The sequence below is a fragment of the Allobosea sp. GW823-FHT01F03 genome (assembly GCF_058798075.1).
The window spans coordinates 1,889,654-1,944,165 of record NZ_CM179505.1; the positions used below are offsets into that span (position 1 = coordinate 1,889,654).

General features: G+C 68.3%; 51 protein-coding genes (2 of these 51 running past the window's edge). 23 read left to right on the forward strand and 28 right to left on the reverse strand.

Annotated features, from left to right (window positions below):
* Positions 1-891, reverse strand: partial view of an MFS transporter gene (locus AC3RCC_RS08785; protein WP_492258195.1) — the 5' portion only. The gene continues 552 nt to the left of window position 1, outside the view; 891 of the gene's 1,443 nt are visible here — the first part of the coding sequence; its start codon is at positions 889-891; the stop codon falls past the left edge of the window.
* Here AC3RCC_RS08785 and AC3RCC_RS08790 point away from each other — a divergent pair.
* Positions 845-1,285 (forward strand): hypothetical protein, encoded by a 441-nt coding sequence (locus AC3RCC_RS08790; RefSeq protein WP_492258196.1) that lies wholly within the window; start codon positions 845-847, stop codon positions 1,283-1,285. The two genes, AC3RCC_RS08785 and AC3RCC_RS08790, sit on opposite strands and share 47 nt — an antisense overlap.
* Before the next feature lie 210 nt (positions 1,286-1,495).
* The gene (gene flhA, locus AC3RCC_RS08795) at positions 1,496-3,619 is read left to right on the forward strand and encodes a flagellar biosynthesis protein FlhA (protein ID WP_452118653.1); all 2,124 of its coding nucleotides are present in this window, start codon (positions 1,496-1,498) and stop codon (positions 3,617-3,619) included.
* 95 nt (positions 3,620-3,714) lie between these two features.
* Here the strand turns inward: flhA and AC3RCC_RS08800 are convergent, their stop codons facing one another.
* The gene (locus AC3RCC_RS08800; protein ID WP_452118652.1) at positions 3,715-4,272 is read right to left on the reverse strand and encodes a helix-turn-helix domain-containing protein; all 558 of its coding nucleotides are present in this window, start codon (positions 4,270-4,272) and stop codon (positions 3,715-3,717) included.
* Positions 4,273-4,408: 136 nt separating this feature from the next.
* Here AC3RCC_RS08800 and AC3RCC_RS08805 point away from each other — a divergent pair, with 136 nt between their 5' ends.
* Positions 4,409-5,296: a DMT family transporter gene (locus AC3RCC_RS08805; RefSeq protein ID WP_291633229.1), complete on the forward strand. Its 888-nt coding sequence runs from the start codon at positions 4,409-4,411 to the stop codon at positions 5,294-5,296.
* Between the two features lie 107 nt (positions 5,297-5,403).
* Here AC3RCC_RS08805 and AC3RCC_RS08810 read toward each other — a convergent pair whose 3' ends face one another.
* Both AC3RCC_RS08810 and copM read right to left on the reverse strand, forming a co-directional pair.
* Positions 5,404-6,498: a lysylphosphatidylglycerol synthase transmembrane domain-containing protein gene (locus tag AC3RCC_RS08810; protein ID WP_291633231.1), complete on the reverse strand. Its 1,095-nt coding sequence runs from the start codon at positions 6,496-6,498 to the stop codon at positions 5,404-5,406.
* A 277-nt stretch (positions 6,499-6,775) separates the two neighbouring features.
* Complete coding sequence (gene copM / locus AC3RCC_RS08815; protein WP_492258197.1) at positions 6,776-7,150, reverse strand: CopM family metallochaperone; 375 nt, start codon at positions 7,148-7,150, stop codon at positions 6,776-6,778.
* 170 nt (positions 7,151-7,320) lie between these two features.
* Here copM and AC3RCC_RS08820 point away from each other — a divergent pair, with 170 nt between their 5' ends.
* Positions 7,321-7,938 carry a GNAT family N-acetyltransferase gene (locus tag AC3RCC_RS08820; protein WP_492258198.1) on the forward strand — a complete coding sequence of 206 codons (618 nt, stop codon included), beginning with the start codon at positions 7,321-7,323 and terminating at the stop codon, positions 7,936-7,938.
* A gap of 11 nt (positions 7,939-7,949) precedes the next feature.
* On the opposite strand, the gene fliJ is transcribed toward AC3RCC_RS08820, so the two are convergent.
* Positions 7,950-8,363, reverse strand: a complete 414-nt coding sequence (gene fliJ / locus AC3RCC_RS08825) for a flagellar export protein FliJ (protein WP_291633237.1) — start codon at positions 8,361-8,363, stop codon at positions 7,950-7,952.
* A 236-nt stretch (positions 8,364-8,599) separates the two neighbouring features.
* Between fliJ and AC3RCC_RS08830 the strand changes: the two genes are divergently transcribed.
* Together AC3RCC_RS08830 and AC3RCC_RS08835 are read left to right on the forward strand one after the other, a co-directional pair.
* Positions 8,600-9,802, forward strand: coding sequence for an MFS transporter (locus AC3RCC_RS08830; RefSeq protein ID WP_492258199.1), 1,203 nt, complete (start codon positions 8,600-8,602; stop codon positions 9,800-9,802).
* Positions 9,803-9,947: 145 nt separating this feature from the next.
* Positions 9,948-10,535, forward strand: a complete 588-nt coding sequence (locus AC3RCC_RS08835; RefSeq protein WP_452118649.1) for a TlpA disulfide reductase family protein — start codon at positions 9,948-9,950, stop codon at positions 10,533-10,535.
* A gap of 8 nt (positions 10,536-10,543) precedes the next feature.
* On the opposite strand, the gene fliI is transcribed toward AC3RCC_RS08835, so the two are convergent.
* Positions 10,544-11,884 carry a flagellar protein export ATPase FliI gene (fliI, locus tag AC3RCC_RS08840; protein WP_291633240.1) on the reverse strand — a complete coding sequence of 447 codons (1,341 nt, stop codon included), beginning with the start codon at positions 11,882-11,884 and terminating at the stop codon, positions 10,544-10,546.
* Positions 11,885-12,230: 346 nt separating this feature from the next.
* Here fliI and ctrA point away from each other — a divergent pair, with 346 nt between their 5' ends.
* Complete coding sequence (gene ctrA / locus AC3RCC_RS08845) at positions 12,231-12,932, forward strand: response regulator transcription factor CtrA (RefSeq protein WP_291633241.1); 702 nt, start codon at positions 12,231-12,233, stop codon at positions 12,930-12,932.
* A gap of 145 nt (positions 12,933-13,077) precedes the next feature.
* Here the strand turns inward: ctrA and AC3RCC_RS08850 are convergent, their stop codons facing one another.
* The 6 genes from AC3RCC_RS08850 to chpT all read right to left on the reverse strand — a co-directional run bounded on the left by AC3RCC_RS08850 (position 13,078) and on the right by chpT (position 19,410).
* Positions 13,078-13,980 (reverse strand): CheR family methyltransferase, encoded by a 903-nt coding sequence (locus AC3RCC_RS08850; RefSeq protein WP_492258200.1) that lies wholly within the window; start codon positions 13,978-13,980, stop codon positions 13,078-13,080.
* Positions 13,977-15,071, reverse strand: coding sequence for a chemotaxis-specific protein-glutamate methyltransferase CheB (cheB, locus tag AC3RCC_RS08855; RefSeq protein WP_492258201.1), 1,095 nt, complete (start codon positions 15,069-15,071; stop codon positions 13,977-13,979). The genes AC3RCC_RS08850 and cheB overlap by 4 nt, the downstream gene beginning before the upstream one ends.
* An 87-nt stretch (positions 15,072-15,158) precedes the next feature.
* Entirely contained in the window at positions 15,159-15,524 is a 366-nt protein-coding gene (locus tag AC3RCC_RS08860; RefSeq protein WP_291633244.1) for a response regulator, read from the reverse strand.
* 26 nt (positions 15,525-15,550) lie between these two features.
* Positions 15,551-16,051, reverse strand: coding sequence for a chemotaxis protein CheW (locus AC3RCC_RS08865; RefSeq protein ID WP_291633245.1), 501 nt, complete (start codon positions 16,049-16,051; stop codon positions 15,551-15,553).
* Positions 16,048-18,645, reverse strand: coding sequence for a hybrid sensor histidine kinase/response regulator (locus tag AC3RCC_RS08870; protein ID WP_492258766.1), 2,598 nt, complete (start codon positions 18,643-18,645; stop codon positions 16,048-16,050). Before AC3RCC_RS08870 ends, AC3RCC_RS08865 begins: the two co-directional genes overlap by 4 nt.
* 126 nt (positions 18,646-18,771) lie before the next feature.
* Positions 18,772-19,410: a histidine phosphotransferase ChpT gene (gene chpT, locus AC3RCC_RS08875; protein ID WP_492258202.1), complete on the reverse strand. Its 639-nt coding sequence runs from the start codon at positions 19,408-19,410 to the stop codon at positions 18,772-18,774.
* Positions 19,411-19,647: 237 nt separating this feature from the next.
* On the opposite strand from chpT, the gene AC3RCC_RS08880 reads away from it, so the two are divergent.
* Positions 19,648-20,487: a 3'(2'),5'-bisphosphate nucleotidase CysQ family protein gene (locus AC3RCC_RS08880; protein WP_492258203.1), complete on the forward strand. Its 840-nt coding sequence runs from the start codon at positions 19,648-19,650 to the stop codon at positions 20,485-20,487.
* 3 nt (positions 20,488-20,490) lie between these two features.
* Here the strand turns inward: AC3RCC_RS08880 and AC3RCC_RS08885 are convergent, their stop codons facing one another.
* Positions 20,491-21,015, reverse strand: coding sequence for a YHS domain-containing (seleno)protein (locus tag AC3RCC_RS08885; RefSeq protein WP_291633248.1), 525 nt, complete (start codon positions 21,013-21,015; stop codon positions 20,491-20,493).
* A 192-nt stretch (positions 21,016-21,207) separates the two neighbouring features.
* On the opposite strand from AC3RCC_RS08885, the gene AC3RCC_RS08890 reads away from it, so the two are divergent.
* From AC3RCC_RS08890 to AC3RCC_RS08905, 4 genes are all read left to right on the forward strand, one after another.
* Entirely contained in the window at positions 21,208-21,780 is a 573-nt protein-coding gene (locus AC3RCC_RS08890) for a DUF1134 domain-containing protein (protein ID WP_291633249.1), read from the forward strand.
* A gap of 85 nt (positions 21,781-21,865) precedes the next feature.
* Positions 21,866-23,116, forward strand: coding sequence for a coiled-coil domain-containing protein (locus AC3RCC_RS08895; protein ID WP_492258204.1), 1,251 nt, complete (start codon positions 21,866-21,868; stop codon positions 23,114-23,116).
* 187 nt (positions 23,117-23,303) lie between these two features.
* Positions 23,304-24,236 (forward strand): sugar kinase, encoded by a 933-nt coding sequence (locus AC3RCC_RS08900; RefSeq protein WP_365875950.1) that lies wholly within the window; start codon positions 23,304-23,306, stop codon positions 24,234-24,236.
* On the forward strand, positions 24,233-25,093 hold the full coding sequence (locus tag AC3RCC_RS08905) for a TIGR01459 family HAD-type hydrolase (RefSeq protein WP_492258205.1): 861 nt from the start codon (positions 24,233-24,235) through the stop codon (positions 25,091-25,093). Before AC3RCC_RS08900 ends, AC3RCC_RS08905 begins: the two co-directional genes overlap by 4 nt.
* A gap of 4 nt (positions 25,094-25,097) precedes the next feature.
* On the opposite strand, the gene AC3RCC_RS08910 is transcribed toward AC3RCC_RS08905, so the two are convergent.
* Complete coding sequence (locus AC3RCC_RS08910) at positions 25,098-27,494, reverse strand: glycosyltransferase family protein (RefSeq protein WP_492258206.1); 2,397 nt, start codon at positions 27,492-27,494, stop codon at positions 25,098-25,100.
* A 67-nt stretch (positions 27,495-27,561) separates the two neighbouring features.
* Positions 27,562-28,689 carry a GTP cyclohydrolase II RibA gene (gene ribA / locus AC3RCC_RS08915; RefSeq protein WP_492258207.1) on the reverse strand — a complete coding sequence of 376 codons (1,128 nt, stop codon included), beginning with the start codon at positions 28,687-28,689 and terminating at the stop codon, positions 27,562-27,564.
* Between the two features lie 269 nt (positions 28,690-28,958).
* Here ribA and AC3RCC_RS08920 point away from each other — a divergent pair, with 269 nt between their 5' ends.
* The gene (locus AC3RCC_RS08920; RefSeq protein WP_492258208.1) at positions 28,959-29,543 is read left to right on the forward strand and encodes a cytochrome b; all 585 of its coding nucleotides are present in this window, start codon (positions 28,959-28,961) and stop codon (positions 29,541-29,543) included.
* Between the two features lie 3 nt (positions 29,544-29,546).
* Here AC3RCC_RS08920 and AC3RCC_RS08925 read toward each other — a convergent pair whose 3' ends face one another.
* Positions 29,547-30,002 (reverse strand): NUDIX domain-containing protein, encoded by a 456-nt coding sequence (locus AC3RCC_RS08925; RefSeq protein WP_291633256.1) that lies wholly within the window; start codon positions 30,000-30,002, stop codon positions 29,547-29,549.
* Between the two features lie 176 nt (positions 30,003-30,178).
* Here AC3RCC_RS08925 and AC3RCC_RS08930 point away from each other — a divergent pair, with 176 nt between their 5' ends.
* Both AC3RCC_RS08930 and AC3RCC_RS08935 read left to right on the forward strand, forming a co-directional pair.
* Positions 30,179-30,319 carry a hypothetical protein gene (locus tag AC3RCC_RS08930; RefSeq protein WP_291633257.1) on the forward strand — a complete coding sequence of 47 codons (141 nt, stop codon included), beginning with the start codon at positions 30,179-30,181 and terminating at the stop codon, positions 30,317-30,319.
* An 83-nt stretch (positions 30,320-30,402) separates the two neighbouring features.
* Entirely contained in the window at positions 30,403-31,299 is an 897-nt protein-coding gene (locus tag AC3RCC_RS08935) for a metallophosphoesterase family protein (protein ID WP_492258209.1), read from the forward strand.
* A gap of 147 nt (positions 31,300-31,446) precedes the next feature.
* Here AC3RCC_RS08935 and AC3RCC_RS08940 read toward each other — a convergent pair whose 3' ends face one another.
* The gene (locus tag AC3RCC_RS08940; RefSeq protein ID WP_291647234.1) at positions 31,447-32,193 is read right to left on the reverse strand and encodes a glucose 1-dehydrogenase; all 747 of its coding nucleotides are present in this window, start codon (positions 32,191-32,193) and stop codon (positions 31,447-31,449) included.
* 225 nt (positions 32,194-32,418) lie between these two features.
* Between AC3RCC_RS08940 and AC3RCC_RS08945 the strand changes: the two genes are divergently transcribed.
* Positions 32,419-33,525 (forward strand): linear amide C-N hydrolase, encoded by a 1,107-nt coding sequence (locus AC3RCC_RS08945; protein ID WP_492258210.1) that lies wholly within the window; start codon positions 32,419-32,421, stop codon positions 33,523-33,525.
* A 64-nt stretch (positions 33,526-33,589) separates the two neighbouring features.
* Here the strand turns inward: AC3RCC_RS08945 and AC3RCC_RS08950 are convergent, their stop codons facing one another.
* Positions 33,590-35,398 carry an ABC-F family ATP-binding cassette domain-containing protein gene (locus AC3RCC_RS08950; RefSeq protein WP_492258211.1) on the reverse strand — a complete coding sequence of 603 codons (1,809 nt, stop codon included), beginning with the start codon at positions 35,396-35,398 and terminating at the stop codon, positions 33,590-33,592.
* 129 nt (positions 35,399-35,527) lie between these two features.
* On the opposite strand from AC3RCC_RS08950, the gene AC3RCC_RS08955 reads away from it, so the two are divergent.
* On the forward strand, positions 35,528-35,884 hold the full coding sequence (locus tag AC3RCC_RS08955) for a hypothetical protein (RefSeq protein ID WP_492258212.1): 357 nt from the start codon (positions 35,528-35,530) through the stop codon (positions 35,882-35,884).
* 99 nt (positions 35,885-35,983) lie between these two features.
* Here AC3RCC_RS08955 and AC3RCC_RS08960 read toward each other — a convergent pair whose 3' ends face one another.
* From AC3RCC_RS08960 to mdoH, 6 genes are all read right to left on the reverse strand, one after another.
* A complete protein-coding gene (locus AC3RCC_RS08960; RefSeq protein ID WP_492258213.1) occupies positions 35,984-37,027 on the reverse strand; it encodes an acyltransferase family protein in 1,044 nt (347 codons plus the stop codon).
* Positions 37,028-37,088: 61 nt separating this feature from the next.
* Positions 37,089-38,096 carry a glucokinase gene (locus tag AC3RCC_RS08965; RefSeq protein WP_492258214.1) on the reverse strand — a complete coding sequence of 336 codons (1,008 nt, stop codon included), beginning with the start codon at positions 38,094-38,096 and terminating at the stop codon, positions 37,089-37,091.
* Positions 38,093-38,872 (reverse strand): 2-oxo-tetronate isomerase, encoded by a 780-nt coding sequence (gene otnI / locus AC3RCC_RS08970; protein ID WP_291633270.1) that lies wholly within the window; start codon positions 38,870-38,872, stop codon positions 38,093-38,095. Before otnI ends, AC3RCC_RS08965 begins: the two co-directional genes overlap by 4 nt.
* 327 nt (positions 38,873-39,199) lie before the next feature.
* Positions 39,200-40,183 (reverse strand): hypothetical protein, encoded by a 984-nt coding sequence (locus AC3RCC_RS08975; RefSeq protein ID WP_492258215.1) that lies wholly within the window; start codon positions 40,181-40,183, stop codon positions 39,200-39,202.
* 165 nt (positions 40,184-40,348) lie between these two features.
* On the reverse strand, positions 40,349-41,107 hold the full coding sequence (locus AC3RCC_RS08980; RefSeq protein ID WP_492258216.1) for an FkbM family methyltransferase: 759 nt from the start codon (positions 41,105-41,107) through the stop codon (positions 40,349-40,351).
* Positions 41,104-42,930: a glucans biosynthesis glucosyltransferase MdoH gene (gene mdoH / locus AC3RCC_RS08985; protein WP_492258217.1), complete on the reverse strand. Its 1,827-nt coding sequence runs from the start codon at positions 42,928-42,930 to the stop codon at positions 41,104-41,106. The genes AC3RCC_RS08980 and mdoH overlap by 4 nt, the downstream gene beginning before the upstream one ends.
* A 77-nt stretch (positions 42,931-43,007) precedes the next feature.
* On the opposite strand from mdoH, the gene AC3RCC_RS08990 reads away from it, so the two are divergent.
* The 5 genes from AC3RCC_RS08990 to AC3RCC_RS09010 all read left to right on the forward strand — a co-directional run bounded on the left by AC3RCC_RS08990 (position 43,008) and on the right by AC3RCC_RS09010 (position 46,909).
* Positions 43,008-43,991, forward strand: coding sequence for a zinc-dependent alcohol dehydrogenase (locus AC3RCC_RS08990; RefSeq protein WP_492258767.1), 984 nt, complete (start codon positions 43,008-43,010; stop codon positions 43,989-43,991).
* A gap of 62 nt (positions 43,992-44,053) precedes the next feature.
* A complete protein-coding gene (locus AC3RCC_RS08995; RefSeq protein WP_291633277.1) occupies positions 44,054-44,455 on the forward strand; it encodes a 6-pyruvoyl trahydropterin synthase family protein in 402 nt (133 codons plus the stop codon).
* Positions 44,452-45,504 carry a glycosyltransferase family 4 protein gene (locus tag AC3RCC_RS09000; RefSeq protein WP_492258218.1) on the forward strand — a complete coding sequence of 351 codons (1,053 nt, stop codon included), beginning with the start codon at positions 44,452-44,454 and terminating at the stop codon, positions 45,502-45,504. Before AC3RCC_RS08995 ends, AC3RCC_RS09000 begins: the two co-directional genes overlap by 4 nt.
* On the forward strand, positions 45,501-46,340 hold the full coding sequence (locus AC3RCC_RS09005) for a class I SAM-dependent methyltransferase (protein ID WP_291633281.1): 840 nt from the start codon (positions 45,501-45,503) through the stop codon (positions 46,338-46,340). The genes AC3RCC_RS09000 and AC3RCC_RS09005 overlap by 4 nt, the downstream gene beginning before the upstream one ends.
* 68 nt (positions 46,341-46,408) lie before the next feature.
* On the forward strand, positions 46,409-46,909 hold the full coding sequence (locus AC3RCC_RS09010) for a GNAT family N-acetyltransferase (RefSeq protein ID WP_492258219.1): 501 nt from the start codon (positions 46,409-46,411) through the stop codon (positions 46,907-46,909).
* A gap of 179 nt (positions 46,910-47,088) precedes the next feature.
* On the opposite strand, the gene AC3RCC_RS09015 is transcribed toward AC3RCC_RS09010, so the two are convergent.
* The 4 genes from AC3RCC_RS09015 to AC3RCC_RS09030 form a co-directional block, all read right to left on the reverse strand.
* Positions 47,089-49,176 carry a hypothetical protein gene (locus tag AC3RCC_RS09015; RefSeq protein WP_492258220.1) on the reverse strand — a complete coding sequence of 696 codons (2,088 nt, stop codon included), beginning with the start codon at positions 49,174-49,176 and terminating at the stop codon, positions 47,089-47,091.
* A gap of 35 nt (positions 49,177-49,211) precedes the next feature.
* A complete protein-coding gene (locus AC3RCC_RS09020) occupies positions 49,212-52,031 on the reverse strand; it encodes a DUF4159 domain-containing protein (RefSeq protein WP_492258768.1) in 2,820 nt (939 codons plus the stop codon).
* Between the two features lie 166 nt (positions 52,032-52,197).
* Entirely contained in the window at positions 52,198-53,112 is a 915-nt protein-coding gene (locus AC3RCC_RS09025) for a DUF58 domain-containing protein (RefSeq protein ID WP_291633286.1), read from the reverse strand.
* 10 nt (positions 53,113-53,122) lie between these two features.
* Entirely contained in the window at positions 53,123-54,151 is a 1,029-nt protein-coding gene (locus tag AC3RCC_RS09030; protein WP_291633288.1) for an AAA family ATPase, read from the reverse strand.
* Between the two features lie 184 nt (positions 54,152-54,335).
* Here AC3RCC_RS09030 and AC3RCC_RS09035 point away from each other — a divergent pair, with 184 nt between their 5' ends.
* Positions 54,336-54,512 carry the start of a DUF1285 domain-containing protein gene (locus AC3RCC_RS09035; protein WP_492258221.1) on the forward strand. 405 nt of this gene lie beyond the right edge of the window, so 177 of the gene's 582 nt are visible here — the first part of the coding sequence; the start codon lies at positions 54,336-54,338; its stop codon lies beyond the right edge, outside the window.

The window sequence follows — 54,512 nt, forward strand, 5'->3', positions numbered from 1 at the left end:
GAAGATGGCGTTGTAGAAGAAGGCTTGCGACGACATCAGCGCCAGCGCCACCAGCGTGCGCGGCCGGTGGCTGACGAAGAGCGTGCGCATGACCTCCTGCATCGGGGTGAAGCGCCGCGGCCGCAGCGTCAGGGTCGGGAGCGGGGCCTGCGGCGGAGGGGCGGGGGCGAAAGCCTCGATCCGCGCCACGATGGCCTCGGCCTCGGCAAGGCGGCCATGGCTCATCAGCCAGCGCGGACTTTCGGGAATCCAGCGGCGCAGGAAGAGGATGATCAGGCCGAGCGTGGCGCCGATGAAGAAGGCGAGCCGCCAGCCGATCTCGGGATCGATCACCCGGGGATCGAGCAGCACGATCGCGCCGATCCCGCCCATGGCGGCGCCCACCCAGAAGGAGCCGTTGATGACGAGGTCGGTCCAGCCGCGGACCCGGGCGGGGATGAGTTCCTGGATCGTCGAGTTGATCGCCGTGTACTCGCCGCCGATGCCCATGCCGGTCAGGAAGCGGAAGAGCAGGAAGCTCCAGAGATTCCAGGAAAAGGCCGTTGCGGCCGTCGCGGCGAGATAGACGAAGAGGGTGATGGTGAAGAGGCGCTTGCGGCCGAGCCGGTCGGTCAGCCAGCCGAAGAACACGGCGCCGATCACCGCGCCGGCGAGATAGGCCGCTCCGGCGAGGCCGATCTCGGTGTTACTGAAGCGCAGGACCGGGCTTTCCTTCAGCGCGCCGGAGACGGCGCCCGCCAGGGTGACCTCGAGCCCGTCCAGGATCCAGGTGACGCCGAGCGCGACGACGACGAGGGTGTGGAAGCGCGACCAGGGCAAGCGGTCGAGCCTGGCGGGAACATCGGTGACGATCTCGTCGGCGACAGGGCTTTTCTGGCTCAACGGCTTCAACCCGGTTCTCCGCGCCGATGGCGGCACAAGCGAAGAAGGCGACGCAATGCGCCGCCTTCCCCGGAAACTGCTAGCGAATGATCACCGTATGGCTCGGACGCCGCACGGCAACGGGCCGGCGATGGCGATGATGATGGCGGTGGCGGCGATAGACATGGCGGTGACGATGGTGATGGCGGTGCCGATGGTGGTGCCGGCGATGCTGTGTGAACTCGGCCGGCGCCGCGTCGAGGGCTGCCTTGGTCGTCGCGTCGAGCGCGGCCGCATCCGGCTGGGGCGCGGCCGGGGCAGGAGCGGCGGGTGCGGCCTGGGCGCTCGTCAGGGCGCCGACCGCTGCGAGGCCACCGAAAAGGCTCAAAACAAAGGAACGTCTATCCAAAGCATCCTCCAGTAATTCCGGCTCGCGGAGCAATGTTGTCGACCCGGACGCGAGTTGGCTGGCCGAATGCGGCCAGAACACGGCCATTCGATAACGGTCTGTTCAGGGAAAGGTTCCAGGCGGGAATTTTCGACCCGGATTAACCACTCGTTTACCATGAGCCCGGCAAGAATTGCCGGGTACGGGGCGCGCCTTGCGATGCCCGTGCCGGGAGTGGGTTACGCGATGAGCGATGTGACGGCAGGCACCGGCGGCGGCATGACCATGCCGACCCGCGGCCAGGTGGGCAGCCTGCTCAACCGCCCGGACCTCTTCCTCGCGATCGGCGTGATGGGCATCCTCGTGGTGCTGATCTTCCCGCTGCCGGCGGTGCTGCTCGACCTGATGCTGGCGCTCTCGATCATCCTGTCGGTGTTGGTCCTGATGACGGCGCTGTTCATCGAGGAGCCGCTGGAATTCTCGGCCTTTCCGACGGTCCTGCTGATCGTCACCATGTTCCGGCTGGCGCTGAACCTCGCTTCGACGCGCCTCATCCTCGCGCATGGCCATGAGGGGGGGGCGGCGGCGGGCCATGTCATCGAGGCCTTCGCCAATTTCGTGATGAGCGGCAATTTCGTGATCGGGGTGATCGTCTTCACCATCCTGATCATCGTCAATTTCGTGGTCATCACCAAGGGTTCGGGCCGCATCGCCGAGGTCGCCGCGCGCTTTGCGCTCGATGCATTGCCGGGCAAGCAGATGGCGATCGATGCCGATCTCTCGGCCGGGCTCATCGACCAGGACGTCGCCAAGACCCGCCGCAAGGCGCTCGAGGACGAGGCCTCCTTCTTCGGCTCGATGGACGGCGCCTCGAAATTCGTGCGCGGCGACGCGATCGCGGGCCTTCTGATCACCTTCATCAACGTGATCGGCGGCATCATCATCGGCGTCGCGCAGCAGGGCATGAGCTTCAGCGCCGCCGCCACGAACTACACCCAGCTGACGGTCGGCGACGGTCTCGTCAGCCAGATCCCGGCGCTGATCGTCTCGACCGCCGCTGGCCTGCTCGTGTCGAAATCGGGTGTGCGCGGCGCCGCCGACAAGGCGCTCGGCAAGCAGCTCTCGGGCTATCCCAAGGCGCTCGGCATGTCGGCGGCGGTGATGGCGCTGATCGCGATCCTGCCCGGCATCCCGATGGTCCCCTTCCTGCTGCTGGCCGCCGGCTCGGCCTGGCTCGCCCGGCATTTCGGCCAGCTCGCCAAGGAGCGTGCGGTGGAGACCGCGCAGGCGGCCCAGGACGCTTCGCCGCTGGCCGCCGACGGCATGCCGAAGGAAGAGACGCTGAACGATCTGCTCAAGCTCGACGAACTCAAGATCGAGATCGGCTACGGGCTGCTGCCGCTGGTCAATGCGCCCGGAGGGGCCGACCGCCTGACCGACCAGGTGCGGGCGCTGCGCCGGCAGCTCGCCGCCGAGCTCGGCTTCGTCATGCCGGCGGTGCGGATCGTCGACAACGTCCAGCTCGAAGCGAACCACTACTACATCAAGATCAAGGAGATCGATGCCGGCCACGGCGTCGTCTATGCCGGCCAGTACATGGCGATGGATCCGATGGGCGGCAGCGTCAACCTGCCTGGCCACAGCGTGCTGGAGCCGACCTTCGGCCTGCCTGCGACCTGGATCGACGCGGCGCTGCAGGACGAGGCGCAGCTGCGCGGCTACACCGTCGTCGACGCCGCCACCGTGATCTCGACCCATCTCACCGAGGTGCTGAAATCGCACATGCCGGAGCTGCTCTCGCATGGCGAAGTGCAGAAGCTGTTGCGCGAACTGCCCAAGGACCATGCCGATCTCGTCAAGGAGATCGTGCCGCACCAGATCTCGACCACCGGCATCCAGCGCGTGCTGCAGCTGCTGCTCGCCGAGCGGATCTCGATCCGCGACCTCGCGACCATCGTCGAGGGCATCGCCGAGGTCGCCGGCAGCATCAAGAACCCGCGCGACATCGCCGAGCATGTCCGCGTCAGGCTCGCCCGCCAGATCTGCGCCCAGTTCTCCAACCAGAACGGGCAATTGCCGATCATCACCCTGTCGCCGGCCTGGGAAAGCGTCTTCGCCGAGTCGATCGTCGGCCAGGGCGAGGACCGCCATCTCGCCATGCAGCCCTCGCGCCTGCAGGACTTCGTCCATGCGGTGCGCGACAAGTTCGAGGATGCGGCGCGGATGGGCGAGATGCCGGCGCTGGTCACCTCCGGCATGGCCCGGCCCTTCGTGCGCCAGATCGTCGAGCGCTTCCGGCGCGAGACGCCGGTGCTCTCGCAGGGCGAAATCCATCCGCGCGCCAAGCTCAGGACGGTCGGGAGCGTGTAGCGGCCGCCGGCTTCACCGCGAATCGCATCGTCATTCCGGGCTCAGACCTGCGGCCTGCCCCGGAATGACGGCGTCTCGTTCGACTGCGCCGACAGCTATCGCCGCGACACCACCACGAGATAGCGCGCCGGCTCGGGGCCGGGATTGCTGAAGCGGCAATCGGAGGGCGGGCCGAGTTCCATGCAGTCGCCGGGTTCGAGCCGCGTGACGACGCCGCCCTCGTCGAAATCCAGCATTCCGGACTGCATCCAGATCTGCTGTCGGATGAAGGCGTAGGAGCTGGCGGGGTAGCCGATGGCGGCGCCGGGCGGCAGCTCGCCGGCGACCAGTTCGAGGTCGCCATTGCCGGCCGGCGAGATGGCGCGCCGGACGAAGCCGGTCTCGGGGTCGCGCCAGGAGGGCTGGTCGCCCGCGCGCCGCAGGCGTTCGCCGGCGCTCTCGATGCGAGCCAGGAGATTCGACAGGGTCAGGCCGAAAGCCCCGGAGAGGCGTCCGAGCAGCACCGCCGTCGGGCTGGCCTCGCCGCGTTCGATCCGGCTGATCATGGCGCGCGAGACGCCGGAGCGCTCGGCGAGATCGTTCAGACTCCAGCCGCGGGCCTCGCGCTCACCGCGTAGCCGCTCTGCCAGTCTTGACCCGAGATCGTCCATCATCATACCCTTCTTTCTTATATAGTAGACTGCGTCAGGGGTATTGGCCAGATGGCGAGGCAAGCGCTCTGCATTGCCGCCATGGCTGCATGTCCGGCTCGCATTGGCTCTTCCCCGTTACCCCCGCTAAGCGCAGCCCATGTCCCGCAACGCCGCTCTCTTCGCGCTGATGTGCCTGGTCTGGGGGCTGACCTGGCTGCCGATCAAGGTCGGAGCGCAGCATGTGCCGCCGGTCTTCCTCGCCGCAGCACGCTTCACCATAGCGGGCACGCTGATGCTCGCCTGGGCGGGGCGCGACCTCAAGCTGGTTCCGGCGGATGCCTGGCCGCGGCTGATCGCGACGGCGGTGCTGCTCAACACCGGCAATTACTCGCTGCTGTTCTGGGGGGCGGCGCAGGCGCCGAGCGGACTCGCCGCAATCGTCAATTTCGCGACGATCCCGATCTTCACCATCATCGCCAGCCGGATGATCGAAGGCCATGAGATCGGTGCCCGCAAGCTCGCGGCCATCGGCCTCGGCACGCTCGGACTCGGCTTCCTGTTCGCGACGCGGGCGCTCGGCGGGCTCGAGGCGGCAAGCGGCAACCCGCTGGAAATCTGGGGCCTCGCCGCGATCGCCCTGGGAACGCTGCTCTATTGCTTCGGCGCCGTCCTGGCACGCCCGATCGCCAGCCGCATGCCGACGCTGGCGCTCGCCGGCTGGCAGACGCTGATCGGCGGGGTCGGTCTTTGCCTCGTCTCGGTCAGCTTCGAGACCGTGACGGCCGCGCATTTCCAGGCGCTCGTCGCGTGGCCGACCCTGCCTTCGCTCGCCTTCCTCGTCGTCGGCGGCTCGCTGATCGGCTTCACCGTCTATATCCGACTGGTGCGCGACTGGGGCGCCTTCCGGGCCGGCCTCTATGCCTTCATCAGCCCGGCGGTCGCGGTCGCCGCGGGCGTGCTCGTGCTGTCCGAGCCGTTCGGCTGGAGCGAAGCCCTCGGCAGCCTCCTGATGTTCGGCGCTGCCGCGATCGCGCTCAAGCGCTGAGCGCGTCGGCTTCTTTTGCGATGCCATCAGAATTCGGCGGCCGGGTTCAGGCCTTCAGCCTGCCCGGCAAAGACGGCATGGTTCCGTTCGCGAGCGCGCTGAAGCCCTCAATCCGGCTTGTCGATGTGCAGGGCCGCGGCCTTGGCGGCCGCCTGCTCCTGCGCCTTCACTTGCGTCTCATGCGCCATCGTCTTGCGCAGTTGGGCACGCTCGAAGGCGAGCACGATCGGTAGCGACAGCACCAGCGGCAGGATCAGATAGAACAGGCGCCAGATCAGCAGCGCCGCGAAGACGGCGGGCGCGGGCACGCCGGGCATGACGGCGAGGAAGACCGCCTCCATCACCCCGACGCCGCCGGGAACCTGGCTGAGCAGCCCGGCCGAGAACGAGATCAGGAAGGCGCCTAGCACGATGAAGAAGCCGGGATTGCCCTGGTCGGGCAGCGCGAAATAGATGATGCCGGCCGCCCCCATCAGTTCTAGCGGCGCGGCGAGATATTGCCGGAAGACGATCGGCAGGCGGGGATAGACCAGTTCGAACTTGCCGATCCTGAGCGGCTTGAAGCGTAGCCACGAGCCGATGGTGTAGAGCAGGCAGAAGCCGAGCAGGCCGAAGCCGATAAGCCTCGCCTGGGTGTCGCCAATGCCGAACCATTGCGAAAGGCGGTGGAGCGGGCGCAGGATCTGCGGCTCGCCGACGAGGACGAGGCCGAGCAGCAGGATGGTGCCGAAGGCGAAGGTGAAGGAGCAGAGAGCGACCAGGACAGCGATCTCGGCCGCGGAAAGCCCTTTCGCGTGATAGGCGCGGTAGCGCACCATGCCGCCCGAAAACACCGAGGCGCCGATATTATGCGACAGCGCATAGGTGACGAAGGAGCAGAGCGAGATATAGGGCCAGGAAATGCCCTTCTCCTTGCGCAGATGGAGCAGGGCGATGCGGTCATACCAGGCCAGCGCGGCATAGGCGACGAGCGTCGCGAGGCCCGCATGGAAGAAGGCGGCGGGCGAGATCAGCGCGATCTTCTCGCCGATGCCACCGGCGACGATGCCGATGCTCTCCCAAAGTCCGGCATGCTCGAGGCGCGCGCTCATCGCCTCGTTGGTCAGCGCCTCGGCCTTGAGCTTGTCCCAGAGCAGTTCGACCGACCAGATAACGGCGACGAGGCCGATCAGCGGCCAGAGATAGTCGAGATATTTCTTCATGAAACCCGCAGGCGGCCGGACGGCGTGAAGGATGGCGGAGAAACAAGGCTATGCGCAGTCAGCAGCCTGCGCATGCGAGAACCGCGCGGGTCGCGTTTCGTCTCTCTGCCAGTGCGCCGCGGCGAGGGCAAGCGGCCCGGCTGCCATTCTGGCGCCGGGTTGCCCGCAGCGGCGGCCAGGGCCTTTCCGCGTTTTCCCTGAAACGCGGCAAGGCACTCATTCATCGCTTCATCGCATTTTCCTCATGCGAGCCGGTACCGGTTTCGCTTGAAAATGCTCAGTGGCCGTTCTTCTTCAGCCAGGCCTGCATGAAGGCGATCTCCTTCTCCTGTTCGGTGATGATGGCGTTGGCGAGCTTGCGCAGTTCCGGATCCTTGCCATGGGCGAGCACGACCTTGGCCATGTCGATCGCGCCCTGATGATGCGGGATCATGCCGCGCACGAAATCGGCGTCGGCATCGCCGGTGAAGGCGATCATCATGTTCTTGTGCATCTTGTCGTTCACGGCCTTGTAGGCTGCGGTCGCCGGGCTGTCCGAGACGCTGGCGCCGTGGCCGGCATGTCCCTGATGGCTCTGGGCGAAGCCGGAGCCGGAGGAGGCGAGGGCGCCGGACAGGGCAAGACCGGCGAAAAGCCTGCGGTCGATCGTCATCGGGTATCCTTTCGAAGCACTGAGCCGCCATCAGGCCGCACCGGGCAAAGCCGGGTATCGCCTGTGGGCGGGCTGCCGGACGAACAGCCGGCCTGGTCCAGTTGGGCCGGGATCATGTCATGATCGCGGCGAAACGAATCGAGTCCGGGCGGCCGGCCCGGCGGAGCCCCATGTCCGAGACCTTCTCCATCAGCCTGAACGGCGTCACCGATCTGCCGCCGGGCAAGCTCGCCGCAATCGTGACCTCGCTGGAAATGCATGCGGCGCCGCCGTTGAGGCCCGATCCGCCGGGCACGGGAGGGTTTTCTCTCGAACAGATCGGCGCCGCCGACACGGCGCGCTATCTTTCGATCTACCGGGTGCTCGGCGAGCGCTGGATGTGGTTCAGCCGCCTGGTCAAACCGGCAGCCCATAGCGAGGCGATCCTCGCCGACGCGGCGGTGCTGTGCTTCGTCGTCCGTTTCGATGGGCGCGACGTCGGGCTGCTCGAACTGGACTTCCGGGTAGCGGGGGAGGGCGAGCTCGCCTTTTTCGGCCTCGAGGAGAGCGTGCTCGGCAAGGGCGCGGGGCGCTGGCTGATGAACCGGGCCCTGGAACTGGCCTGGGCCCGGCCGATCTCGCGTTTCTGGGTGCATACCTGCACGCTCGACCACCAGAGCGCGCCGGAGTTCTACCAGCGCTCTGGCTTCGAGGCGTTCAAGCGCAGCATCGAGGTGGTCGACGATCCAAGGCTCGCAGGGCATCTACCGCGAGCCGCGGCACCGCATCATCCGGTGATCGACGGATAGGGCGGAAGCGCTCAGATGCCGGCGCGCGGCGTGCGCAGGCCGATCGAATCCATCATCGCCTGATCGCGGGCGGCGTCGGCGGCGCGCTCGGAGGCGCGTTCGCGATCCTCGAGGATCTCGACCTTCTTCATTTCCTCGAAGGCCTCCTGCAGCTCGCCCTTGGCTTCCTCGAGCTGCCCCTGCAGGTTGTCGGCGGACTGGCGCAGATTATCCCGGCGGCCGAGCGCCGCCTTGGCATAGGTCGGGTAGGCGAAATGGGCGGGATCGGAGATGCCGGCGCGGGTTTCCTCGTTCTGGATCTCGCGGTCCAGATCGCCCGCCATGCGGTGAAACTCGGCGATCATCATCTCGATCTGGCTCACACGGCGGCGCTTCTCGTCCACCTGGAACCGTTTGAGACGCAAAAGGGTCTCTCGCGACTTCATGTCGGCTCTAACTCCTGATTACGCATGGCGGCGCACCGACCCCTCGGCGCGGCGCCCGAAAGACTTCCGCGAGACGAAAAGGACAATGGCGCAAGGAGGTTGACCGTTCCTTACCGGCAGAGACCGCATTTGACGCATGTTGCATCTGCACCGCAAAGCCTGCCGCTTCCCTGACGACTCGATTACCGTCGCCGGAATCAAGAACAAGCACCGAGCGTGCTGTCGGACTTTTCGCCTTGCCTGGCTCTTTCCGTCTCCCCCAGCACGGGCCGCTTCTCGCCGGCCTCGCCCTCACCCGGATCATCGGCTGGGGGTCGATCTATTATTCGCCCTCGGTCCTGGCCGCCTATCTCGACCGGGATCTCGACCTCGGCCCGGCCGTGGTCTTCAGCGGCGTGACCATCCTGCTGGTTACCGGTGCCGCGTTTTCGCCGGCGCTGGGGCGCCATCTCGACCAGCGCGGCACGCGACAGGCGATGTGCGTCGGCGCGGTGATAGCCGCGATCGGGCTCGCACTGCTCTCGCAGGCGCAGGGGCCGGTGAGCTATCTGGCGACCTGGTTCGTGATCGGCATCGGCCATGCGATGCAGCTGGCCAACACCGGCAATGTCACGGTCGCGCAATTGATGGGCGAGCGCACGCGCCGGGTGATCGGGCTGATGATGCTGGTGTCCGGGCTCGCCTCCAGCGTGTTCTGGCCACTGACGGCGGCGCTTTCGGCGGCCTATGGCTGGCGGAGCTGTCTCCTGATCTTCGCCGCCACCCAGTTGCTCGTCGTCCTGCCGATCCATCTCGCCATTCCGCGTTACCGGATGAAACCGGCGGGCGAGGCGCCCGAGGCCGCGCAGGCGAAGGGCGATGAAGGCCGGGTGCCGCTGTCGGAACGGCGGGCGATCTTCTGGTTGATGGCGCTGAGCTTCTCCGCCAGCGGCCTGGTCTCCTGGGGGCTGCCGCTGCACGTCATCGGCCTGATGCAGAGTGCCGGCCTCAGCAATGCGACGGCGGTGGCGATCGCCACGCTCAGCGGCCCCGCGACCTTGGCCGCCCGGGCGATCGATGCGGTGGCGGGGCACAGGCTGCCGGTCGAGCGTGCCGCGCTCGCCGGCCTCGCGCTCGGGCCGCTGTCATGCCTGCTCATGGCGCTCGCACCGGGTTCGCCCCCGGTCGCGATCGCCTTCATCCTGCTGTTCAACGCGGCGATGGGGGTAATCGCGGTCGCGCGCGCGACCTTGCCGCTGGCGCTGTTCGGCCGGCTCGGCTTCGGCAGCATGCTCGGGCGCCTGACCGTGCCGCAGAACCTGACGTTTGCGGCGGCCCCGCTGCTGTTCGCGTTGATGATCGAGCGGATCGGCCCGGCCGGAGCGCTCTACATCTCGGCGGCGATCCAGTTCACGGCGCTGCTGGCTATGGCGCTGCTGGTCCGTCGGCTCAGAGGCTGAGCAGAGCCGGCGCAAATGTCGCGGTCCCTGCCTTGGGGGCGCCATGTTAGGGCAGGAACAGTGCCGGGTCGTCACCGCTTCCGTTCGTCCCGGAGCGCCGTACTGCGCATGGCGATGCGCGCCCAATGCGAGAATCTCCTGTCCTATGCCGTTTCCGTCACTATCCCGCCGCCTGGCCCTGCAGACCTTGCTGGGGGGGCTCGCTGTGTCGGCCCAGGCCGGCGGCCGCCCGCCGGTCTTCCGCACTTCGCGCTATCAGTTCCGGGAGCTCGACCCTGTCGTCGCCATGACGCCGCTGAAGCTGGCGCGGCTCGACGGCAAGCCGGCCCTGGCGAAGCCGACGAGCGGGAAGGTCACTTTGGTCTATCTCTGGGCGACCTGGTGTCCGGTCTGCCGGATCGAGCTGCCGCGCTTCGAGCGTCAGCTGGCGCAGCTCCGGCGGGACGGCGTCGAGCTGCTGACGATCGCCACCGATGAACGCGAGCCGGCGCATGTCAGGGCCTATCTCGCCCGCCTCGGCGTGAAGCAGCTCCCGGTCTTCCTCGATCATGGCGGCACGCGGCTTTCAGCGCCGCGCGAGGATGGCAGCGAGGCGCCGTTCTCTCTCTCCGAGGGGTTGCCGATCACCTATGTCCTCGATCCGCGCGGCGGGGTGCGCGGCTATCTTCTCGGGGAGGCGGACTGGACCGAGCCGGCAGCGCGGGCGCTTCTCGCGCATTTTGCCGACAACTGAGCCGGGGCTCACATCCCCATGATGCGGGCGAGCCTCGCATAGCCGTCGCCCAGTCCGGTCGCCTCGTCCTTGGCCTGTTTCAGGAAGGCCTCGAGCTCTGGATTGAGGCGGATCGCCTCGTCGACCTCGGCGGAGGCGCCCTGGCGATAGGCGCCGAGGCGGATCAGCTCCTCCATGTCGGCATAGGTCGCGAGCGTGGCGCGCGCCTTCTGCACCACCGGATAATAGGCCGGATCGCAGGAGCGGGGCATGGTGCGCGAGACCGATTTCAGCACGTTCACCGCCGGGTAGCGGCCGCGTTCGGCGATGCCGCGTTCCATCACGATATGGCCGTCGAGAATACCACGCACGGCATCGGCGACCGGCTCGTCATGGTCGCCGCCGTCGACCAGCACGGTGAACAGGCCGGTGATGGCGCCGTCGCCCGTCCCCGGCCCGGCGCGCTCCAGCAGCCGCGGCAATTCGGCGAAGACGGTTGGCGTATAGCCCTTGGTGGTCGGCGGCTCGCCGGCGGCGAGGCCGATCTCGCGCATCGCCATGGCGAAGCGCGTCACCGAATCCATCAGGCACATCACCTGCAGGCCCTGGTCGCGGAAGAACTCGGCCAGCGCCAGCGTCGTCAGCGCCGCCTGCTTGCGCATCAATGCCGGCTCGTCCGAGGTCGCGACGACGACGACCGAGCGTGCGAGCCCGTCCGGTCCGAGATCGTCCTGCAGGAACTCCTGGACCTCGCGGCCGCGCTCGCCGACCAGGCCGATGATGTTGACATCGGCCCTGGCATAGCGGGCGAGCATCGAAAGCAGCACGGATTTGCCGACGCCGGAGCCGGCGAAGATGCCCATGCGCTGGCCGAGGCAGCAGGTCAGGAAGGTGTTGAGCGCCCGCACGCCGAGATCGAGCGGCGGGCCGACACGGCGCCTGGCATGGGCCGGCGGCGGATCGTTGCGGAAGGGGATGGTGGTTTCGCCGAGCGGCAGGGGCGGCCCGCCATCGACGGGGCGGCCGAGAGCGTCGACGACGCGGCCGAGCCAGGCCGTGGTCGGCCGCAGGCCGGGAACCGTGCGCTCGACATAGGCCGGGCAGCCGCGCCGGACGCCGTCGAGCCCGCCATAGGGCATGACCAGGGCCTTGTCGCCGGAGAAGCCGATGACCTCGCAGGGAATCCGGGTTCCGGCCGCGATCTCGATGCCGACGCGTCCGCCCAGGCTCATCGCCGAGATCGGCCCGGAAACCTCGACCATCAGCCCTCGAACGGCGCTGACCCGGCCATAGACGGTCATTCCCTCGATGCCGCCGACGAGCGCGGCAAGATGGGAAAGCCGTTCCGGGTCACGCTGTCCACTGCTCATGATGGCTTCCGTCAACCTTTCATTTACCTCTGTGATTAACACTGCGTTTCGAAGCTATGCCGCTGGGAAATGCCGATTTGGGGCAATTCCTCGGGGCGAGCTTCCGCGAAGGGCGCTTTCGCGGCTGAAGCAAGATCGATCCGTGTCAAATTCGACTCACCTGGGCAAGGATCGTTAGCTTTCTCCGAAGAAGCGCTTGCGCCCGGGAATCAGGGTTTGTTAACCATTTCCCCGGTAGCGTGTCGCGTGGCGTTTCATCAGGCAAGCTTTCGCCGTCCAGGGCCGTGGGGGTTCGGGACGGAGTCAATTCGGATCGCTGGCCTCGGGGCGAAATTGGGGACGTGACATGCGGGTTCTGCTGATCGAAGACGATAGCGCAACCGCCCAAAGCATCGAGCTGATGCTGAAGTCAGAGAGCTTCAACGTCTATACGACGGACCTGGGCGAAGAGGGCGTCGATCTCGGCAAGCTCTACGATTACGATATTATTCTGCTCGACCTCAACCTGCCCGACATGTCTGGCTACGAGGTCCTGCGGTCCTTGCGCGTCGCCAAGGTCAAGACCCCGATCCTGATCCTCTCCGGCCTCGCCGGCATCGAGGACAAGGTGAAGGGCCTGGGCTTCGGCGCCGACGACTATCTGACCAAGCCGTTCCACAAGGACGAGCTGGTCGCGCGCATCCACGCCATCGTGCGTCGCTCGAAGGGCCATGCCCAGTCGGTGATCACGACCGGCGATCTCGTCGTCAATCTCGACACCAAGACCGTGGAGGTCGATGCCCAGCGCGTCCACCTGACCGGCAAGGAATACCAGATGCTGGAGCTGCTCTCGCTCCGCAAGGGCACCACGCTGACCAAGGAGATGTTCCTCAACCATCTCTATGGCGGCATGGACGAGCCCGAGCTCAAGATCATCGACGTGTTCATCTGCAAGCTGCGCAAGAAGCTGGCGAACGCCTCCGACGGCAAGAACTACATCGAGACGGTCTGGGGCCGCGGCTATGTGCTGCGCGAACCGTCCGACGCCGAGGAACGCATCCCGGCCTGAGATTTCGTCATCAGCGCGTCATCACCGGCGCGCTACAGGAAAGTCACCTGATCGTCGGATGTACACGACAGGTGAACGGGGACCCCGCCGCGAGGCGGGGTTTTTGTTTGGGCCTCAGGTCGAGCAGGCGATCGGGGGAGGGGGCTCAGCCGAGCGGGGCGAGGGCCGGCGGCAGCTGGCGCGGTCCGGTCTCCGAGGCAGGCTGCGCCGGCGGCGTCGGTGTCGCCGCCTGGCGGCTCGCCGCGTCGCGATAGAGACCGCGATGGACGGGATCGGGCACAAGCGTGGTGGTGATCCCGATCACGGTCTCGGCTGCGCCGAGAACGAAGGCGCCGTGCGGGGCGAGGCGCTGCGACAGCGCCGCCATCACCCGCGCCTTGGTCGGAACGTCGAAATAGATCAGGACGTTGCGGCAGAAGATCACGTCGAACTGGCCGAGATGGCTGCTCGATTCCAACAGGTTGTGCGGTTTCAGCTCGACCATGGCGCGGATGCGCTCATTGACGCGCCATTTGTCGCCTTCCTGGCGGAAATGCTTGATCAGGAGCTGGATCGGCAGGCCGCGCTGCACTTCGAACTGGCTGTAGAGACCCTGCCTCGCCTTCTCGAGCACTTCCGTCGAGATGTCGGTGCCGAGGATGTCGATCTTCCAGCCCGCGAGCCGGGGCGCCGCGTCGTCGAGCAGCATCGCCAGCGAATAGGCCTCCTGGCCGCTCGAGACCGCAGCGCACCAGATGCGCAGATGCCGGGTTCGGGCATTGCTGGCGAGCTTCTCGGGCAGGATCACGTCGCGGAACAGGTCGAATGGCGTGCGGTCGCGGAAGAACAGGGTCTCGTTGGTGGTCATCGCCTCGACGACGGCGCTTTCCAGCTCCCGGCCGGGCTCGCGCCGCAGCATCGCGACCAGCGCGCCGATGCCCTCGATGCCGCGCCGCCGGCAGAGCATGCCGAGGCGGCTTTCGACCAGATAGCGCTTCTCATGGCTGAGATGCAGGCCGGAGCGGATCTGCAACAGGATGCGCAGGAAATCGAAATCCTGTTCCGTCATGCGCCGTGGCCTCCGCCGACCAGGGCGCGAATGGCCGGGCCGATTCCGGCAAGCGGAATGACGGCACTGGCGTGGCGAGCGCGGACCACGGAGCCCGGCATGCCCCAGATGGTGCTCGAAGCCTCGTCCTGGGCGATGACGGCTGCCCCGGCGCGCCGCAGCGAAGCGGCTCCCTCGGTGCCGTCGCTGCCCATGCCGGTCATCACCAGGCCGAGCGCTGCCGAACCGAGATGGCGGGCCGCCTCATTGAAGAGCACGTCGACGGCCGGGCGGCAGAAGCGTACGGGCGGGCCGTCGCTGATGCTGGCGACGATATGACCGAGCCTGCGATCGATGCCGAGATGGCGTCCGCCCGGCGCGATATAGACGGTGCCGCGCGCGAGGCGCTCGCCGTCATAGGGTTCGCGCGCCGGCACGCCGATCTGCGCGGCGATCTGGTCGGCGAAGGAGGCGGTGAACAGCGGCGGCATGTGCTGCACGATCAGCGTTGTCAGATTGTGGACGGCATCGCCGAGATCGGACAGCACGCGGGCGACGGCGCGCGGGCCACCGGTAGAGGCGCCGATCACGAGATAGCGCGGCGGTATCGTGATGAGCGGCCTGAGATCGACCACGCTGCCCGGAACGAGCGCGGGCGCCAGGGCGGGCTCGACATCGGCGGGAGCGCTCTTGCTTCGCGCCGGGTCGATGCTGGCGAGCTTGCTGAGGAACTCGGCCCGGAAATCGAGGGAGAGAGTGAGGCCGCTACGGCTATCGGGCTTGGGCAGGACGTCCACGGCGCCCAGCGTCATGCATTGCAGCGCGAGCTGCGCATTGCGTTCGGTCAGCGCCGTCGTCACCAGTACGGCGGTTCCGGGGCTCTGGCGGACAAGACGGGTCAGAGCGGCGATGCCATCCAGGCCCGGCATGTCGATGTCGAGCACCACAATGTCCGGATGATGGCGAGCGGTATGCTCGATCGCCGTCTCGCCATCGCCGGCGACGGCGACGACATGAAACCTGCCGCTCTCACCGAGCCAGCGCGCGAACAGCCCGCGCACGACGACCGAGTCGTCTGCGATCACCACGGTGCTGGGCCGCGGGACGGTCATCAGCGTCGCATTCGGGGGCGGCATCGGCGGCGACGGGGTCCCGGAAGGGTTGAAAAGGCAGCCAGGATAAGGTGCGGCTGAGTCAGCTCAGAGCAGGCCGACCTGGTGGAATTTCGAGGCGACTATGTCCTTGTCGAAGGGCTTCATGATGTACTCGTCGGCGCCGGCATGCATGGCGCGGGCAATGTGGGCGATGTCGTTCTCGGTGGTGCAGAACACGACCTTGGGGCGCTTGCCACCCGGCATCTGCCGCAGATTCCTCAGAAAGTCATAGCCGTCCATGATCGGCATGTTCCAGTCGAGCAAAACCGCGTCGGGCATCTCGCCGCGGCAGGAATCGATCGCGCGCGCTCCGTCTTCCGCCTCGGCGATGCGGAATTGCAGGCCTTCGAGGATCCGGCGGGCGACCTTCCGGATGACGGCTGAGTCATCGACCACGAGGCAGTATTTCATCATGTCTCTCCAGACGGGACCGGCCTTCAGGCGGCGATCGGCAGTTCGATGTTGAGGATAGCGTCGACGTCGAGAACGACCAGCAGGCGATCATCGAGCCGGTGCACGCCTTTGGCGAGGCCGGCCCAGCCGCGGTCGAGATGCACGGGCACGGGTTCGTAGGTCGCGCGTTCGAGGCGCATGACTTCGCCGACCTTGTCGACGATCAGCGCGAAGGCCTCGCCGCCCTGGTCGATGCCGACGGCCACGAGCTCGCAAGCGCCGGCCTCCTGCGGTGCCGGTGCGGCAGGCTGGCCCATGCGCTCGCGCATGCTGATCGCCGTGACGATACGGCCGCGCAGGTTCAACAGACCGACGATCTCACGCGGCGCCAGCGGCACCGGGGTGATGCGCGTGGCAATGAAGACGTCCTGGACGCGGCCGATCGGCAGGCCCAGCAATTGCTCGCCGATGAAGACGGTGACGTAGTCGAGCGAGTCCTCGAAGCCGGGACCGCCGTGATCGCCCGTAAAGCGCTCTGTGGTCATGCCGCTCGCCTCTGTCCCGCCCGGCACTCCGCCAGTTCCGCGATCAGGGCGCGGCGGTCGAATTTGGTGACGACTTCGTTGATGCGGACCTGCGCTGCTGCCAGATGCAGCTCCGGTGTGGGCAGCGTCGACAGCCCGATGATCCGCAGGCCGGCATGTCTCGGCTCGGCCCGCAGCTGGCTTGCCAGCGCCAGGGCGGCTTCGGGATCGCGGTCGAGATCGAGGACGATCGCGGCGAGATCGGCCTTGCCGGCGGCAAGGCCCGCCGCCAGCGCGATATCGGCGCTCTGGCTGACGCGCATTCCGGAAGCCTTGAGTACGGGCACGAGCATTTCGCGCAGGAAATCGGAGGGTTCCACCAGGAGCACATGAGGCCCGGCAGCCCCTTCGTCCCGGCGGCTGTGCATCCAGCTCGCATTGGCCAGCGGCAGATAATGGGCGAGGTCGACGATTTCGGTGGCCCGTCCGCGGATGATCGCCGAGCCGACGACGCCTCGCTCCGCCATGGCGACCATTTCGATGTCGAGTGCTTCCTCGACGATGTCGACGATGGCTTCGACGGCGAGCGCCATGGCGAAGTCGCCATCCGAGAAAATGACCAGAGGCTGCAGCCCGGACTGGCGCAGCGTGACCCCCTCGACCGGCACGATCGGCATCAGCCGGCCGCGATAATTCAGCAGGAAGCGTCCGCCGCCGCTCTCGAAAAGCGCGGCGTCGACCTCCTCGAGCCGCGTCACCAGAGCGAGCGGCACCGCCTTGAGTTGGCCCGTCCCGGCTCTGAAGACGAGCATGGTGGTGCGCTCGCTTGCTGAAACGACTTCGCCTGTCATGGCCGGTACGGGATCTTCATGGCCGGCGGCGAAGGCCCCGACGAGGCGTGCGACGCCGTTGGGGTCGATGATCAGCACCACCGCCCCGTCGCCGAGAATGGTGTTCCCGGAGAAGAGCGGAATGTGCCGCAGCTTCGTCGACATCGGTTTGACGACGATTTCCTCAGTATGAAACACCGAATCGACGAGAATGCCGAACTGGCGCTCGCCGACCTGCGTCACCACGATGAAGCCGTCCTCGAGCAGCTTGGTGTCGCGCCCCATCATCCCGGAGAGGGCGATGATCGGCAGCAGCCGGTCGCGCAGGCGCAGGACCGGCGAGTCGTTGATCCGTTCGATCCGGTGCTCGCTGCCGGCCTTGACCCGGACCAGCTCGCGTACGACGACCTGGGGAATAGCGAAACGCTGGTTGCCGCAGGCGACGATCAGCGCCGAGACGATCGCCAGCGTCAGCGGGATCTTGATCGTGATCGCCGTCCCGGATCCGGCGACGCTGACGATGTCGACGACGCCGCCGATCGCATCGACATTGACCTTGACGACGTCCATGCCGACGCCGCGACCGGAGATGGCGCTCACCTCTTCGCTGGTCGAGAAGCCCGGATGGAAGACGAAGCGCAGGATCTGCGCCTCGCTCATCTTCTCGATTTCGGCTTCGCTGGCGAGACGCTGCTCGATCGCCTTGGCTCGGATGCGGGCGACATCCATGCCGCGCCCGTCATCGCTGATCGCGATCGTGACCGAGCCGCCCTCGTGATAGGCAGAGACCCGGATCGTGCCGGTTTCGGGTTTGCCCGAGGCCAGGCGTTCCGCCGGCGGTTCGATCGCATGGTCGGCGCAGTTGCGCACCATATGGGTGAGCGGATCCTTGATCAGCTCGAGGATCTGGCGATCGAGTTCGGTATCCTCGCCCTCCATCACCAGCTCGATCTTCTTGTCGAGATCGGTGGAAAGGTCGCGCACGATGCGCGGCAGCTTCGACCAGGCGTTGCCGATCGGCTGCATCCGCGTCTTCATCACGCCGTCCTGGAGCTCGGCGGTGATCAGCGAGAGCCGCTGTAGCGGCGCCTTGATCCCGGAATCCTCCTGCTGGCGCGAGATCTCGAGGAGCTGATTGCGTGTCAGCACCAGCTCCGAGACCATGGTCATCAGATGTTCGAGCGTGTCGACATTGACGCGCAGCGTGGCCGGACCGACAGGGCGGGCAGCGGTCTCCTCCGCGCTCTGCGGACGGGGTTGGTCGAGCGGGCTCGGTGCCGCGCGGAAGACGAGATCGAGATCGTCGGCCTTGGCTTCGCCGGGCGAGCGGTTCTCCCCGGCTGATCTGGCGAGATAGGCCGCGACCGGATCGAGCGCGGCGGGCTCCTCCCGGGACGCCAGTTCCTGCTTGGCCCTGGCCGCGAGGGCGCGCAGCTCGCCGATCAGCTGGTCGTCATTGCCGGGTGGCTCCTGCCCTTTCTCGGTCAGTTCGGCCATGATCTCCTTGATCTGGTCGATCGTCTCGAGGATGGCGGTCACGGCGCTCGACGAGACCGAGGCGCCGTCGCGGAACTGGCCCATCACCGATTCCGCGGCATGGGTCAGCGCCTCCAGGCGCGGCAGGCCGATGAAGCCGCAGGTGCCTTTGACGGTATGAACCAGCCGGAAGATGTTGCGCAGGATGTCGGTGTTGTTCGGCTCCTGCTCGAAGCGCACGAGCTCTCGATCCACCGTGTCGAGATGCTCGCCGGTCTCGCTCAGGAACTCTTGCAGCAACTCGTCCATGCGAGGACCGTTCACTCACGCCACCGATACGGTCCCGGATAGTGCTGCCGAAGGGTTTAAGATCGGTTGAGATCGCCGGGAAAGCTGGCCTGGGACCGATCCTGCCCTGTTTTCCGGTTTTCGGGCTCAGGCAGGGTCGGCAGAGATGCTGACCGTGTCGCCCTCGATGCTGAAGGCGATCGCCATTCCGGCCGCGCGCGCGACCATCCCGGTATAGACCGGCTGGACGGCGTGGGCATCGATGGCGCCGCCTTCGGCGCGGCCGGCGATGAGTTCCTCGACATGGGCGGGGATACGGGCATGCGATCCGGTCGCCGTGATCCTGAAACTGCCCTGCTCGCCGGTAGCCGTGGTGCGGCAGGTGATCTTGCCGCCACGCGGGATCGCCTGCGTCGCGAGCACCAGCAGATTGAGAACGAGCTTGACCTGGTTCTTCGGAAGCAGGGCGCGCGGCGCCTCCCAATCCAGTGAGAGCTTCTCGTCATTCAGGAAGCCATTGGCGACGTTGCCGGCATCGCCGAGGTCGATCATGGCACCGGCCGAGCCGGCGGCGCCGAAGGCGAGACGGGCGAACTGCAGACGGGCCGAGGCGTTGCGGGCGCTCTTCTTGATCAGGTCGAGCGCGAACTCCTTCATCGAGGGATCGTCTTCCTCGAGAACCTCGAGCGCGTTGACGATGGCGCCCACCGGGCTGATCACGTCATGGCAGACGCGGCTGCACAGAAGCGCGGCCAGATCGAGCGGCTCGAGCGTGATGGCGGTCATGATCTGGTCCTGGGTCATAAGGGGGCAGCGCCACCGGCGCCGGCATAGGTGTCGCAGAATGCGCGAGTCTGGTTTGCGGGAAGTTAAGCATAAGGGCCGGGTGCGAATAACTTCGACCAGCATGTCCGCCTGGGATGGCGGCCAGAAGGCAAGTCGGCTTTCCCTTTTTCCTGCAATGGACTAGGTGGTCATTGATGCGCGGCGTGGCCGATATTGCCGCGGCTATGGCTGGAAATCATGACGATTGCTCCCGACGATCCGCTGCTCGATGACCGGGACCGGCTTGCCGGCCTCCTCGGCGAAGCGGCGCGCCGAAGCGCCGCCGTGCTGCTCGCCAAGCGCTCGGCCCGCGACGTCCAGCTCAAGCCCGACGGCTCGCCGGTCTGCTCCGCCGACATCGCGGCGGACGAGGCGGCGAAAACGGCCCTGGCGCAGCTTCTGCCCGGCTTCCCGGTGATCAGCGAGGAAAGTGTCGACGAGGCCGTGGTCGCGCCGGTCTTCATCCTGCTCGATCCGCTGGACGGGACGCGCGAATTCCTGGCCGGCGGCGACAGTTATTGCGTCTGCATCGCGATTATCCGCGACGGTCGGCCGATCGCGGGCGCGATCGCTGCTCCGGGTATCGGCCGGCTCTGGTATGGTGGAGAGCGCGCCTTCGATCAGGCGCTGGGGCCGGATGCCGAGCCATCCGGCGCGCCGTCGGCGATCCGGGTCAGGCCCGAACCGGCGGCGGGGCCGCGCATGCTGGTCAGCCGCTTTCATGGCGATGCCGTGAGCACGGCCATCGCCGCCGCGATCGGCGATGGCGAGGATGCGCCGGTGTCGTCAGCCGTGAAGTTCGGCCTGATCGCCTCCGGCGAGGCCGATCTGCATGTCCGCTGCGGCGCGACGATGGAATGGGACGTGGCGGCAGGGGAGGCGATCCTCGATGCAGCCGGCGGCGTGGTGCTGACCCTGACGGGCGCGGCGACCGAATATGGCTGCAGCGGGCGGGCCTTCCGCAATTTGCCCTTCGTGGCTGCCGGCAGCGCCGATCTCGCGGCGCGCGCCATTGCGCGGGCCTGCGCGACGGGTTGAGGCTCAGCGGGCGATCTGACGCGACACCATCGGCCAGTTGCGCCTCGCCTTATCCCGCAATCCGGCCTCGGCGAGGAAACGGCGGCGGTTTTCCTCCGTCGTGAAGAAGAAGAGTTCGGAGCCGATCAGCGCGTAGCGGCGCGGGTCGGCATCGGCGACGAAGCCTTCGGCAACAGCGCTGGCGTCGAAGCCGGCGAAGCGCGGCTCGTAGAGCGCCGGCGAATCGAGGAAGGCGTCGCGGTTGGCGGCGCTGGCGAAGCGCCAGACCGCGCCGCCATATGTCAGTTCATGCTCCGGGAGGCCCGGCAGGGGGCCGCCTTCGAGATGATAGGTGACGGGGTCGAAGCCGGCGAGCGCGATCGGCGATCGGGTGTCGCGCATCATGGTTTCGCCGAGGCCCGGCAGGTCGGGCAATCCCGCCGGCAGAGCGGCGCGCGTTTCCTGCGCTCCGGAGGGAGCGATGGCGACGATGGTCACGGCGCCGATCAGGGCGAACAGCCGACGCGACTGCCTTGCTGCGGCCTTCATTGCCGGAAAATCCTCGGAAAAGCGTCGTCGCGCCGATAAGCGGGCGGTTCTTCACCGCTTGGATACACATGCAGGGTATCCAAGCGGTTACCGTAATCGCGTCAAACGACGCGCATTGGCGCGTTCTTGCGCCGCCGCCGCCCGGAGCGAAGGCCGCCAGCCTCGCGCCGATGCCGGCCTGGAGACGATGTGATGACCCAGACCCGCCGCACCTTGTTGGCAGCCGCGCTCCTGCTCGCGGCCGCCTCCGTCAGCGCCCCCGCCGCCGCGCAGCAGAGCGATCGGTCCTTCTCCCAGAACGAACTCGTCACCTCCGGACATCAGTTCTTCGGCAATGTCTCGCGGGGGCTTGCGCTGACCATCGAGGAAGCGGTGCGACGCTGGGGAGAGCCGAACGGCTATGTTCTCGGCCAGGAGGCTTCAGGCGCCTTCGTCGGGGGGCTGCGCTATGGCGAAGGCACGCTGTTCACCCGCAATGCCGGCGACCGCAAGGTCTTCTGGCAGGGCCCCTCGGTCGGCTTCGATTTCGGCGGCGAGGGCGCTCGCACGATGATGCTCGTCTATAACCTGCCGCGGGTCGACGCGCTCTACCAGCGCTTCGTCGGGGTCGACGGTTCGGTCTATTTCGTCGGCGGCTTCGGCTTCACCGCTATGGCGGCCGAAGGCGTGACGCTCGTCCCGATCCGGACCGGTGTCGGCTGGAGGCTCGGCGTCAATCTCGGCTATCTGAAGTTCACGCCGGAAGCGACCTGGAATCCGTTCTGAGCGATCGAGCTGCCGTTACTGGAATTGTGCTTTCGGCCATGGCAAGCTGACGTTGCGCGCATAGTCTATCATGGAGCTGCCAGCCTTGATCGAAGCCGTCATGCTCGTCGCGCTCGGCTTCCTGGTTGCCAGCCTGCTTGCGCTGGCGGCACTGCCGGCTCTGGCCCGAAGGGCGGATCGGCTGGCGCGCCGGCGGGCCGAAGCGGCCTTTCCACTGTCGCTGGCGGAGATCGCCGCGGATCGCGATCATCTGCGGGCCGAGCTCGCCATGCGCGAGCGGGCGCTCGAGCAGCGAGCCGAGAGCGGCTTTTCCGCCAGAGCGGGGGCGATGAGCGAGATCGGTCGGCGCGATATGGCGATCGCCCGGCTCGAGGCGGAGCTCGCCGAACGGCGCGACCGGGTCGCCGCGCTCGAGGCGGAACTGGCGCAGACCCTCCGGGACCTCGCTGTGACACGCGAGGACCTCGCCCGTGAGAGCGCCGGCCATCAGACCACGCAGGCGACGCTCGCCATGCGCGTCAGCGACTTGGCGTCGCTGGAACAGCAGCTCGCCGAGACCCGGACCGCGCTCGGCGGCACCAGCGCCGATCTGGCGGCGCGAAGCCATGAACTCGACGAGATCAGGACGACGCATGGGCGGCTCGAAACCGTGCTCGCGGAGCGCGACGCGGCGCTGGCGGCGCTGCGGGACGAGCGCGATTCGCTGCATGTCGCGCTGGTCGAAGCCGGCACGCAGCGGCTGACCCTGGAAACCCGGCGCGACGAGCTTGCCGTGAAGCTCATGGCGAGCGAGAAGACGCTGGCGGAAACACGGGCGGCCCTGGCTGCGATGAAGCTCGACCGCGATAGCGAGCGGTTGCGCGCCGATGCCGTCACCGGCCGTGCCGTCGAGGCCGAAGCCGCGCAGGTGGTGGCCGATACGAACGCGGTCAAGCTGGGTGCCGAGATCGCCAGACAGGAGGTCGCGGTGAAGCAAGGAACGGCTGAACTCGCCGAGGCGCTCGAACGGATCGCCAGGCTCGAAGGCGAGCTCGCGGCGGTCGCCGCAGCCAATGTCGAGCTGAAGAACGGGCTGGCGCAGGAAACCGCCCGGCAGCACGAGAGGATGCGCGAGCGCGACGAGACGATCGAGGCGCTGCATGGAGAGGTGCTCACTCTCCGGGGCGCGCGCGACCAGGCGCGGGCGGACCGGGCCGGTCTAAAGCGCGAGCTTGCGAGCTTGCGGCGCGAGGGCGCCAGCGCGGACAAGGTGGGCGAGGCCGCCTTGCGACAGGAGATCGTGCGACTGGCCGACGCGCTGCTGGCATCGGCCGAAAGCCGGGAGGCGGCGGAATAGCCCCCCTTTGCTGCGGTGCGACGATTCGCTTGCGGTCACAAGGGCCGTGCCCCGGCGTGAGGCAAGCACCTATCTCTTTGTGGTAGCGTCGGATTCGTCCGCGAAGTGGATTCCACTTTGCGGCCCGATGCTATAGGGAGATGTGCCTTGCGCCTTCGCGCGGGACACGGCTTTTTCGGTTTGGATGATGACGGATATCGTTTGTATCGGTGAGCCGCTCGGCGAGTTCAACGCGACGCGCGGCGAGGCGGGGGCCTATCGCTTCGGACTGGGCGGGGACACGTCCAATTGCGCCATCGCAGCTGCCCGGCAAGGGGCGAAAGTCGCCTATGCCGGCGCGCTCGGCAATGACGAGCCCGGCCGTGCGCTCCGGACGGCCTGGGCACAGGAAGGCATCGACGACAGATATGTCTCGACCCATGCGACGGCGCCGACCGGGCTCTATTTCGTGGCGCATGGCGAGCAGGGGCATGTGTTCTCCTATCTGCGCGCCGGCTCGGCCGCGAGCCTCTACGGCCCGGCCGATCTGCCGCGGGAGCTGATCGCCTCGGCCAAGGTGGTCCAGGCCTCCGGCATCAGCCAGGCGATCTCGGCCAGCGCCTGCGATGCGGTGTTCGAGGCTTTCGAGCTGGCGCGCCAGAACGGCGTGCTGACCGCCTACGATACCAATCTGCGCCTCAAGCTCTGGCCGCTGACCCGCGCCCGGTCGATCGTCCACACCGCCTGCCGGATGGCTGACATCGTCCTGCCGGGCGACGGCGACGCCAAGCTGCTGACCGGGCTGGAAGAGCCCGACGCGATCGTCGATTTCTATCTCGGGCTCGGCGCCAAGGTGGTGGCGCTGACTCTCGGCCATGAGGGCTCGCTGGTGGCGACGCCCGAGCGGCGCCAGCGCTTCGTTCCGATCAAGGTCGAGGCGATCGATGCGACCGGCGCCGGCGACTGCTATGACGGCGCCTTCCTCGCCGAATATATCCGCACCGGTGACGCCTTCGTCGCCGGCGCCTACGCGAATGTCGCGGCGGCGCTCTCCACCCAGGGCTATGGTGCGGTAGCCCCCCTGCCGCGCCGGGCCGAGGTCGAGGCGCGGATCGCAGCAGAGGCAGCTCTCAAGGCATGACTATTCCGATCCTGACGCAAGCGGGCGATCTCCTCGCCCGCTACGAAGTGTTGATCAGCGACGTCTGGGGCGTCGTCCATGACGGTCTGCTGGCGCTGCCGCCGGCCTGCGAGACGCTTGAGCGCTATCGCGAGGCGGGCGGCACCGTCGTCCTGCTCTCGAATGCGCCGGGCCCGTCCGACCAGATCGCCGGCGTGCTCGACGACAAGCGCGTGCCGCGCACCGCCTGGGACCGGCTGGTCACTTCCGGCGACGTGACGCGGGCGCTGATCGGAGCGAGCCATCTGCGCAAGGCCTATCATATCGGCTGGCATGAGGACCGCGCCGTGTTCGAGGGCTTCGATGTCGAACTCGTCGACGAGGACGACGCCGAATTCGTCGTCGCGACCGAGCTCAACGATTATCGTACCGAGCAGCCGGAGCAGTACCGGCCGCAGCTCGCGCGCTTCGCGGCGCGGGGACTGCCCTTCATCTGCGGCAATCCCGACCTCGTCGTCCATGTCGGCCATGATCTCCTGCCCTGCGCCGGTGCGCTGGCGACGATCTATGAGCAACTCGGCGGCCGGGTCGCCTGGGCCGGCAAGCCGCATCGTCCGGCCTATGATCTCGCTTTGGCGGCGGCGCGCGATGCGCGTGGCGGCCGGGATGTCGACGCCGGCAAGGTGCTGGTGATCGGCGATGCCGTGCGCACCGATCTCGCCGGGGCGCGGCTGATGGGCTTCGACGGCCTGTTCATCGCCGGCGGCATCCATCGCGACGAGACGATCCGCGACGGCGTGGTCGATCCGGCCGGCCTCGCCAAGGTTCTGGCGGGGCATGTTCCGGCTCCGGTCGCGGCGATGGCGGCGCTGACCTGAACCTTCACACTGGCGGGGGGTTCGCCTCGCGGACCCGCTGGCCGATCGCCCGGAAGAGCCCGTCGAAGGGGCGGAAGGTGAAGCGGATGGTCGAGCGGCCGGGCGGCACCTGCACGGCGCGGAAGATCACATTGGCCCGCAGCAGTTCAGCCGGCTTGCCGTCGACCTCGACCTGCCACCAGGGCTGCCAGACATCGTTGAGGACGACGAAGCCGCCGGCGGGCGCGTCGGCCTCGAGCGTGACGTCGGTGGTGCCGTAGTCGCGAATGCTCACCGTGCCCGGCCCGGCCGGGCCGCCCGGCAGCCTCGGCGGCGTTCTGTCGAGCAGCACGGTGCGCCGCGGATCGAACCCCGCCGGCCATTGCCCACTCTTCAATATGGCGTCGAAATCGGCCTGCTGCGCGTTCGTGACGAGCAGGACGCGCGGCAGGGCCCGCGGATTCTCGTAGACGAAGGCGTCGGCGGTGCGGGCGATCTGGACGAGGTCGCCGGGCTTGAGCGCCTTGTCGATCTGCTCCACCGGCACGCCGGTGGCGATGAAGCGCAGGCCGAGCATGTCGGCGAGCAGCGAGCGATAGGACGGCATCAGCGCCGAGAAAGTGCGCTGGTCGGGCAAAGCGACATGGTCGCCGGCGCCGGTGGCGGCGCTGTAGAGTCCGAGCCGCAGCGGATTGTAGCCGAGTGTATTGTCGAGGCCGTGGACCAGGCTCGCATTGGGCCAGTGGAAGTCGATGCCGGCGAGCTCGATGCGGTCGCGGCGATCCGGGCCGGCGGTGCGCGTGGTCTCGCGCTTGAGCAGGGCGATGGTCTCGTTGGCGCTGTCGGCGCGCAGCACTTCGTAGCGCGAGGACGGCAGGGCGGTCGACTCGCTCGGCCCGTTATTGACCGAGAGATCGATGGTCATGGTCATCGCGAGGATCAGCGTGGCGGCCATGCCGGCGCCCTGCAGAGCGAGGCCGCGCGCTGCGACGAGCGCTCCGGCGACCAGCAGCAGGCAGAGCAGGGCGGTGATCAGCGGCAAGGCGGCGACGCCGAGCCGGCCGGTCGTCCAGGCCAGCCAGATGGCGAGGCCGAAGGCGGCGCCGAGCAAGGCGGCTTCCAGAGCGATCTGCCAGCGCCGGGGACGCGGCGCGGTGTCGGTCAGGACGAGATGGGTGAAGTAGCCGCCGAGAATGGCGAAGAGTGCGCCGAGGATGAAGAGCGCGTCGGCCGGCCGGCGATAGAGGTCGAGGCCGGGCAGTGCCGAAAAGAGGATCTGGAAGCCGGGCGTATAGCGCCCGAGCGCGTAGATGAGCACGACGATGGCCGCGACGCTCAGCGCCACGATCTCCCGTCGCCAGAGGCCGCCGCGGACGACGCCGACGCCGACGATCATCAGCAGCGGCAGCAGGCCGAGATAGAGCTCGCTCATATTGCGGGCGAGATAGAGATCGACCGCACCGAAGCGGGCTTCCCAGGCCGGGCTCGGCGGCCCCCAGAAATTCTCCAGCGGGCCGGCGGCGCCATAGAGATTGGCGACCAGCCCGGTGAGCAGCGAGGCCGGATGCAGCGAGCCCTTGCCGGCGCCGGCGAAGTCGATCGCCGGCCGGTTCGATTCCTGCGCCAGGAAGGCGGTGAGCAGGATCGGTATGGCGGCGACCAGCACGGCGCCGAGCACGCCGAGGCACAGCGGCATCAGGCTGCCTTTGAGGGCGCGCAGCGGCTGCTTCGCCATGGCGATCGCGGCGATGACGAGCCCGGCGAGGACATAGACGCCGATCAGCGCGACCTGGTCGCGCCCGAGCACCATGAAGCCGGCCACGATGCCGGCGAAGAAGCCATAGCCCCAGGAGCCGCGCTCCAGAGCGCGCGAGAGCAGCAGCAATGTGATGGCGAAATAGGCAAGGCTCAGCACCTGCCCGACATGCTGGATGCGCCAGGCGGCCGAAGCCCCGAAGGCGAAGGCGAGGGCGCAGACCACGGCGCCGCCGGGGTGCCAGTCGCGGTCGCGGAAGAGCAGGACGAGGCAGAGCGCGCCGACCAGGAGCGAGCCGAGCAGCGCCCCGTCGCTCCAGCGGAAATCCGGCGTCGGATTGAGCAGGGCGATCAGCGCGAAGGGCGGCGAGAAGATCAGGGATTGCGGATCTGCGACCTGCGGCGAGCCGGCGAAGACGAAGGGCGTCCAGAACGGCGACAGCCCCTTGTGCAGGGCGCTGGCGAGGAACTGGAGCTGCGGGTGGAAATGCGCCTTGGCATCCCAGGGCACGGTCATGACCCCGGACAGCCAGGGCCAGGACAGAGCGAGCCAGGCGGCGCCGACGATCAGGAGGACCTTGGCGACAGGCCAGGGCGCGCTCACCGCCGCGAGATCGGACCGTTCTTGCTCGGGCAGCTTCTGCTTGGACCGCTTCTGTTCGGACATGGCGGCTTCCTGCCCCAGGCCCCGTGCCGGATCAATGCCCGGCACGGGCTCGCTGCCTGGCGCGAGGTCAATCCTTCGGGGCGGCACGCGCCATCAGCGCGTCCATATCGATGAAATGGCCGGCCCGGTCGCGCTTCGAGGCGAGATAGCGGACATTGTGGATATTCGGGCGGCCGAGGACGCGCTGGGTCGCGGCGACTTCGAGCCCGGCGGCCTTGATCGCACCGACCTTGAGCGGATTGTTGGTCAGCGCCGTGACGCTGCTGACGCCGAGCTGCTTCAGCATCTCCGCGGCGAAGTCGAAATGGCGCTGGTCGAGATCGAAGCCGAGCACTTCGTCGGCGTCGTAGGTGTCCCAGCCCTGGCTCTGCAGCTTGTAGGCACGCATCTTGTTGGAGATGCCGTTGCCGCGGCCTTCCTGGTCGAGATAGAGCAGGATGCCGCCCTCGTTCTGGGCCATCCACTCGACCGTCTCGCGCAACTGGTCGCCGCAATCGCATTTCAGCGAGCCGAACAGGTCGCCGGTCAGGCAGGCGGAATGCAGGCGCACCGGCACGGCGGCCGAGAGGTCCGGCTTGCCGACGATGATCGCGACCTGATCGCGCAGGCCCTCGCCGCCGCGGAAGACCACGAATTCGGTATCGGGAGCGCCTTCCAGCGGCACCGGCGCGCGGCCGACGATGGCGAGCGTCGCGACTTGCGCCGCGCGGTAGCCGTTGATCGCGGCGATGCTGACCTCGACCAGCGGTTCGCCGGCGATCTGCGCTGCGGTGACCGGCACCAGGATGATGGCGGGCAGCACGAGCGAAAGCCCGGCGAGTTCGAGCGCCGCGGCGTCGAGCGCATTGGCGGGACCGACCGGCGCATCGACGCGCGCATCGATCCTGAGGGCGAGGGTCTCGACGCGGGCGACGTCGATCGCGGGCATGGCGAGGACACCGGTCTCGCTGCGGCCCTTGGCGCCGAGGCGGCGCAGGCGCGCGGCGCTCAGCACCAGCCTGGCGTTACCTTCGGCAAGCGTGTCGAGCCGGCCGGCGATCTCGGCATCGGCCAGTTCGGCCGAGAGCGCCAGCGCCAGGTTCTCGCCATCGCGCAGCAGGACGGGACGGCCGGCCCGAAACTCGGCGAGCGCCCGGTCGACGGTTATGATCTCGGTTTCGCCGGGACGGCCGAAAAGCGTACGCGACTTAGGCATGGCTGCGTCCGTCAGATTGCGCCGGCTGGCGGCGGAGGAGATGGTCTTATACGTTCGTTTCGGCGGGACGGGTGCCGTCCGGCGCAATACGGCGTAGCTACAACTTGTCCGGGCTTGCGTGGTTCCCAAAAGCGTGAGGTCGGGCGGATTTCCGGCGAATGTCGACCGCCGGCCGAGCGAGTGCAAGATGGCCTATTAAAAGCGCGACATTGAACGCGAGATGAATGCTGGTGCCGACCCTGACGGGGCAATAGGGGGGTGGGAGCAAGATGTGGCAGCCACGGGATCCCGCCATCGCGGCGAAAGCTCGGCCCGAGGTCTACAGCACAACGGCGCGACGGTTCCATTGGCTGACCGTCGCGGCGGTCTTCGTGATGATCCCGCTCGGCTTCGGCATGACCTATCGCGGCAATACGCTCGATATCTGGGACGGGCTGACCAACGGGCTCTATTCCGCGCATAAATTGTTGGGTTTCCTCGTGCTTTGGCTCACGGCCGGACGTTTGGCCTATCGGCTTCTGCACGGCGCACCATCTGACGAGCCGACGCTGGCATGGTGGCAGAAGGCCGGCTCGCACCTCGTTCACTGGGCACTTTACGGGCTGCTTCTCGTCGTGCCCTTGCTGGGCTGGATCGGCGTTTCGCTGTTTCCGGCGCTGACGATCTTCGACCTGTTCAACCTGCCGGCCCTGGCCGGGCCCGACGAGGCGGCGGCCAAGCGCGTGCTCGCGCTGCATGGCTGGCTGGCAATTCTGCTGGCACTGACGATCGCCGGCCATATCGGTGCGGCGCTCTACCACTATTTCATCCGCCGGGACGGGGTGTTGCGGCGCATGCTGCCAGGGCTGAGATAGGCCTCACCAGCGTTCGTCGACCGGGGCGCCCGCCGTGATCTCGGCGAGCCGCCGGCGGGTGCCGGGCGTCGTGCCCTCCGGCAGTGCGGACAGCGCGAAGAAGCCGGCTTCGGCGATCTCGAAATCGGGCTGCTTCGGCGCGGTCCGTGTGAAATCACGGATGATGAAGACCGCGACATGGTCGCGCCGCGAGCTCTCGCCGCTCAGGAACAGGCCGTGCAGCACGGCGGGCCCGATGATCTCGATATTGGCTTCCTCACGCAGTTCCTTGCCGATTGCCGTGGCGACGGTCTCCCCTGGCTCGACGCCGCCGCCGGGCAGATGCCAGCCGGGGGTGTAGGTGTGGCGAACGAGGAAAATCTCGCCGGCTTCGTTCAGGACAGCGGCGCGCACGCCGAGGGTCAGGCCGCGGCTCAAGCGAAAATACAGGTGCAGGGCCCAGCCGAACAGGCGCCGCATCGGCCGCGGTAGCCTGTCGATCGGCGCGGGTCGGCTCCTCTGTGGGGATGAGGAATTGCTCATCGGGGCGGCATTTTCTCAAGCTTGATGATTGATCTATGCGACAGGCGCATATCAGACCTCTGTTTGCTCTCGAGTTCCAACACAAACGCGCCGCAAATCAGGAAGATAAGGCGATGGTCACCGCTGGGGAATTCGCCATGCTGCTCGCCTTCATCACCTCCTGGTTTCAGGCCAAGCCCGCCTTCGTCTGGAAGCCGGCGCTGACCCTGACCGATCCGCGCATCGTCTCGGAACTGACCGACTCGCTCAACTGAGCCGGTCCGCGATCCTGCGTCACATTCATCCAATCTTGCGTCCACGCTTGACTGCGCCCGCCTGCTGAGGGCAAGCGCAAGGTGTGTTCACGCTTGCGCATCTGTCGGACCCGCATCTCGGGCCGCTCGCCCGGTTCTCCCTGCGGGAGCTGATCGGCAAGCGCGCGACCGGCTATGTCAACTGGCGGCGCAAGCGTCGCCACGCCCATGACATGGAAATCCTCGGGCTGATCGTCGCCGACATCCTGGCGCAGAAGCCCGACCATATCGCCTGCACCGGCGACGTCTCGCATATCGGCCTGCCGAACGAGTTCAAGACGGCGCTGGCCTTCCTCGACACGCTCGGCCCGCGCGACAAGGTCTCCTTCGTCCCCGGCAATCACGACGCCTATGCCCGCTCCTCGCTGCAGGCCCTGGCCGGCGAACTCGGCCCCTGGTGCGCCAGCGACGATGGCGAGCCCGGCTATCCTTGGTATCGCCGGCGCGGCCCGGTCGCGCTGATCGGCATGAACACCGGCATCCCGACGATGCCGCTGATGGCGACCGGCCGCGTCGGCCCGGCCCAGATCGTCATGGCCGAGAAGCGCCTGGCGCAGGCCAAGGCCGAGGGACTGATCCGCGTCATCCTGATCCATCACCCGCCCTATGTCGGCGGTGCCCGGCGCACCCGCGAACTGCTCGACGCACCGGCTTTCGAGGCGATGCTGGCCCGTGTCGGCGCCGACCTCGTCCTGCACGGCCATAATCATCGTTTCTCGCTGGCCTGGCGGCCAGGGGCCGGTCGCGATGTGCCGATCGTCGGCGTGCCCTCGGCCTCGATCGGGCCGCGCGGCCATGGCGAGCTCGCCTCCTGGCATCTCTTGCGGATCGAGGGAACGGCGGAGGCGCCGGCGATCACGCTGGAGCGCCGCGGCTTCGACCTCGACGGCACGGTGAAGCTGCAGCAGACAATGCCGCTGACCGGCGGCGGGATCGTCTGACGTTCCAGCAGTCTCTTAGCCCTCATCCCGAGGAGGCCGCTCAGCGGCCGTCTCGATGGATGCTCTAGGCGGGGTGGAAGTCGCTGAAGCATCCTTCGAGACGCAGCCTAAGGGCTGCTCCTCAGGATGAGGTGAGCTGTATGTTCGTCAGACGCAGCGGCCGCCGTCGACCGCCAGCACCGAGCCGGTGACCATTTCGGATTCGTCCGAGCACAGGAACAGCGCGGCATTGGCGATGTCCTGCGGTGTCGAGAAGCGGCCCCAGGGAATCGTCGCGGTGAAGGCCTTGCGCTTTTCCGGCGTGTCCTCGCCCATGAAGGTCGCGAGCAGCGGCGTCTCGCCGGCGACGGGCGCGATGGCGTTGACGCGGATCCGGTCGGGGGCGAGCTCGACCGCCATCGACTTCGAGAGCAGGTTCGCGGCGCCCTTCGAGCCGTTGTACCAGGTCAGGCCGGGGCGGGGCCGGACCCCGGCCGTCGAGCCGATGTTGAGGATGACGCCGCCGCCATGCTCGCGGAAATGCGGCACCGTCGCCTTGGCCATCAGGAAGATCGATTTGACGTTGACGTCGAAGACGCGATCGAACTCGGCCTCGCTGACATCAAGCATGGGCTGGTTGCGGTGGCTGATGCCGGCATTGTTGACGACGATGTCGAGCCGTCCGAAACGCTTGATCACGCGGGCGACGGCGCTGTCGACGCTGCGGGCCTTGCCGACATCGCAGGCGACCGCAAAGGCCTTGCGGCCGATCGCCTTGGCGGCCTCTTTCGCCTTGTCGCCGTTGATGTCGAGCACGGCGACGCGCGCGCCTTCGCGCACGAAGGTCTCGGCGATGCCGAAGCCGAACCCTTGCGCCGCGCCGGTGATCAGCGCGGTCTTGCCCTTCAGTCTCATGGTGTTTCCTCGGAATTCTTCGTGTCCGTGGAGTTTGGGGCGTTTTGCCGGCCGGGATAAATAGGCTTTCGCGATCGGGCGGATAGAAAAAAGGTATGGGCTGCCGGGCAGGGCGGGCCCGTAACCGCGGCCGGATCGTCGGGCACGCCTTGCAGCTCCGGCATGCAGGGATGTCTCGGCATTGTCAGGTTGTCGGCGCTAGGATGCGTTTCCGAGACGACCATCATGAGAATGCCTATGACCAGACTATCCCATCGCCCGGATCAGCGGCCGCAGCTTGCGCGGCGCCGCATCACGGCCTTGGCGCTTGCCGCCACCCTTTTCGCGGATTCGGCCGCGCAGGCCTGCACGCGTCTGGTCTATTTCGGTGCCGAGGGGCGAAACCTGACGGCGCGCTCGATGGACTGGAAGAGCGACGTCGCGACCAATCTCTGGATCCTGCCCCGCGGGATCGAGCGCAATGGCGAAGCCGGGCCGAATTCGTTCAAATGGACGGCGAAATATGGCAGCGTCATCGCCTCCGGCTACGACATCTCGACGACAGACGGCGTCAACGAGGCCGGGCTTTCGGCCAATCTGCTCTGGCTGGTGGAATCGGAGTATCCGAAGTTCGACGCAGGGTCGAAGCCGGGCCTGACCATTGCCGCCTGGGCCCAGTACGTTCTCGACAGCTTCGGCACCGTGGCGGAGGCCGTGGAGGCCTTGCGCAAGGAGCCTTTCACGATCGTCACCGATGCTGTGCCGGGCGAGACGCGGCTTGCGACGCTGCACCTTTCGATATCGGACGCGACGGGCGACAGCGCGATCGTCGAATATATCGGCGGCCGCCAGGTGATCCACCATGACCGGGCCTATCAGGTCATGACCAATTCGCCGATCTTCGACCAGCAGCTCGCGCTCAACACATACTGGAAGCAGATCGGCGGCACAGCGATGCTGCCCGGCACCAATCGCGCCTCCGACCGCTTCGCCCGCGCCTCGTTCTACGTCAACGCGATCCCGAAATTCGAGGACCCCGACCGCGCCGTCGCCGGCGTCTTCAGCGTCATCCGCAATGTCTCGGTGCCGTTCGGGCTGACGACGCCGGACCAGCCGAACATCTCCTCGACGCGCTGGCGAACCGTCGTCGACCATGCGCGAAAGCTGTATTTCTTCGAATCCGCGCTGACGCCGAACACCTTCTGGGTCGATTTGAAACAGGCCGACTTTTCGCCTGCCGGCGGTGTCCGCAAGCTCGATCTCGGCAAGGACCAGACCCAGATCTATTCCGGCAACGCCACTGCCCGTTTCGTTCCGGCCAAGCCGTTTCCGTTCCTTGGCAAGAACCCGTAACTCGTGCGCTTTCGACGCCGGTCAGGGTGCTCTCGGCCGGCGTCTGCGCTCGAACGAAGCGCGCTCAGGCGCCGATCTCCTCGCGTAGCATTTCCAGCTCGAGCCAGCGTTCCTCGGCCTCGGCGATCTCGCGCGTCACCTCGTCGAGCCGTGTCGTCGCCTTGGCGAAGAGCTTTGGGTCGCGGGTGTAGAGATCGCCGGCCAGCGCGGTATTGAGCTTGCCGGCCTCGGCCTGCAGCTTCTCGATCTGCTGGGGCAGGGTCTTCAGCGCGTGCTGCTCGTTGAACGACAGCTTGCGTTTCGACGTTGCCGCAGTTGTTGTGGCAGACTTGGCGGTTTCCGACGCAGCTGCCTTTACCGGTACGGCCCGCGCCTTGGCGCCGACGCCGCGGCCGCGCTGGGCCAGCATGTCGGAATAGCCGCCGGCGAATTCGGTCCAGATGCCGTCGCCATCCGAGATCAGGGTCGAGGAGACGACGCGGTCGAGGAAATCGCGGTCGTGGCTGACCAGCAGCACGGTGCCGGCATAGTCGGCGAGCAGTTCCTGCAGGAGGTCGAGCGTCTCGATGTCGAGATCGTTGGTCGGCTCGTCCAGCACCAGGAGGTTGGAGGGTTTCGCCAGGGCACGGGCCAGCATCAGCCGGCCGCGCTCGCCGCCCGAGAGTGCGCCGACGGCGGTGCCGCGCTGGATCGGCTGGAACAGGAAGTCCTTCATATAGCTGATGACATGGCGCGGCTGGCCGCCGACCATGACCTGGTCCGAGCCGCCGCCGGTCAGCGCGTCACCGAGCGGCGTTGCCGGGTCGAGGCTTTCGCGGCGCTGGTCGAGCGTCACCATTTCAAGCGAAGCGCCGAGCTTGATCTTGCCTGAATCCGGAGCAAGCGCGCCGGTCAGCAGGTTGATCAGCGTGGTCTTGCCGGCGCCGTTGGGGCCGACGATGCCGATGCAATCGCCGCGGGCGACGCGCATCGAGAAGTTCCGGACGATCGGCTTGTCGCCATAGCTCTTGGAGACGTCGACTGCCTCGATCACCAGCTTGCCCGAGGCCTGCGCCTCGCTGGCCTCCAGCCGGACCGAGCCGACGGCATGGCGGGCGGTCCGGCGCTGGTCGCGCAGGGCGTGGAGCTCACCGAGACGACGCTGGTTGCGGGTGCGACGCGCGCTGACGCCGTAGCGCAGCCAGTCCTCCTCGCGGGCGATCTTGCGGTCGAGCTTATGGCGGTCGAGCTCCTCCTGCGCCAGCACCTCGTCGCGCCAGGCCTCGAACTCACCGAAGCCGCGCTCGACGCGCCGGGTCACGCCGCGGTCGAGCCAGATCGTGGCGCGCGAGAGCGAGCTCAGGAAGCGGCGGTCATGGCTGATCAGCACCATGGCCGAGCGCAGCGATTTCAGCTCCTGCTCGAGCCATTCGATCACCGGCAGGTCGAGATGGTTGGTCGGCTCGTCGAGCAGGAGGATGTCGGGCTCGGGTGCGAGCACGCGGGCGAGCGCGGCACGGCGGGATTCGCCGCCCGACATGCTGGCCGGGTCTTCCTCGCCGGTCAGGCCGAGTTCCTCGACGAGATAACGGGCGCGATAGGGATCGTCGCCCGGCCCGAGGCCGGCCTCGACATAGGCGAGCGAGGTCTTGTAGCCGGAGAAATCGGGCTCCTGCGGCAGATAGCGCACGGTCGCACCGGGCTGCAGGAAGCGATCGGCGCTGTCGGGCTCGACGATGCCGGCGGCGATCTTCAGCAGCGTCGACTTGCCGGAGCCGTTGCGGCCGACCAGGCAGACCCGCTCGCCGGCGGAAACCGCGATCTCGGCCCCTTCGAGCAGCGGGTGGCCGCCGAAGGTCAGAGCAACGTCGCGGAGATGCAGCAGGGGGGCCATGGCGTTCCTTTGATGTCAGGCCGCCCGGATAGACCGCCCGGCGGGTGCTGTCACCTCCGGCAAGGGGTTGCCTGTCCCTGAATCCATTATAGGATACAAATCGTATCTCTTGGTGGATGGATGCTTCTCGTGAGACAGCCGACCCCTCGCAAGCCCCGCAGCGCCCGCATCGGTGACAATGGCGGTCCGCCGCTGGAGGAGAAAAGGCGCGAGCCGGAGAGCGGCAAGGGCGAGATCGGCCGCTATTTCGACTGGCGTTTCGCCCATCGCCAGGCCTGGAAGAAGCCGCGAGAGATCGCGCTCAGGCGTCAGGAGCGGGCCGAGACGCTGGGGCTCACCTATGAGGAATATACCCTCGAAGTGCTGGAGCGCGGCTATTTCCCGCAGCCGGAGCATGTCGAGACGATCGTCGCCAAGCGGCCACAGCGCCGGCGCGACGGCGGCGTGGTCGGGCAGTCGCTCAAGGGCATGCGGCTGAAGACGTAGCGGGTGTCATACTCGACGGAGCGCAGCGCAGATCCGAGAAACTCAGGACTGGCGGGCTGGCTTCCGAGATGATCGGGCAAGCCCGACCGTGGCGCAACGTCAGGCGCGCAGCAGGCGCCGCAACAGCTTCGTCATCGGCTTCTCGAACCAGCGATAGACCGCAAGGGCTGCGAGGACGGCGGCCAGCAAGGCCGCGACGACGAAGAATCCCGTCGCTCCGGGGGCGATACGCAGGAAGAGCTCGCGCATGGCCCGCATGGCGAAGGGGTGGACGAGGTAAAGCGCGTAGGAGGCGTCGCCGAGCCGGGCGAGCTGGCGCACCAGCGCCGAAGGGGCCGACTGGCCGCGCCCGCAGGCCGCGGCAGTGACGAGGAGCAGCGCGGCCGGACCGCGAAAAGCGAGCGAACCCCAGGGCGTCTGCGCCCACTCGCTGGCGGTCGCCGCGACCAGGATCGCCACGCCCGCGACGACCATCAGCCAGCGCAGGCGGCCTTCGAGACGCAGACCATGGTTCCGCAGCAGCGCGATCGCCATGCCACCGGCGAATTCGAGCACGATCGGCTGGCCCCAGAAGCCGAAGGGCAGGGGCAGGGGGACCGCCGCTTGCGTGGCGACGAGGCCGAACAGCGCGAGCGCAGTCGCCGGCACGACCAGGCGCGCTGGGAGCAGCAGGGCCGCGCCGAACAGCGCGTAGAACAGCATCTCGTAGTTCAGCGTCCAGCCCAGCGAATAGACCGGCTGGATCTCGCCGACCGCATTGGGCAGGGGCCAGAACAGATAGGAGCCGAGGATCTGCCCGGCACCCGGCGCGCCCGAATTCAGCAGGGCCGGCGAGGCGAGCATCACCAGCAGGAAGAGCGTCGTCGCCGCCCAGTAGAGCGGCACGATCCGGGCGATGCGCCGCGCGAGGAACAGGCGCGCGCTGCCCGTCTGGCCGAACAGGCCGGAGGAGGCGTGCACCATGATGAAGCCGGAGATGACGAAGAACAGGTCGACGCCGGCGTTCCAGGGCAGGATGTCCGAAGGCGAGAAGGCCGTGCCGGCCCGGCCGGCCAGGAAGACGGCGTCGGACTGGACATGGTGCACGGCGACCATCAGTGCCGCGAAGGCGCGCAGGACCTGGATGCCGTAGAGCTGGGACAAGGTGGGGGCGGCTCGGAAGCGGGAAAAGGAGCGCTGCGGCGTCAGGCGAGCCGCAGCACTTTCACGCAAACCACAACCGGGCGGGGTCGTCGAGCCCGAAACGTGCCGGTTCGCAGGCAATCGCGGCGGCGCCACGTTCGGCGGCGGCTTCGGCGGTGATCACATGCAGCGCAAAACGCGCGGCGAGGTCCTCGACCGGCGGCTTGCTGCTGAAGACAGCCTGGAGCGTCGCCTTGTCGGCGAGCGGCAGGATGCGCGGAGCGATGCCGCCGGCGAGATAGACCCCGCCGGTCGCCTTCAAGGCGAGCGCCAGATCGCCGGCGACGCGGGCGAGCAGCCGCCAGAAGCAGATCACCGCCATCAGCGCGGCGGGGTTGCCGTCAAGGGCGAGGGTGGTGACGTCGGCGGCGCTGATATCCGGTTCCGCGAGTCCCGATTGCTGCGCGACTGCCCGGTGGAAGCGGACGAGCCCGTCACCACGCAGCAGCGCCTCGATCGTGACGCGTGGCAATCCTTCCGATAGGGCCGGCCAGAGCTTCACCTCCGCCGGATCCTCCGGGCCGATGCCGATATGCCCGCATTCGGTGGGGACGAGCACGCTCGCCTCGCCGCGCCGCAGCAAAGCAGCGGCGCCGAAGCCGGTGCCGGGGCCGAGCACCAGCCGCGGCCCCGTCGCTTCCGGCTGGCCGGGGACCAGCGTGACGACATCCTCTGCGCCGAGCACGGCGAGCGCCGCCGCCAGCGCCTCGAAATCATTGACCAGCAGGCCCTGCTCGAGCCGCAGCGCCTGCGCCAGTTTCGGCCCGTCGAAATACCAGCCGGCATTGGTCAGCTGGGCGGAATGGCCATAGAGCGGGCCTGCGACCGCCAGAACCGCCGAGCGCGGCCTGGTGTGCAATGTCGAAAGGGCCGATTCCAGCGCCTGTTCCGGGGTCGGAAAGGCGCCGGTGCTGATGCGGGCGAGCGCTTCCGGCGCCGCACCATGCTCCGCCAGCAGCGACAGCCGGCAGTTCGTGCCGCCGATATCGGCGATCAGGACGGGGCAGGGCAGGGCGACGGCGGGGATCAAGCGCGCCTCTTCCAGGGTGCGAACCAGCCGAGCCCTTCCAGCGTCCCGGCGCGGGGGCGGTATTCGCAGCCGACGCAGCCGGCATAGCCGAGCGAGTCGAGCTGGGCGAAGAGCTTCGCATAGTCGGGCTTGGTGCCGTCGGGCTCGTGCCGGCCTTCGGCATTGGCGATCTGAACATGGCCGACGAGCGGGTAGAGCGCTTCGAGGCGGGCGCCGACATCGCCATGGATCAGCTCGCAATGGTACATGTCGAACTGCAATTTGACGTTGGGCCGGCCGGATTCGCGGACATAGGCCGCCGCCTGGTCGAAATCATTCAGGAAGTAGCCCGGCATGTCCTTGCCGTTGATCGGCTCGAGCAGCAGGTCGATGCCGTGCTCGCCGAGCTTGTCGGCGGCATAGGCGATCGAGGCGCGATAGGCCTTCTGAGCTGCCGGGTCCTTGGGGTCGGCATGGCCGGCCATCATGTGCAGGCGCTTGACGCCGGTCTCATGGACGTAGGCGAGAGCGGTCTCGATGCCGGCGCGGAACTCCGCCTCGCGGCCGGGGATCGCCGCCATGCCGCGCTCGCCATTGTTCCAGTCGCCGGGCGGCAGGTTGAACAAGGCCTGCTCCAATTCGCCGCCGGCTAGCGCAAGACCGACCTTCTCCGCCGGGTGTTCATAAGGGAAGAGGAACTCGACGGCGTCGAAACCGGCATCCGAGGCCGCCTTGAAGCGGTCGAGGAAGGCCCATTCGTTGAACATCATCGAGAGATTGGCGGCAAAGCGAGGCATGAAGGTCTCTTCAGTGGATTCAGCCGAGGCAAGCTAGTCCGATCCGTCGGCCGCGTCATGTCGATAACGCGACTGGTGGCACTCCGTTCCGGAATGCACGGTCTGCACTCGCGGTTGCCGGGGCTCAAAGGCAGCCAGGGAGACCCACGCGGCGAGCGAAGCCGGCCAGCGCTGCGCCAAAGGCGAGGCTCAGGGTGGTGGTGTCCGTGAGCCTGCCTGTCCGATCACTCACCTTCGTATCAGGGCACTGGTCGTCCCGGGCGACCGGATCGGCGCCGCTGACGCGGCTTGTCCGGGATGACCGTCGAGGGAGCCGCTCGAGTGACGCTATTTCTTCGCCTCCGGTTTGGCCGGCGGGTTCGGGTTCTTCGAGAAGCCGCGGAAGACCATGTCGGGCGAGGAGGTGTTGTGACGCGAATGGGTGGCGCGACCCATCCAGACATCGGTCGCCTTGCCGCCGGCGAAGGGCATCAGCGCTTCCTCGCGCCAGCCCTTGGCGCCGGGCTCGCGGATGGCGATGCGGGCGACGTCGTTGTTGAACTCGGTGACATACATCGAGCGCAGCGCGGCGAAGGCCTTGCCGCCGGTCACCGGCCTGTCGAGCACGGCGTCAAGCACCATGCGGTCCTGGTCGACGCTGTCGAGCTTGAGCGTGCCGGAGGAGCCGTCCTTGAAGGCGAGGTTGAAGGAGAGCGTCTTCGGGTCGAAGGCGATCTCCTTGATGTTGACGACAGGACGCGCGCCGTCCTGCTCGATTGGCCCGAACAGGAAGGAGGAGCCATAAGCGGCGGCGGAGAGCTGCGGCGGCGGCAGCGGCCGGACGCGCCAGTAGCCGTCCTGCGGGTAGACCACCAGCACCTCATAGGAGCCGGTCTTGCCGAGCTTCCAGAGCTGGACGAGGTGCAGGCCCTTCTCGACACGGTCTCCGACCCGGAAGGTCGTGTCGGCCGGGCGCCAGAAGCTCTCGAAAGTGTAGCCGACCAGCCAGTACTCGATGCTCTCGTAGAAGGTGATGCGCTGCGGCGGCACCGGCGCCTTGTGGACGGGATCGCCGCTCATGTCGCAATCGGTCCAGTCGGCGTCCCAGTTGTCGCGCTGGAGGCCGACGATATAGGCCGGATGGGCGGCCTCGATGCGGAAACGCCGGACCTCGGGCGAGATCGCCTTGATGGTGACGTTGTCCTTCTCGGCACAGAGCACCGGCTCCGACTCGTTCTTTACCTCGACGGCGACGTCGCTGGCGGCATGGCCGGTGGCGGCCGAGATCAGCAAAGCGAGCGAAATGGCGAGCGGGCGGGCGAGGCTGAGCATGTCCATCCTTCGGAAACGGTATCGAGCCGCCATGGTGGGCAGGGCGAGATGAACACAGGCTGGCTGGCGCCGGCCCGCATCCCAAGGCTTCATAAAGAACGCCGTGCGCTGGTGAAAGCGCGTGGCGATACCGTCTTGCCGGTCAGGCCGCTCGGATCGCCGCCGTCAGCCCGGCAGCATCGCGTAGACGTCGCCGGAATTCGCGGAATGCGGCAGCCCGCGCAGATAGCTGCCCATCGTCTCGGCGTCGACCGCCTTCGGGAAGACCAGAATCTGGCTTTCGCCGAGCGCGACATTGAAGCGATAGGGGCCGAGCGCCGCGACCAAAGCGAGGCAGGCCTCGGCGACGTCGCGCTGGATGGTGGTGAACTCGAAGGAGAGTGCCGGAACCGGCCGCGTCAAGCCGGCGAGGACATGAGCCTCGAAGCCCTCGACGTCGATCTTGATGAAGGCCGGCATACCGTGCTGGCCGATCAGCGTGTCGAGCGTGGTGCAGGGCACCTCGAGCTCGCGATCCCAGATTTGCTCGCGCCAGCCATCGGCGTCGACGGCGGCGCCGACGAAATCGGTCGAGACGGTCGAGACCGTCGGGTTGGCGCTGTTGACCTTCAGCGTCACCATGCCCGGCCGGTCGCCGCAGGCCGCTTCGACCAGGGTGACGTCGGGATCGCGGCCATGGATCAGGCGGATGGCGCGGGCCGGTCCGGGCTGCGGTTCGAGCGCGACGACGCGGGCGCCGAGCCGGCGGAAGCTGGAGATGCGGTCGCCGACATGCGAGCCGATGTCGAAGGCAAGGTCGCCAGCCTTCAGGAAGCGCGCATAGAGCGCGTCCATGGCGGCGTTGCGGGCGCTGTCGCCATGGTAGACGCGCAGCGAGCGCGACAGGCTCTTCGCCGTGCCCTTAGGGTAGGCGACCGGCTTCATTTCGGCTCATCCGCCTGGATGGCGACGAGCTCGGGCGGCGGATCGAAATCCTCGGGGATGCCGCAAAGGCCCCGGCGCGCGAACCAGCGCCCGAGCGCCGGCGAGGCGGTCAGCATGGCGAAGGGGATCGCGAGGACATAGCCGGCCGTCAGCGGCAGCGACCAGATCAGCACGGTCGGCGAGAGCAGAGCGAGCGTGCCGAAAATGTAGAGGCCGAAGAGCAGATGCGGCCACAGGCCTTCGAAGGCGGTGGCGAGCGAGAGCGCATGGGCGTCGCGTGCCTGGCCGTTCCAGCCGATCCTCGCCTTGCCGAAGGCGAGGCCGACCATGAAGATCGTGGTGCGGAAGGTCGAGACCGCGCCTTGCAGGAAGGCGAAGACGATCTCGATCAGCGAGGAGACGACGAAGCGGACGGTGCCGCCATAGCGCTTCGTGCCGCCCTTGCTGAGCAGGATATCGGCAAAGCCGGCGAGCTTCGGCGAGAGATACATCGCGAAGAACAGGACATAGAGGAAGGCGGCGAAGCTGGCCGGATAGGCAGCGAGGCCGCGATCCTGCCAGACCTTGAGCGGCAGCAGCGCGATCATCAGCGTCCAGGCCGGCAGGCCGATGAACATCAGGATCGCCCAGGCGAGCTGGAAGCGGCTCATGATTTTGAGCCCGGGGATGTCCATCAGCTTGAGATATTGCAGGTTGCCGAGACACCAGCGCAGGTCGCGCCTTGCGAATTCGAGCATGGTCGGCGGATTCTCCTCCCAGCTGCCCATCTCGACCGGCAGCACGCGGACCTCGTAGCCGGCGCGGCGCATCAAGGTCGCCTCGACCTGGTCATGGCTCATGACATGGCCGCCGAGCGGCGGGCCGCCGGGGAGCACCGGCAGATGGCATGCGTCGCGGAAGGGCGCGATCCGAACCATGGCGTTATGGCCCCAGAAGGGGCCGCAATCGCCGATCCACCAGGCCGATCCCATGGTGTAGGGGCGCATGCCGTGGCGCATGCCGAACTGGAAGATGCGCGCGAAGGCGGATTTGCTGGGCATGCCGACGACGAGGCTCTGCAGGATGCCGAGCTTCGGCCAGGCCTGCATCATCCGGGTCAAGGCGAGGATGGCCGGACCCGACATCACCGAATCGGCGTCGAGCGGCAGCATCAGCTCGTAGCGGTCGCCCCAGCGCTCGCAGAAGTCGCGGACATTGCCGGCCTTGTAGCCGGTGTTGTCGGTCCGGCGGCGATAGGTCAGGCGCGAGGTGTCGCCGATCCTGGCGGCGAAGGCGGCGGCGAGCTTCTCCTCGGCTGCGGCGACCGCCGGGTCGTCGGTGTCGGAGAGCACGAAATAGTCGAACCAGGCGCCTTGGCCGGTGGAGTCGAGGCTCTGCTTGACGATGGCGAGCCGGCGGAAGGCACGGGCGGGGTCCTCGTTGCGCAGGGTCATCAGGATCGCCGTGCGGATGGCGAGCGGGGTCGCCTCGTCGCCGGCCGCCGCGAAGGGCGCGACGCGTTCGAGCCCGTCCTCGACGCCATGCAGCAGCCAGAGACCGATCGCGGCGTTCCAGAAGCCGAGCACCGTCCAGGGCGCACCGAACAGGAAGGCGATGAAGATCACGATGTCGGCGAGGCTCCAGCCGCCGGCCGAGAGCACATGGACAAGGCCGTAGAGCAGGGCGGCGAGCGTCGCGAGGTTGAGGCCTGCGACCAGCAGCCGGCGCAGGCGCAGGGTCGCGATGCGCTGCAGGCCGGCTGGCGTGAAGCCAGAGCCGTGGCCGGCATCATTGCGCTCTTGCGCCGTCGCCTGGAACGTGTTCGGACCGGGGCGCTGGTTCATGGCGGTCTCTGTCATGCGATGGGCCGGGCGGAAGCTGGCAGGGAACGTCGCGGAGGGGCAGCGTGATTGAACCGGCAATGGCCGCCAAGGCAAGCGGCAAGACGGTGGCAACGGCGCTCTGGTATGTCGGACCGCGTGAATGCGTCCTGAACGAGGTCGAGCTGGCGAAGGCCGGGCCGCAGGACTGCGTTGTCAGGACATTCTGGAGCGGTGTCAGCCGTGGCACCGAGCGGCTGGTCTTCGAAGGGCGCGTGCCCGTTTCCGAACATGAGCGCATGCGGGCGCCGTTCCAGGAGGGGGCATTCCCGTTCCCGGTGAAGTACGGCTACTGCGCCGTCGGGATCGTGGAGGCGGGGCCGGCGCACCTGCTCGGCGAAACGGTGTTCTGCCTCTACCCGCATCAGGATCGCTTCGTGGTGCCGGCCAGCCGGCTCGCGCTCGTGCCGAAGGCCGTGCCGGCGCGGCGGGCCGTGCTCGCCGCCAATATGGAAACCGCGCTCAACGCGCATTGGGATGCCGGTTCCGGTCCGGCCGATCGGATCGTCGTGGTCGGCGGCGGCGTGCTCGGCCTGCTGACCGCCTTCATTGCCGCGCAACTGCCGGGCGCAGAGGTGACATTGATCGATCTCGACCCTGCCCGCGCTGCATTGGCAGAGACGCTCGGCTTCGGCTTCGCCCAGCCACCGGACTGCCCCGGAGAGGCCGATCTCGTCTTCCATGCCAGCGCCAGCGCGGCCGGGCTCGCGACTGCGATCGGCGCCGCCGGCTTCGAGGCGCGGGTCGTCGAATTGAGCTGGTATGGCGAGGGGGCGGTCGCGGCCCCGCTGGGCGGGGCCTTCCATGCGAAGCGGCTGCAGCTGGTCTCGTCCCAGGTCGGGCAGGTCTCGCCGTCGCGCCGGCCGCGCTTCGACTATGCGCGCCGGACGCAGGCAGCGCTCGCGCTGCTGGCCGATGAGCGGCTCGATGCGCTGATCTCGGAGGAGATCGGATTCAGAGAGGCGCCGGCGCGGCTGCCGGCACTGTTCGCGGGCAAGGGCATCACGGCGGTGCTGCGCTATTGATCTTGAAGGGTAGGCAGAAACGCGCGACGGGCTTAAGCAGACTGGGCTGAAGGAGGCTGCCCATGTTTTCCGTCGAAGTCCGCGACCGCATCATGATCGGCCATTCGCTGCCCGATCCCTTCTTCGGCCCGGCGCAGGCCATGCATGGCGCGACCTTCGTCGTCGATGTCGCCTTCTTCCGCGAGAACCTGACCCGGCAGAACGTGGTGGTCGATATCGGCGCGGCGCTGACGGTGCTGAACGAGACGCTGAAGCCGCTGAACTACAAGAACCTCGACACGCTGCCGCAGTTCCAGGGCGTGCTGACCACCACCGAATTCCTCTGCAAGTACATTTTCGACGCGATCGCGGCGGCGGCGCGCTCCGGCAAGCTCGGCGCGGATGCCGCGGATCTCGCGAAGATTCGCGTCACCCTGCACGAGACCGACCTCGCTCGCGCCAGCTATGAGGGCGCCCTCGCGTGAGCGAGATCGCCTTCGCCATTCCCGGCGACCTTTCGCTGCCGACCGGCGGCTACGCCTATGACCGGCGGCTGCTGGCGGAATGGGCCGAGATGGGTGTCGCGGCGCGCCATCTTGCGCTGCCCGGCGGTTTTCCGGCGCCGAGCGAGGCGGAGCTCGCCGAGACCGGCAGGGCGATCCTGTCGCAGCCCTATGACAGCGTGCTGCTGATCGACGGGCTTGCCTATGGCGCCTTCCCGGAAGGCATCGCCGCCGGGCTCGCCGGACGCGTCGTCGCATTGGTGCATCACCCGCTCGGGCTCGAAGCCGGGCTTTCCCCGGAGCGAGCCGCGGCCCTGCTGGCCCGGGAGACGGCGGCGCTCCGCCATGCCAGCGCCGTGATCGCCACCAGCCAGAACACCAAGCGCCTGCTGGTCGCGGATTTCTTCGTGCCGGAAGCGCGGATCACCGTGGCGGAACCCGGCGTCGATCCGGCACCGTGCGCCTCCGGCTCGCCGACCGGGGCACCGCTGCAACTGCTGGCCGTGGGTTCGCTGGTGCCGCGAAAGGGCTATGACGTGCTGGTCGCGGCGCTTGCCGGGCTCGCGGATCGAAACTGGCGCCTGACCATCATCGGCGCGGCCGATCGGGCTCCAGAGACTGCAGCGGCACTGGCCGCGCAGATCGCCAGTGCCGGCCTCGGCGATCGCGTCCATCTTGCCGGGGCGGTCGACCAGAAGACGCTGGAGGCGGCCTATGCCGGCACCGATCTCTTCGTCATGCCATCGCTGTTCGAGGGCTATGGCATGGTGCTGACGGAAGCCCTTGCACGCGGCCTGCCGATCCTGTGCACGACCGGCGGCGCGGCGGCCGAGACGGCGCCGGACGCGGCGGCGCTCAAGGTTCCGCCCGGGGATGCAGCAGCGCTGCGGGCCGGGCTCCTCCGCCTGCTCGACGATGCCGGGGAGCGCAAAAGACGCTCCGATGCGGCCTGGCATGCAGCGGATGCATTGCCGCGCTGGCGAGACACCGCGACGATCGTCGCGCAAACCTGTGCGATGGTGTCGCCATGAGTGGATTCTCCCCGGACTGGCTCGCTCTGCGCGAGCCGGCCGACCATGCCGCCCGCAATCCGCAGGTGCTGGCTGCGGTCGGTGCCGCCTTCGCCAGCCGACAGTCGCTGACGGTGATCGACCTCGGCTGCGGCGCCGGCTCCAATCTGCGCGGTACCTATTCGGTGCTGCCAGCGCGGCAATACTGGACGCTGGTCGATTTCGATCCGCGCCTGCTGGCCGTGGCGCGCGAACGCCTGACCGCCTGGGCCGATGAAGCGGAGGCGCTCGGTGAGGAGCTGGTGCTGCGCAAGGGCGAGAAATCGCTGACCGTCGATTTCCGCAAGGCCGATCTCAACACCGATCTCGAATGGGTGCTGGGCTGGCAACCCGACCTCGTCACCGCCGCCGCGCTGTTCGACCTGACCTCGGCGCGCTGGCTCGAGCGCTTCGTCGCCTCGCTGGTGAGCCAGCGCCTGCCGCTCTACACGGCGCTGACCTATGACGGGCGCGAGAGCTGGGAACCGGCCCATCCGGCTGATGCCCGGATGCTCGCCGCCTTCAACCATCACCAGCACAGCGACAAGGGCTTCGGCCCGGCCGCCGGACCGGAGGCGACGGAGACGCTGGCGCAGGCCTTCCGCAAGTCCGGCTGCGCCGTCACCGTGGGCGAGAGCCCCTGGATGCTCGACGCCGGCAGCGCGGCGCTGACACGCGAGCTCACGGCCGGCATTGCCGCGGCGGTGGCCGAGACCGGCCATGTCGATGCGGAAACGATCGCGAGCTGGCTCGCCGTCCGCGCCAAGGCGAGCTCCGGCCGGATCGGCCATCAGGACCTCTGGGCCAGGCCGGTCTGACGCGGCCGGGATTCGCGGCCACCATACGATTGCCATTTCATGCAAATTCCGCCATCCCGCTGCCGATCATGACCTCCCTGCCTCTGACCATCCGCCAAGAAGTGCCGGGCGACGCCGCGGCGATCGAGCGCCTGCACGAGCGCGCTTTCGGGCCGGGGCGCTTCGCCCGCACCGCCTCGCGTCTGCGCGAGGGCCGGCCGCACGAGCCGGCGCTCTCCTTCGCCAGCCATGTCGGCACCTTCCTGGTCGGCTCGGTCCGGGTGACGCCGATCCTGGCCGGCGGTGGCCCCGGGCTGATGCTCGGGCCGCTGACGGTCGATCCGGCCTTCGAGGGCCGGGGCATCGGCGCGGCCCTGATGAACGCGGCGATCGAGGCGGCGCGCGGCCAGGGCCACGAACTGATCCTGCTGGTCGGCGACGCGCCCTATTACGCGCGCTTCGGCTTCAAGCCGGTCAGGCCCGGCCAGCTCGTCCTGCCCGGGCCGGCCGATCCCGGCCGCTTCCTGGCGCTGGAGCTCGTCGAGGGCGTGCTGGCCAGGCGCAGCGGCGCGGTGACGGCGCTGCGGTAGAGTATACTGACTTCAGATTAAGCCTCGCCGTCATCCTGGACGAAGCGCAGCTTCGTGCCGGGATCCATCATGAAGCGCCGTCGATCCCTATGATGGATCCCGGAGCTGCGCCGCTTCGCGGCTTGTCCAGGATGACGCCGCGCACCCAAACAAAATCATCAGACGGTAGAAAACGGCGTTCACCCCTCGCGCTTGAACCTGCGGCCGCTCTCGCCGATCCAGCCGGCGACCAACGCGCCGAACAGCAAAGCGAGCCCGATCAGCCCGATGAACAGCGGCGAGATCTGCACGCCGCGGACGATGCCGGAATCGCTGATGCGCAGGCCGATCCAGTCGGCACCGGCGAATTGCCGGCCCGAGCGCACCGGCACGATGCGCGGCACGCCGACGCCGGAGCCGTTCTCCTGGCCGATGCGGCGCGAGGAACCGCCAGTCGCTTCCGCCAGCGCCTGCAGCTGGCTGGGGTCGCTGACCACCTCCATCAGCTCGCGCGGATTCTCCGGGCCGACGCTGGCGAAGGCGGTGAGATTGTCGGCGGTGATCTTGTGCAGGCCGAATTCGCTCGTCGCGGTGCGGGCGGTGAACAGGCCGGGGCGGCCGGGCTCGAAGGGCACAATGCGGGTCGAGCCATCCGGGGCGGTGATCGTCGCCGGGGCCGGCGCGTCGCCCAGCGTCTGGCGCTCGATCTCGAGATTGCGGCCGCGGGCCACGGCGCGCAGCGCCTCCTCCTCGAGATCGGGCTCCTTCATCAGCCAGTGGCCGAGCCGGCGCAGCAGGTCGAGATGCGGGCCGCCATCGCGGAAGCCGCGGGCCCAGAGCCAGGCATGGTCGGAGAGGAAGAGCGCGACGCGGCCCTTCTGCTCGCGCGCCAGCATCAGCAGCGGGCGCTCGCCGGGGCCGGTCATCACGGCCGAGCCGGTGCGGGCGCGGGCGCCGACCATGCGCAGCCATTCGCCCCAGCGCGGCGGCTCGACCTCGGCGCCGGGCAGGTCGCGGGTGACCGGGTGGCGGCGGCCAGGCTCGCTGACGCGGGCGCGATAGGCCTCGTCGATGACGCTGCCATCGGGCTGTGCCGGCAGGATCTGGCCGAGCGGCGTGCGCGCCAGCGATTGCGAGCCGGAATATTCCGGGCCGGCGGCGACCAGCAGGGCCCCGCCCTCGCGGACATAGCGGACGATGTTGTCGAAGTAGAGCAGCGGCAGGATCGACTGATTGGCGTAGCGGTCGAAGATGATCAGGTCGAAATCCTTGATCTTGACCTGGAACAGCTCGCGCGTCGGGAAAGCGATCAGCGAGAGCTCGTTGATCGGCGTGCCGTCCTGCTTCTCCGGCGGGCGCAGGATGGTGAAGTGGACGAGGTCGACATTGGCGTCGGCCTTGAGCAGGTTGCGCCAGGTCCGCTCGCCGGGATGCGGCTCGCCGGAGACCAGGAGCACGCGCAGCTTGTCGCGGACGCCTTCGATGGTGATGACGGCGCGGTTGTTGGCGAGCGTCAGCTCGTTGTCGAGCGGGGCGGCCTCGATCTCGACGACGTTCGGCCCGCCGCGATCGATCCTGACCGGCACCTGGACAATCTGTCCGGCGATGACCTCGCGGCGCGCGATGACCTCGCCGTCGCGGCGCACGGTCAGCGCGGCGCGGCCGGGGCCGCCCTTCTCGACGACCCGCAGGCGGATGTTCTGGTCCTTGCCGACGATGCCGAAGCGCGGCGAGTCGACGAGCACGATGCGCCGGTCGATCTCGCGCTCACGACCGGTGGTCAGGACGTGCAGCGGTGCGCGCAGGCCGAGCGCTTCGGCATTGGCCGGCGCGTCATGGGCGAGGCCGTCGGTGATTACGATCGCGCCCGCGACGCGCTCGGAAGGCACATCGGCGAGGCTGGAGGCCAGCGCCTCGAACAGCCTCGTGCCGTCGCCGGCGCCCTGCGCGTCGCTGACCTCGACGGTGCGCGCCTCGACGCCGCTGAGGCCGCGCAGCTGACTCTCGACCTCGGCCTGGGCGGCCTGCGTCTGCGCGCTGCGATCGGCGAGGCGGTTCGAGCCGGAGCGGTCGACGACGACGGCGACGACGTCCTTGACCGGCTCACGCTCCTCGAAGACCAGAGAGGGGTCGGCCAGCGCGATCGTCAGCACGGTCAGCGCCAGGGCGCGCAGGATGGCGCTGCGGCCGGCGAGCACCAGCGCCGCGCCGGCGGCGAGCGCAGCCAGCACGGCGAGCCCGATCAGCAGAGGCAGCGGCACCAGCGGGGCGAAGGTCAGGCTCCACATCGGCTAGAATTCCAATCCCATGCCGGTCCGCCGCATCACTGGCCCAGCCTTTCCAGCAGGGCCGGGACATGGACCTGATCGGCCTTGTAGTTGCCGGTGAGGGCGTACATCACGAGGTTGACGCCGGCGCGCAGCGCCATTTCGCGCTGGCGCGGATCGGAACCCGACATCGGGACGAGAGCCTCGCCGCGCCGGCCGACGGCCCAGGCCGAGGCGAGATCGTTCGAGGTGATGACGATCGGCGAGACGCTGTCGCCGGCGCGGGCCGGGCGCCGGCCGTCCTCGCCCGCGGGCGGCAGGATCTCGACCCAGGTCGTGCCGGTATCGTAGCGACCGACGAAATTGTCGAGGATGTAGAAGGTCTTGGTCAGGACGTGGTCGCGCGGGATCGGCTCCAGCTCCGGGATGTCGAGGGTCTGGAGCATGCGGCGGAGCTGGTCGCCCTCGGGCGTCGCGCCGCCGCCGGGCCGGGCGCTCATCGCGTCGCGCGTGTCGAAGATCACGAGGCCGCCGCCCTTCATATAGGCTTCGAGCTTGCGCAGGGTCTCGGCCGAGGGGATCGGCCGGCCGGCGACGATTGGCCAGTACAGGATCGGGAAGAAGGCGAGCTCGTCGCGGGCGATGTCGATGCCGACCGCCTCGCCCGGTTCGAGCGCGGTGCGGGCGCCGAGCACGATGTTGAGGCCGGCCAGCCCGGCCTTCGACATGTCATCGACGGATTTGTCGCCGGTGACGACATAGGCGAGGCGCGTCACCGCGCCGGCGGCGAAGAGTTCGCGCGGGATCGGCGGGCGCTGGTCGGCCGGCGCCGCGGGGACCGGGGCGGGCTGCTGCGCCTGCAGAGGCTGGGGCAGGGCGAGCAGGCCGAAGCCGAGGGCGAGCAGGAGCGCGACCGGCGCGGCACGGCGGCGCGCGATATTGAGCCGGCCGCCGAGCCAGAGCGTCGCCAGCGTGTCGGCGACGAGCAGGACGAGCGCCAGCACGAGGAGCAGCGGCCTGATGTCCTTGGCGACCGGCTGGTCGACCGGCAGCAACGGTGCGCCGAGGGAGGCGAGGTCGAGCGCGGCGAGATTGTCGGCCGGAGCGAGCGTGTTCACGGCCATGGTTCCGTCGCTGGGTCCGTAAATACCGGGCGGATGGGCCAGGATGGCGCGGCCGGTGAAGCTGCGCGGCACCGGCTGGGCCGTCACCGGCGGGCTGCGGAAGGCGCCGAGCCCGTCGAGGACGCGGGTCGGGGACAGGGTCTCGATCCTGGCGTCGCCGGCCTGCGCCTCTGCGGCGTCGGTGCCGGAGAGGGCGACGATCTTGCGCAGCATCTCGACGAACAGGCCCGAGAGCGGCAGGTTCGACCAGGTGGTGTCGGCGGTGACGTGCATCATCGCGAGCATGCCGTCGCCGCGGCGTTCGCCGGTGACGACCGGCGTGCCGTCCTCCAGAGCCGCCCAGGTCTTGCGGGCGAGATCGGCCTCGGGCTCGGCCAGGATCTGGCGGCTGACGCGGATCTCGTCGCTGATCTGGGTGCCGAAGAAGGGGCTCTCGCGGTTGAACGGGGCGAGCTTGCGCGGTGTCTCCCAGGACAGGCCGCCGCCGAGCGTGCGGCCGCCGCGGCGCAGGCGCACCGGCGTCAGCTCGTCGGAAGCGGCGGCGAGGCGCGCGCCGGCGAAGCGCAGCAGCACGCCGCCGCGCTCGATGAAGGCGTTGACCTTGTCGGCAGTGTCGCGGTCGAGCGCGCCGATATCGGCCAGCACCAGGACGGAGAGGTTCTGGGCCAGCAGCTCGCCGATCGGATCGGTCGAGCCGGCGCGCGGCTCGCGGATCTCGGCGAAGGGCGAGAGCGCCCGCGAGACGTAATAGGTCGGCGAGAGCAGGGGCTGGGCGGTGTCGGCGGTGGTGCCGGAGACGATGCCGACGCGGCGGCGCTTGGCGCGGTCATCGAGCAGGGCGACGGCCCCGGAGCTGCGCTCGCCGGTGATCTCGAGCCGGGAGACGGCGTTGCGGACCTCGATCGGCAGGGTGAGTCGGGCGCTGGTCTGCAATTCGCTGGCGCCGAAGACGAAGGGCGCGTCGCCGAGCGGCAAGCCCTTGAGGTCGAGCGCCCTGACCTGGCCACTGGCGGCGGCATTCAGGCTCGGGCGCAGCACCTTGACGGTGAGCGCGCCGGCGAGATTCTCCGGCGCCGCCAGAGCGAGCTGGTCGGCCGGGCTGGTATGGATAGACAGGCGCCCCGCCGAGGCTTCCTGCCGCATCCTCGCGAGGAAATCATCGTCGCCGCCGAGCCCGAGCCCGTCGGCGATCCAGACGGTCTCGGCCTGCGGCTGGGCCCGCCAGAAGGCTTCGAGGCGCTGGAGATGCGCGCCGCGATCGGGAGCATGGGGCTGCAGCGAGAAGGCGCGCAGGCGTTCGACCGCGGCGCGCGGCTCGGACAGCGCGATCTCGGCCGGGGCTTCCGCGAGGCCGACCAGGGCGACGGCGCGGCCGTCGCGGGCTGCGGCGGCGACGCGGTTCTCGGCGATGGCGAGCCGCTCGGTCCAGTCGGTCGCGGCACCGAAGCCGTTGTCGATCACCAGCAGCAGCGGCCCGCGCAGGGCGGCAGCGTCACGCACCGGGTTCCAGACCGGACCGGCGACGGCGAGGATCGCGAGCGCCGCCACCACCATGCGCAGCGCCAGCAGCCACCAGGGCGTATGGGCCGGCATTTCGCGCTTGGCGACGAGGTCGCGCATGATCTTAAGCGGCGGGAAGTCGATCCGTCGCGGCCGGGGCGGTGTCACCCGCAGGATCAGCCAGAGCGCGGGCAGCAGAGCCAGCGCGATCAGGGCCAGCGGGGCGGAGAAGGCGATCGGCAGGGAGCTCAGCATGACCTGGGCCCCACGCAAGGGTTCGACCAACAGAACGCCGCCATCCTGGCCGGAGCGAAGCGGAGCGCCGGGATCCATCGCAGAGCTTGGTGCCCTTCGATGGATCCCGGGCGGGCCTTCGGCCGCCCAGGATGACGAAGAAGGTAATGACGAGCGCTCATGCTCATGACCCTACCCCTCGCGAGGCGGCGATCAGGCTGGCGATGCGCAGCACGCCCTCGCTGGCCGGCCGGTCGGTGCGGTGCAGGGTCAGGGTCCAGCCGGCATGGCGGCAGGCCTCGCGGATTGCGTCGCGATGTGCCTGCAGGCGCTGGCGATATTCCTCGCCCCAGGCGCCGGCATCGCCGACGCGCAGTGACAGCCCGTCCTCGAGATCGAAGAGTTCGGCCTGGCCGGAGAAGGGAAAGGTCTCCTCGATCGGGTCGACGATCAGCAGGAGGTGCCCCCTGGCGCCGCTGCTCGCCATGGTGGCGATGCGCCTGGCGAGACCTTCGGCCGGGGTGAGCGCGTCGGTGATCAGGATGGCTTCCGCGAGGCGCGGTAGCGGCTGGTCCGGCGGCAGATCGGCTTGCCCGCCATCCCTGTCTGCCAGGATCGCCTGCGCCAGGGTTTCGACGATGCGGCGCGAGGCCAGCGCCCGGGTCAGGCCCATATGGCCGACGCGCTCGCCACCCTCGACCAGCGCTTCGGCCAGCGCGAAGCCGGCGACGAGGGCGCGGTCGACCTTGCTGGCCTGGGCGAGCGAGGAGGAAAACCCCATCGATGCCGAGCGGTCGATCCACAGCCAGATCGCGTGCGAGGCCTCCCATTCGCGCTCGCGCACGAAGAGATGGCCATCTCTGGCCGAACGGCGCCAGTCGATGCGCGAGGCGGATTCGCCGGTGACCAAAGGCCGATACTGCCAGAAGGTCTCGCCGGGGCCGGAGCGCCGGCGGCCATGGATGCCATGCACGCTGGCCGAGACCCGGCGCGCCTCGAGCACCAGCCGCGGCAGGCGGGCGGCGAGATCGAGCGAGGCCTTGAGGACCGCCCGGGCCGGCTGGCGTTCGGCCGGTCCGAGGACGCGCGTGCGCAGCATCAGCTTTTCCTCACCCCAGGCGCTCCACCAGCCTGGCGACGACGCTTTCGACGGTCTCGCCATCGGCTCGGGCGGCGAAGGTCAATGCGATGCGGTGCTTCAGCACCGGTCCCGCAAGGGCCGCGACATCGTCGATCGAGGGCGCGAGGCGGCCTTCGACCAGGGCGCGGGCGCGGGCGGCGAGCGTCAGCGCCTGGCTGGCGCGCGGGCCCGGACCCCAGGCGAGCTTGTCGGTGATCGCCTTGTCGCCATCCCCCGGGCGGGCCGAGCGGACGAGGTCGAGAATGGCGTCGACCACCGCCTCGCCGACCGGCAGGCGCCGCACCAGCCGCTGCGTCGACATCAGTGTCTCGGCGGTCATCGCCTGCACCGGCTTGTGCTCGGTCGCACCGGTGGTTTCGAGCAGGATGCGGCGTTCGGCCTCGCGATCGGGATAGTCGACGTCGATCTGGAGCAGGAAGCGGTCGAGCTGCGCCTCGGGCAGCGGATAGGTGCCCTCCTGCTCGATCGGATTCTGGGTCGCGAGGACATGGAAGGGCGCCGGCAGATCATGGCGCTCACCGGCGACGGTGACATGATGCTCCTGCATCGCCTGGAGCAGCGCCGACTGGGTGCGCGGCGAAGCGCGGTTGATTTCGTCGGCCATCAGGAGCTGAGCGAAGACCGGACCGCGGATGAAGCGGAAATGGCGCTTGCCGTCGGCGCTCTCGTCGAGGACTTCGGAGCCGAGAATGTCGGATGGCATCAGGTCCGGGGTGAACTGCACCCGGCGCGCCGAGAGGCCGAGCACCGTGCCCATCGCCTCGACGAGCTTGGTCTTGGCGAGGCCGGGCACGCCGACCAAGAGGCCGTGGCCGCCGGCGAGCAGCGTGACCAGCGAGAGGTCGACGACCTTCTGCTGGCCGAAGATCACCTGGCCGATCTCGTCGCGGGCGGCGCCGATGGCGGCGAGGGCCGCCTCGGCCGCCTCGACGACTCCGTCGTCGAGATTGATCGGGGCTCCAGCTTCCTGGGCTTGTGCGCGGGCTTGCGCCACCATGGCGATCTCCTTCAGCCTCGCCGCGGCGCGGCCATGAGGTGTAATCCAGAACTGTGGCCCCGGCGCGGTGCCGGCTCAAGGGGCCTGAGAGCGGCGGTGCACAATAGTGCGCTTCACGATTATGTAGAGTTCAAGGCGAGAAGGCGATGCAACAGGCAGGCCGCAGGCAGGACATGGGTCACAGATGAGTGAGACGGGAAGCGCCATGGACCGGTTGCTGGGCGCGCTGGGCGGTGGAAAAGCGCGCGGACTACCGCCGGTGGAGCGCTGGAACCCGCCCTTCTGCGGCGATCTCGACATGCGCATCGCCAGCGACGGCACCTGGTTCTACCTGGGCACGCCGATCGGCCGGCCGGCTCTG

Excerpts from the sequence above, each read along its gene's own strand:
- flhA (WP_452118653.1), top strand. The coding sequence starts at position 1,496 with ATGAGCGATGTGACGGCAGGCACCGGCGGCGGCATGACCATGCCGACC.
- AC3RCC_RS08800 (WP_452118652.1), bottom strand. The coding sequence starts at position 4,272 with ATGATGGACGATCTCGGGTCAAGACTGGCAGAGCGGCTACGCGGTGAG.
- AC3RCC_RS08805 (WP_291633229.1), top strand. The coding sequence starts at position 4,409 with ATGTCCCGCAACGCCGCTCTCTTCGCGCTGATGTGCCTGGTCTGGGGG.
- AC3RCC_RS08810 (WP_291633231.1), bottom strand. The coding sequence starts at position 6,498 with ATGAAGAAATATCTCGACTATCTCTGGCCGCTGATCGGCCTCGTCGCC.
- copM (WP_492258197.1), bottom strand. The coding sequence starts at position 7,150 with ATGACGATCGACCGCAGGCTTTTCGCCGGTCTTGCCCTGTCCGGCGCC.
- AC3RCC_RS08820 (WP_492258198.1), top strand. The coding sequence starts at position 7,321 with ATGTCCGAGACCTTCTCCATCAGCCTGAACGGCGTCACCGATCTGCCG.
- fliJ (WP_291633237.1), bottom strand. The coding sequence starts at position 8,363 with ATGAAGTCGCGAGAGACCCTTTTGCGTCTCAAACGGTTCCAGGTGGAC.
- AC3RCC_RS08835 (WP_452118649.1), top strand. The coding sequence starts at position 9,948 with ATGCCGTTTCCGTCACTATCCCGCCGCCTGGCCCTGCAGACCTTGCTG.
- fliI (WP_291633240.1), bottom strand. The coding sequence starts at position 11,884 with ATGAGCAGTGGACAGCGTGACCCGGAACGGCTTTCCCATCTTGCCGCG.
- ctrA (WP_291633241.1), top strand. The coding sequence starts at position 12,231 with ATGCGGGTTCTGCTGATCGAAGACGATAGCGCAACCGCCCAAAGCATC.
- AC3RCC_RS08850 (WP_492258200.1), bottom strand. The coding sequence starts at position 13,980 with ATGACGGAACAGGATTTCGATTTCCTGCGCATCCTGTTGCAGATCCGC.
- cheB (WP_492258201.1), bottom strand. The coding sequence starts at position 15,071 with ATGACCGTCCCGCGGCCCAGCACCGTGGTGATCGCAGACGACTCGGTC.
- AC3RCC_RS08860 (WP_291633244.1), bottom strand. The coding sequence starts at position 15,524 with ATGAAATACTGCCTCGTGGTCGATGACTCAGCCGTCATCCGGAAGGTC.
- AC3RCC_RS08865 (WP_291633245.1), bottom strand. The coding sequence starts at position 16,051 with ATGACCACAGAGCGCTTTACGGGCGATCACGGCGGTCCCGGCTTCGAG.
- AC3RCC_RS08870 (WP_492258766.1), bottom strand. The coding sequence starts at position 18,645 with ATGGACGAGTTGCTGCAAGAGTTCCTGAGCGAGACCGGCGAGCATCTC.
- chpT (WP_492258202.1), bottom strand. The coding sequence starts at position 19,410 with ATGACCGCCATCACGCTCGAGCCGCTCGATCTGGCCGCGCTTCTGTGC.
- AC3RCC_RS08880 (WP_492258203.1), top strand. The coding sequence starts at position 19,648 with ATGACGATTGCTCCCGACGATCCGCTGCTCGATGACCGGGACCGGCTT.
- AC3RCC_RS08885 (WP_291633248.1), bottom strand. The coding sequence starts at position 21,015 with ATGAAGGCCGCAGCAAGGCAGTCGCGTCGGCTGTTCGCCCTGATCGGC.
- AC3RCC_RS08890 (WP_291633249.1), top strand. The coding sequence starts at position 21,208 with ATGACCCAGACCCGCCGCACCTTGTTGGCAGCCGCGCTCCTGCTCGCG.
- AC3RCC_RS08900 (WP_365875950.1), top strand. The coding sequence starts at position 23,304 with ATGACGGATATCGTTTGTATCGGTGAGCCGCTCGGCGAGTTCAACGCG.
- AC3RCC_RS08905 (WP_492258205.1), top strand. The coding sequence starts at position 24,233 with ATGACTATTCCGATCCTGACGCAAGCGGGCGATCTCCTCGCCCGCTAC.
- AC3RCC_RS08910 (WP_492258206.1), bottom strand. The coding sequence starts at position 27,494 with ATGTCCGAACAGAAGCGGTCCAAGCAGAAGCTGCCCGAGCAAGAACGG.
- ribA (WP_492258207.1), bottom strand. The coding sequence starts at position 28,689 with ATGCCTAAGTCGCGTACGCTTTTCGGCCGTCCCGGCGAAACCGAGATC.
- AC3RCC_RS08920 (WP_492258208.1), top strand. The coding sequence starts at position 28,959 with ATGTGGCAGCCACGGGATCCCGCCATCGCGGCGAAAGCTCGGCCCGAG.
- AC3RCC_RS08925 (WP_291633256.1), bottom strand. The coding sequence starts at position 30,002 with ATGCGGCGCCTGTTCGGCTGGGCCCTGCACCTGTATTTTCGCTTGAGC.
- AC3RCC_RS08930 (WP_291633257.1), top strand. The coding sequence starts at position 30,179 with ATGGTCACCGCTGGGGAATTCGCCATGCTGCTCGCCTTCATCACCTCC.
- AC3RCC_RS08940 (WP_291647234.1), bottom strand. The coding sequence starts at position 32,193 with ATGAGACTGAAGGGCAAGACCGCGCTGATCACCGGCGCGGCGCAAGGG.
- AC3RCC_RS08945 (WP_492258210.1), top strand. The coding sequence starts at position 32,419 with ATGAGAATGCCTATGACCAGACTATCCCATCGCCCGGATCAGCGGCCG.
- AC3RCC_RS08950 (WP_492258211.1), bottom strand. The coding sequence starts at position 35,398 with ATGGCCCCCCTGCTGCATCTCCGCGACGTTGCTCTGACCTTCGGCGGC.
- otnI (WP_291633270.1), bottom strand. The coding sequence starts at position 38,872 with ATGCCTCGCTTTGCCGCCAATCTCTCGATGATGTTCAACGAATGGGCC.
- AC3RCC_RS08975 (WP_492258215.1), bottom strand. The coding sequence starts at position 40,183 with ATGCTCAGCCTCGCCCGCCCGCTCGCCATTTCGCTCGCTTTGCTGATC.
- AC3RCC_RS08980 (WP_492258216.1), bottom strand. The coding sequence starts at position 41,107 with ATGAAGCCGGTCGCCTACCCTAAGGGCACGGCGAAGAGCCTGTCGCGC.
- mdoH (WP_492258217.1), bottom strand. The coding sequence starts at position 42,930 with ATGAACCAGCGCCCCGGTCCGAACACGTTCCAGGCGACGGCGCAAGAG.
- AC3RCC_RS08990 (WP_492258767.1), top strand. The coding sequence starts at position 43,008 with ATGGCCGCCAAGGCAAGCGGCAAGACGGTGGCAACGGCGCTCTGGTAT.
- AC3RCC_RS08995 (WP_291633277.1), top strand. The coding sequence starts at position 44,054 with ATGTTTTCCGTCGAAGTCCGCGACCGCATCATGATCGGCCATTCGCTG.
- AC3RCC_RS09005 (WP_291633281.1), top strand. The coding sequence starts at position 45,501 with ATGAGTGGATTCTCCCCGGACTGGCTCGCTCTGCGCGAGCCGGCCGAC.
- AC3RCC_RS09010 (WP_492258219.1), top strand. The coding sequence starts at position 46,409 with ATGACCTCCCTGCCTCTGACCATCCGCCAAGAAGTGCCGGGCGACGCC.
- AC3RCC_RS09015 (WP_492258220.1), bottom strand. The coding sequence starts at position 49,176 with ATGTGGAGCCTGACCTTCGCCCCGCTGGTGCCGCTGCCTCTGCTGATC.
- AC3RCC_RS09025 (WP_291633286.1), bottom strand. The coding sequence starts at position 53,112 with ATGCTGCGCACGCGCGTCCTCGGACCGGCCGAACGCCAGCCGGCCCGG.
- AC3RCC_RS09030 (WP_291633288.1), bottom strand. The coding sequence starts at position 54,151 with ATGGTGGCGCAAGCCCGCGCACAAGCCCAGGAAGCTGGAGCCCCGATC.